Here is a 54,472-nt window from a genome sequence, read left to right on the forward strand (position 1 = left end):
GCGCAGCCGCGGACGCGTGAAGGCCGTATCGCGATTGGTCGGATCATCGGCAAAGCCGACGCCTGCCCTCTTCAGCGTCGCGATCAACCGGGCCTTGGAGATATCGAGCAAGGGCCGCACCAGCCGAACACCTTCTCGCTCGGTCTCGCCCGCCATCGCGGCCAGGCCGGCGATGCCGCTGCCGCGCAGCATCCGCATCAAGAACGTCTCGGCCTGGTCGTCGCGGGTATGTGCGGTGAGAAGGTGCGTGGCGCCGTGCTTGCGTGCAGCCTGCGCCAGCAAGCGATAGCGCGCCTCGCGGGCGGCCGCCGGCAATCCGGTCCTCGGCTTGGGTCCGGTCCAGCGCAATGTTTGATGCGGCAGCTCCAGACTTTGCGCCAGCCGCTTGACGTCGCGGGCCTCGCGGGCGGCTTCCGGGCGCAGGCCGTGATCAACGGTGACCGAGATCAACCGCGGAGCGCGGGCGAGGCCGCGGCACCAGCGTGCGGCAAGCCACATCAGCGCCACGGAATCGGGACCACCGGACACCGCAAGCACGATTGCGGGCGCAGACGCGAGGCCCGCGAACAGGCGTTTGGCGTCCCTTGCCGAGATGGCGGATTGGTCGTCAGGCATCGCAAGACCAGCATGTGGGGGAGGGCCGGAAACGGCCTCCCCGCCGCTGGTTTAGCACTTCACCCGCTTTTGCTCACGGTCCACCGCGGCCTTCACGCCACCGGATGCGCGCGGATATTTGCGCGTCACCTCGCCGAAGGCGGCGCAGGCAGCTTCCTTTTCCTTCAGCGCCGCCAGCGACTGGCCAAGCCGGAGCAACGCATCGGGCGCCTTCGACGACTTGTCGAACTTGGTGGTGACACCGAGGAAGGTCTCGGCGGCGTCACGATATTGCTGGCGCTGGAAATAGGTTTCGCCAAGCCAGTATTGCGAATCCGCGACCAACGGATCAGCCGGATATTTATGCGCAAAATTCTTCATCGTCTCTTCGGCGAGCGCGTAGTCCTTGCGCTGGATGTAGCCGATGCCGAGGTCGAACTCGTCCTTCGGCGTAGCCGACGGCGGCAGCGTGGTCAGGGCTGCGCTGGCGCCGGAAGCGCGCTGCGGCGGTGCGCCCGTGTTACCGAGATCGAGCGGCTCGCCCGGGGCGCGGCCGCCGGGGACACCGACCGCGGCGTCATTGGCGACCGGCAGTTGGCCGCCCAGCGCACGCGGCACGCCGGGGGCGTTCGGATTCTGGCTCGGATCGAACGCATCGCCACGGCTGCGGCGGCCGGGGACGGCGGCCGGCGCGGGCTCCTGCACGATCGGCGCGGGAGCCGCGATCTGCGGCTGCCCGTCATACCCGCCCGGCTGCCGGCCATAGCCGGGCTGGGTCTGCGGATAGGCCTGGGGCTGCTGCGCCGGCGGCACCGCCGCGACGTTCGGCTGGGCCACAGGCGGCTGTCCGCCCGGTCCCGGAGGCTGGGCGCCGAGCTGGCGCAGCCGATCCTCGAGCTGGCGGTTGCGGTACTGCAACTCCTCGTTCTGTCCGGTCAGCTGCCGCAGCTGGGTCTCGAGCCGCTCGATCCGCATCTCGGCATCGGAGTCGTCGGATTGTGCAAAGGCCGGCGAGGAAACGACAAACATCGCCGCGATCGCCGCGGCGCAGGAAAGGTGAAGAAGTCTGGATGACATTTTGCCCTGACGACGAGATCGACGTGAAAAGCTGGCCACACTGAGGGACGGAGTACGCCAGAATTGTGACTGGCACTTCAAATCCAGCGCAGCACTGCGCGGTTATGATTTAGCGTCGGCAACGGAACAAGCAAGCGGCCAATTGCGCGCAGCTTCGTTCATCAAGCTGACGGAGTGCTGACTCCGTTGTCACATGCCCAAAATAAAACCGGCGCCCGAAGGCGCCGGTTGAAAAACAAGACTTCGAAAGTCCTCAGGAACTTGCGTTCAGCACCGTGACGGCACGGCGGTTCTGCGACCAGCAGGAGATGTCGTTACAGACCGCGACCGGGCGCTCCTTGCCGTAGGAGATGGTGCGCATGCGGCCCGGATCGATGCCGCGCGAGGTAAGGTAGGCACGGACCGACTGGGCACGACGGGCACCGAGCGCGATGTTGTATTCGCGGGTGCCGCGCTCGTCGGCGTGACCTTCGATGGTGAAGGAGTAGCGGCTATAGGTCTGCAGCCACTGCGCCTGCTTGTCGAGGGTCGCGCTCGCCTGCGGGCTGAGATCGGTTTGGTCGCTCTCGAAGAACACGCGGTCGCCGACATTGACCACGAAATCCTGTTGACTGCCCGGGGTCGCGGCGCTCGCATTCGCGTCCATGCCGCCAAGCGGATTCTTGTTGGCGCAGGCGCCCATCGACAGCGCCACGGCCAGAACCGCAACCAACTTCATACCTTGGAGATAATTCATTCTTGAGCCTCCACGCTCACGCTCTTCGTACTGTCATCCGGTCTACAGGGCGATGGTTAAGCGAACGTTCCGTCAACCTTGATGGAACCTTGCCAGACCCCGTCAAATGCCGGACAACGGCGAAAAGCGCCCCCGATGGTTAATGGGTGGCAAATGTGGCGCGATGGTGAAGAGAAGGCAAGCTTCACCGGAGCCGGTCGCTTTTGCAGGCAATTTCGAGCCCGCTTGTGGCCCGCCGGCGACAGGTAATTGCGTTTCGGGTCAAGGCACGCGGCGGCGGCGTCAACGGCCGCTGGCTGATTCCCGTTCCCGGTCAGGAATTGGCAACGATCGAAGGACGCTCGAACTTCGCGATGGTCGCCTGACGGGGCACGTGGTGTTCACGGTCGAACAGCATGCGCCGCTCGAAGGCCGACGAGCGCATGATGGGGAAACGGGTCATCACCTGTTCCCGCAGAGAACGGAAATCGGACGCCATCAGGGCGACCTTTTTCAGCACGTTCGGGAACGAGCGCGGTTCGGCGACGGTCTCGTGCAGGAATACCCGGCGGTAGAATGCCTGGTGCTCGGCGCGAACCAGCGCAAGCCCGGTATCGGCGTTGAAATACTCGCACGCCAGGTAGGCCAGCCGCAGTGAGAGATAGGGAAGTTCCGGGAACCGCTGGGCTTTGTCGGGGTCTGCAACGAAGCGAGCCGGATCGACGAAAACCTCGCCCTCGTCGAGACGGCTGTGAAGAACGTCACCGAACAACTCGGTCGCGTACGACATCCGCCAGTCCGAGGTCAGGACATGAAGGCGGAGCGAGCTGCAGAGTTCTCCGTCAACATAGATTCCAAACGTCCACGCATTGGGTGCATCGTCATAACGATCGCTGACACGCCGGGACTCGGACGGCAGAATCAATCCACCATGCAGATAGGCCCGGTAGCGCATCTGGTAGAGCTGATCTTTTTCGTCGGGCGTTTCGATGAGTCGGTAATCGATGCGGTCAAACAGCCCTGCTCCCCGGGCAACAACGGAGGGGGTGCGCGACTCGGCTTTCGGTATCATCTGCTATCCCCACACCCGGCAACTTCCACGGGTACAAAGATTAACGCCTCCTTAACAGAATAGCAAAGCCTTCGAGACGTTAGGGTTAACTCCTAGCGCCAAATAACCGATGGTTGTATCCATCGCGCCATCAACTATCTCGCGGCAACCGCGACGATCTGTTCGTCCGGTCTACGACGGCCGTGCGACGCGTTCAACAGCTGCCGAATCCGCACCGCGGGAACCGGCCGGCTGAACAAATAGCCCTGCGCCTCGGTCACGGCGCCGTCGGCGCTGATCAGCTCGAGCTGCTCGTTGGTCTCGATGCCCTCGACCACGACAGCCATGCCGAGATCGGCGGAGAGCCGCGCCACACCGCGCAGCAGCGTCAGCGGGCGGTCGCTGTCGATACCTTCGAGGAAGGATCGGTCGATCTTGACCTTCTGTAACGGGAAGTTGTGCAGGTAACTCAACGAGGAGTAGCCGGTGCCGAAATCATCGAGCGAGATCCGCACGCCGAGCGTCCGCAGCTGCGACAGCACGTCGTGAGTGAGCTGGGTATTGTGCAGCAGCGAAGATTCCGTGATCTCGATCTCGAGCCGGTGCGCGGGCAGGCCCGAGACCTCGAGCGCATAGCGCACCTCGCTCAGCACGTCGCGCTGGTGGAACTGCTGCGGCGAGAAGTTGACGGCGACGCTGACCGCGTCGGGCCACTTCATGCATTCCATGCAGGCCTTGCGCAGGATCCAGCGGCCGAGGTCGACGATCAGGCCCATGTCCTCGGCGACCGGAATGATGTCGACCGGCGAGACCGTGCCGCGCACCGGATGGTTCCAGCGCAGCAGCGCCTCGCAGGTGGACACCTTGCCGGACCTCAGATTGATCAGCGGCTGATAGAACAGCTCGAATTCCTCGTTCGCCAGCGCCTTGCGCAGGTCGAGCTCGAGGATGCGGCGGGCCTCGACGGTTTGCGCCATCTCGTCGCGGAAGAAGCAGAAGGTGCCGCGGCCGTCGGCCTTGGCGCGGTAGAGCGCCATGTCGGCGTTCTTGAGCAGGGTGTCGGCGCTGACACCCGGTGCGGTCATCGCGATGCCGACGCTGGCGCCGATCTCGACCAGATGATTATCGATCTTGTAGCGCTCGCTCAGGCGGTCGACGATGCGGCGGGCGAGCCCGGCGGCGTCTTCGTGCGAGTGGATGTTCTGCTGGAACACGACGAACTCGTCGCCGCCGAACCGCGCCACGAAATCCTCCGGACGCAGCATTTCCCGCAGCCGGCCGGCAACCGCACACAGCAGTTGATCGCCGCAGGGATGACCCAGCGTGTCGTTGACCTGCTTGAACTGGTCGAGGTCGACGAACAGCAGGGCTGACAATTGGTTGCGGCCGTACAGCCCGTTCAACAGCCGCCCGATCTCGTCACGGAAATTGACCCGGTTCGGAAGCTCGGTCAGTTCGTCATAGCGCGCAAGATGACTAATCTTTGCTTCGGCAGTGCGCCGTTCGGTGATGTCTTCGAGCAGCACCACGGCGCCGCCATCCGCCATCGGCTGGAAGGTCCAGGACAGCGCGCGGTCGCGGACCGGATCGGGATCGGTGGTGACAATGTCCCTGGCTTGCGGATGCTCGATCTCGTCGAGGATGACCTTGCCGCTTTCCGCCAGGACCGAGCCGGAGCTAACGCAAGCGGCGATGATCTCCGACGCACTCGCGCCGCCTTTGACGAGATCGTCCGATAGATTCATCATTTCGCTGAAGCGGTAATTCATCACCGCGAGCCGGGCATCGGGGCCGAACATGCACAGGCCGTGCGGCATGTTGTTCAACGCAGTGTCGAACTGGCCGGCCAGCGCGGCCTCACGCTCGCGCGCCAGGATCGCTCGCATGAAGATTCTGTGCAGGTTGGCCGCCGTTTCGATCAGAGCCAGAACGAACACGAAGCTCACGACCGACATGGCGATGTAGTAGGGCGTGCCGCGCAACGCCAGCGCTATCACCATGGGACCGAAGCTGAGCACGACCTGCGACTTGAAGATCCACTGCCGTCCATAGGCCCGGCTGGCGCCTCCGGCCACGATGCCGGTGGTGACGGACAGGCAGATCATGTGCGCCACAGCGTCGTCGGAGCACAGCAGCGTGGTGGCGCCCCAGGTGCCGATCGCCGCGGCCTGCATCATGGCGCCGATCTGATAGCGCTTCTTCCACTGCGCGGCTTGCTCGGCCGTCAGATTCATTTTGTTGGCGTGGTAGCGCCGGAGATCGAAGGCCCTGATCGTGCCAGCAATGATCAGCAGCGCGACGCACCCCCAGATCAGATCCTGTCCGGTCTTGAGCGCGGTCATGGCCGCCGCGATGGACACGAAGATGAGGCCGGCGAGCAGCGGACCGGGCGTCTCGAACAGCGAATCGATCAGCGCCACCGAAATCGACGGCGACATCAATCGCTGGTCCGGCTCTCCGGTCTGGCTTGCGAACTGCATATGCGGGGCGCGCTTCACTATTTTCGGATGTAGTAGTACCCGCCGCAGATGAAGTCTTTCTGAGGGAACATCGTTAGCGAGTCGTTGTCGCGGATCGCGCAATTCGAAATTTTGCCTGAGATATCAATCCGGTAGGCAAGAGTTGCCGGGTATTTACGGGTTTGTGCGTGCTTCATCTGCCTCGCGTCACGACAACAGCGGCGACCAGGCGGGGTCGGAGGCAAAGCCCGGCGTCGGCACCTTCAACTCGTTGCGGCCGGAGACGTCGATGGTGAACAGCGACGGTCCGCTGCTACCGCCGGGATCGCGGAAAAACATCACGACGCGCCCGTTCGGCGCAAAGGTCGGGCCCTCATTGTGGAATCCCGCGGTCAGGATGCGCTCGCCCGAGCCATCGGGCTTCATGATGCCGATCGCGAACTGGCCGCCACCCTGCTTGGTGAACGCAATGTAGTCGCCGCGCGGCGACCACACCGGGGTCGAATAGGTGCCGTCGCCGAATGAGATGCGCTGCGCCGCGCCGCCGGTCGCCGGCATCACATAGATCTGCGGCTTGCCGCCGCGGTCGGATTCGAAGCAGAGCTGCGAGCCGTCGGGCGCGTAGGACGGCGAGGTGTCGATCGCCGGCGTGTCGGTCAGCCGCGTCAGTGCCTTCGAGCGCAGATCCATCACGAACAGATTGGAGTTGCCGCCCTGCTGCAGGCTCATGACGATACGCTGGCCGTCCGGCGAAAAACGCGGCGAGAACGACATGCCCGGGAAATTGCCGACGATCTCGCGCTGGCCGGTCTCGATGTTGAGCAGGTAGACGCGCGGGTCGCCCTGCCCGAACTCCATATAGGTGATTTCCTGGGTCGACGGCGAGAATCGGGGCGTGATCACCAGGTCCGCACCGCGGGTCAGATAGCGCACATTGGCGCCGTCCTGGTCCATCAGGGCCAGCCGCTTGACGCGGCGCTCCGCAGCGCCGCTCTCGTCGACGAACACCACGCGACTGTCGAAATAGCCCTTCTCGCCGGTCAGCCGCTCGTAGATCTGGTCGGAGATGATGTGGGCGATACGCCGCCAGTAATCGGCTGACGTGTCGTAGGCATTGCCGGCGAGTTGCTGGCCGGTGTTGACGTCATAGAGGCGGAACTCGGCCTTGACGCGCCCGTTGGCCTGGCGCGTCATGCGCCCCATCACCAGCGCCTGCGCGCTGATGCTCTTCCAGTTGTTCAAATTGGGCGCAGCGTCGATGTTGACCTGCTTCTCGATAAAGGCGGCCGGGTCGATCGGAGCGAACAAGCCGCTGCGCTTGAGATTGTTGGTGATGACCTGCGCGACGCCGACGCCGACTTCGGTATCGCCCGGCGTGCCAGCGGCGAAGTTCGGGATCGCGATCGGCAGCGGCGCGAAGTCGCCCTCTGGGATGATCACCTTCTTCGGCCCCTGCGCCCAGGCGCCGCGGCTTCCCGCAAACGCGCCGAGCGCGGCCATTCCGGAAATCATCTTCCGGCGGTTCAGGCGGAATGTCATGGCACGCAAATCATTGTTGTCGGTCATTGTCCGTAGACTTTGTTTGTTATTGGCCAAGCGACGCGGTTGCCTCAGCTCTTTCGCTCTGTGAAAACCGGCGCAAAATACTTCCATTCGTCGAAGAAGGCCGCCGGCAGCTTGTACGGCTGGCATTCGATGATCGCCCGCAGCGCGCTCTCCTGGTAGACCCGCAGATAAGGCGTCGCCGGCGTGCCCTCCGGCACCGGCATGCCTTCGAGCGTGCCGTCGCGCTTCAATTTGATGTCGAACACGGATTCGGTTTGCTGCGCCTCGATGCCGCCGTAGGGCTTCTTCCAGCAACGTTCGACCTGCTGCTTGAACATCGCGCCCCAGGTCGCGGAATTGTCGGCGGCCTTGCCCTTCGACGTGCCGAGCGAGGCGTTCGAATTCAGCGTGTCGCCGGTCGCCGCCGCGCGCGTCGGATCGCGCTTGTCGAGCAGCGCCGCGATCTTGCTCTGGTCGAAGGTGCGTTCCTTCGGCTTCTGCTCCGGCGGCGGCTTGGCGGCCTGCTGCACCGGCTTCGGCGGCGGCTTCTTCTCTTCCTTCTTGATTGCTTCCGCGATCGGATCCGGCTTGACCGGGTCGGGCTTCTTCTCGACCGGCTTCGGCTCTTCCTTTGGCTTGTTCTCGACCTTCTTCGGCGGATCCGGCTTCTTGTCTTCCGGCTTCTCCTCCGCCTTCGGCGTCGGCGGCGGCGCGGTGTCGGTCACGACCGGCGGCTTCTTTTCCTCGATCTTGCCGACAGTGTCGTCGATCGGCTTGGCATCGGCGACCTTCTCGACCAGCGGCTTCGGGTTTTCCTTCTTGCCGTCCTTCAGGCCGGCCATGACATGAGACAGCTGGTCGGGAGAGATCACGTCGACGGCGACCGAATCCTCTTCCGGCATGACGTAGGCCCTGGTCGAAAACGTCACGAGGCCCCACCCGATCACGAGGACGTGCAGGGCAATCGACGCCGCCAGAGTCTTGTCGACCTTGACCTTCAATTCAGGCTTCCCCGTGCCGCTTGCCGCACATGGCCTTAGGTGCCCCCCTCCGGGATGATGACGATATTCGCCTTGTACCCGGCAGTCCGGATCTCCCCGAGCAATTTCATCATGTCAGTGTAACAGACGTCCTTGTCGCCGCGCAGGTAAACCACACTTTCGGCGTCCGATCGGGTCTCCCGGATCGCCTTGATCTTGGGCAGCAGGTCGGCGGCTGCGATCGGCGCATCGCCGAGATAAAGATCGACGCTCGAATTGCAGCTGCCGCCCGTGCGCTTGACCGATAGCGTCAAGGGCGGCGCATTCGACGAGATCGACTTGCCGCCGCTGGCGATCGGCAAGTCGATGTCGATGCTCGAGGTCATCAGCGGCGCCGCCACCATGAAGATGATCAGGAGCACCAGCATCACGTCCACCATCGGCGTGACGTTGATCTCGGCCATCACCGGCCTGCGCCCGCGGCGGCGTCCGCCGCCGCTGGACGAACCTGCCATGCTCATCGCCATGATCGTGCGCTCGCAAAGGTCACCATCAAATCCCTCAACCCCGCTCGTCGATCTGACGCGACAGGATGGCGGAGAACTCGTCGGCGAACCCCTCCAGGCGCTGGGCCTGCCGGTTTACCTCGGAAATGAACTTATTGTAGAAAATAGTCGCCGGAATTGCGGCGATCAGGCCCATGGCGGTGGCAAACAGTGCTTCCGCAATGCCGGGCGCCACCACCGCGAGCGAGGTGTTTTTCGAGGCCGCGATCGACTGGAAGCTCGACATGATGCCCCAGACGGTGCCGAACAGGCCGACAAAGGGGCCGGCCGAACCCACCGTCGCCAGCACCAGGAGCCGTCGTTCCAGCCGTTCCACCTCGCGGCTGATCGAGACGTTCATGACCTTCTCGATCCGGGCCTGGAGGCCGGCAAAGGAGCGCGACTGGCCCTCAAAGGAGCGTTTCCATTCCCGCATCGCCGCCACGAAACAGGCCGCCATCGACTGGGTCGGCTTGGCCGACAACGCCCGGTAGAGCTCCTCGATCGACTGGCCGGACCAGAAGGCCTGCTCGAAACGGTCCATCGCGCGCTTGGTGCGGGCGTAGAGCAGGATCTTGTCGATCGCGATGGCCCAGACCCAGACCGAGCAGGACAATAGTCCCAACATGACGCACTTGACGACCCAATGGGCCTGCAAAAACAATGCGATCAGCGACACATCGCTCGATGCCACAGGCAGAGCTGATTGAGCCACGTCGGCGGGATTCATCGGCAATATCCTCTCAACGCAAGTATCCCCATCAGGCTGTCCGCAAATCGGCAGCGGTTCCACGGCCACGCGTCGGGCGCGGCAAAAACTGCGCGAGAGCCTTTTACATCGGTCGCATGGGAGGCCCGTCCAAAGCCGGGCCTTGCTTCCCCTGCCAAGATGTCAAAACGAGGGCTTTTAGCGCGGCATTCCGACCCTAACCAAACGCTAATCATGGTTAAGGCCAGGTTACCAATGGAAGATTCGGGGGCGGGAAATGCCGTTGGGTGAGGTGGTTGCGGGGGTTCGGGGGGCGATCGCTGTGGTAGAGCGTGGGCGCGCTCGCGCTGGCCCTTCCGTCGTCGTCCTGGCGAAAGCCAGGACCCATATGTGGACGGCCCCCGTGGCACAAGAGCTTTTTGAGCGGATCGGATCGCTTGCATCCATATGTCCGGCCTTTTGAGTGCGATCGGATGGATCGCTGGCCAAGATGGTTTGCGCGATGCGAGTTCCAAACAACCACGCGGCCTGTTGACGGCCGATGGGTCCTACGGACTGTCTCGCATCGTTGCTCGATCGATCGCTCCATCTGCTCCTGCAGCTCCGGGTCGGCTGACGAGCGAGCCCGCCAGCCGGCCAATCTGTTAGACGGCGACTGCCGCGGTGGCATTGATCCGTGCGGCGTCATAACTCTCGCCGGTCGCCATCAGCTTCCAGGCGATGCGGGCCACCTTGTTGGCGAGCGCCACGGCGGCAAGCTTCGGTGGCTTGCGCTTGATCAGTGCCAACAGCCAGCGCGAGTGATGGCCGCGCCCGCGTCTGGCCTGCTGGATGACCGCCGTTGCCCCGATCACCAGCAGGCGGCGCAGGTCCTCGTCGCCCGCCCGCGTGATCTTGCCAAGCCTGGTTTTGCCGGCGGTGGAGTGATCCTGGGGGGTGAGGCCGAGCCAGGCTGCGAAGTGACGGCCGGAGCGGAAAGCATGGGGATCGGGTGTCTTCATCACGAGCGTCGTTGCAACGATCGGCCCGACAGAAGGGATCTGCGCCAGACGCCGGCCCACGGCGTCGGAGCGGTGCCAGGCCATCAATCTGGCTTCGATCTCCTGCAGCTCGCCCACGAGTCTGGTGTAGTCGCGGCCCAGCACCGTAAACAGCTCGCGTGCCAGGGCAGGAAGCGTCTCGTCCTGCGCAATCCGCGCCAGCAGCGGCTCGATCTTGTCGGTCCCTTGGGCCCCGATCAGGCCAAACTCCGCCGCATGGCCGCGGATCATATTGCCGAGCTGGGTGCGCCGGGCGATCAATCCAGCGCGGACACCCGTCAGCATCAGCGCGGCCTGCTGCTCGACCGTCTTGACCGGCACGAACCGCATGCTCGGCCGGCTCATCGCTTCACACAGCGCCTCCGCATCCCGACCGTCGTTCTTGTTCCGCGACACATAGGGCTTCACCAATTGCGGCGCCATCAACTTCACCTCGTGGCCCAGCTTGCGAAGCTCCCGTGCCCAATGGTGCGAGGCCCCGCAGGCCTCCATCCCGATCACGGTCGGCGGCAACTTGGCGAAGAACTCCAGCACCTGCTTGCGCGCAAGCTTCTTGCGCAACACAGGCTGTTCCGCCGCATCAACCCCATGCAGCACAAAAATATACTTCGACGTATCCATTCCAATGCGGATAATCTCTCTCACGGACGGCTCCCTTGTCTGAGATTTGCAACAACCTCATTCTGGCACACTGATGCCGTAGGGGGCCGCCACACCATCAACCATCGTATTCGATTGTGAACGGGATCGTGGCCCAGCCGCGTGCAACAGTTCGCATTTGGGGTAATGGATCCCCTGAGTTCTCTCCTGGCTTTCGCCAGGACGACGCCGAGCTTGTAACCCGGCCTGTGGGTCACGCATCCGCATTCTCGCGACACGATTTGCCCGAGCTTTGCATTTCGTTTGCCCTCTCTCTTGGTAGAGGGCGTAGGGAAAGCCGGGTGCCGATCGCACCCATGGGCCCCGTGCAACAAAAAGCACGGGGTAGGACCACAGGTGTAACCGGGAACTCCGGCTTTCCCTGCGCGATGGGTTACGGCTTATACGTGCTCTCCCCGGTGAGACTGGGCTCTTTTGTCACCGCCATCGGCAGGGACGTTAGTCCCTCGCTGATGAGACACCTGCCACTAGGGCGTCAGGCCTGCACGACTTCGCCGTCCGCCTCATGCGCACTCGTCTGTTGCGCAATTCGCGTCCACCGCATCCCACCGCGCGTTCGTGACGTGCGCTCGCCCCTCAATCGGGTGGGACGGGCAAATCTATAGCACTGAGTTGCTCTTCTGATAAATAGAAATATTTTTGTCGTGAGGGCTTGCCCCGTCGGGCAAATCAGTGATTGGCGGCAGGCTTTCGGCAGCAAACCGACGGCAAGCGGCCGCAGCTTACGTCAGCTGCCTGATGATCGCGAGCCCGGCGAACAGGCCGGCGATCGAGAGGATCACCGAGCCGAGCACGTAAAGGACGGCAAGACCGAGTTCGCCGCGCTCGTAAAGCAGCGCGGTGTCGAGCGAGAAGGCGGAGAAGGTGGTGTAGCCGCCGAGGATTCCCGTCATCAGGAACAGCCGCCACGGCTGCGACGCATCGCCCTTGAAGGCGAGATAGCCCGCGACCAGGCCCATCACGGTCGAGCCCGTGATGTTGATGATGAAGGTGCCGTAGGGAAATGCCGTGCCGATGCAGCGCGCGCAGGTGACGTTGACGAGCTGGCGCAAGGTCGCGCCGAGACCGCCGCCGAAGAAGACGAGGAGATAGCTTGTCAGTTGCCCCATGCGCGTTTTGTGCCTTAAGGCCGGGAGCGCTGCAAGAAACAAAAAAAGGGCGGCAGACTGAGCTGCCGCCCCTCAAAAAAAGTTCTCTCCTCGTCATTCCGGGGCAGCCCGCAGGGGCTGAACCCGGAATCTCGAGATTCTCAGATGCGCAAACGCGCATCATAGTTCGATGCTACGCATCGCTCCGGAATGACATGCAGCAAGATCAGCCGGCCTTGCCGAACAGCTCGTCGACATAGTCCCAGTTGACGAGGCTGTCGACGAACGCCTTCAGGTAATCCGGGCGGCGGTTGCGATAGTCGATGTAGTAGGAGTGCTCCCAGACGTCGACACCAAGGAGCGGGACCGCGCCATGGACCAGCGGGTTTTCGCCGTTCGGAGTCTTGGCGATTTCGAGCTTCCCGCCCTTGACCTGCAACCAGGCCCAGCCGGAACCGAACTGGCCGACGCCGGCGGCGGCGAAATCGGTCTTGAACTTCTCGAACCCGCCGAGGTCCTCGTTGATCTTCTTCTCGAGGCGGCCGGGCAGCTTGCTGCCGCCGCCATTCGGCTTCATCCACTTCCAGAAATGGGTGTGGTTGTAGTGCTGGCCGGCATTGTTGAAGACGGCGGCGTTCTTGCCGAACGAGGTCTTCACGATCTCCTCGAGGGACTTGCCTTCGTATTCGGTCCCCTTGATCGCGTTGTTGCCGTTGGTGACGTAGGCCTGATGATGCTTGTCGTGGTGAAATTCCAGCGTTTCCTTGGACATATAAGGCGCAAGGGCGTCATGGGCGTAGGGCAGATCGGGAAGCGTGAAGGTCATGGGGTGATGTCCAACAGTGGTGGGAGACTACACTTAACGAGACCCCCTTATAGAAGGTTCCATCGCGGAGAAACATCGCATTTTGGCAACCGCGGCCGCTTGCTGTAACGCTGTTCGAACAAGCGGTTATGACGGTCGTGCCGCGGAGAGGCTAGCCATATGGGCATCGAAATCGACATCCTCAACGGGGATGCGTCATGGCAGCGCGCCGAACCGTTGCACCAGGCGGTCTGGGGCCGCGATGTCGTCGCAAAAGAGCCTTGGGCGCATATCGAATGGGCGAATGCGGATTTGCGCGTGCTGATCGACGCGCCTGATGACAGCGGGCTGGCCTGCCATGTCGGTATCTACTTCCGGACTGTGACCTGGAATCGCCACAAGGTGCATATCGGCGGTATCGGCGGGGTGGCGACCCGCGAAGATTGCCGGCGGCGCGGCTATGCGAGCCTTGCCATCGAAGCCGCCGTGCACACCATCCGCGCCAATGAGGCGGTGAAATTCGCGCTGCTGGTCTGCGAGCCGCACAATTTCGCCTTCTACCAGGCGCGCGGCTGGCATCCCTTCGCCGGCGAGATCATGTGCGCGCAGCCCTCCGGGCAGGTCCGCTTCGAGGCGATGGCGCCGTTCGTCTACGACATCGTCCGCGCCCCGCGCGACGGCAAGATCGACCTGTGCGGCCTGCCGTGGTGACTTGCGTCGGGTGCTTCGTCGCGTGTCAGGATGGTGGCGCGTGCGGCAGGCTGTCCAGGGCGTCGCCGATCGCAGCATAGACGCAATCGAGATCTTCCGTCGTGACGCAATAGGGCGGCATGACGTAGACGGTATTTCCGAGCGGGCGCAGCAGCACATCACGGCTGGCGAAGAAGGCCTGGAGCCTGGGGCCGACCCCGGCAAGATACCCGGCATCCGCGACCCGGAGATCGAGCGCGGTGATCGTCCCGGTTTGGCGCGCATTGGCGATGCGGGGATCGGTGCGGAACGGCGCCAGCTTTTGCTCCTGCATCGCAACCACATCGGCAAGACGTGCGCGTGTCGCCGGATCCTTCCAAAGCTCGAGATTGGCCTTTGCCGCCGCACACGCCACCGGGTTCGCCGTGTAGGAGCTCGAGTGAAACAGGGTCCGCGAACGATCCGTCGAGTAGTGCGCATCGAAGATCTCGCCGCGACACAGCGTCACCGCAAGCGGCAGAGACCCGCCGGTGAGGCCCTTCGAGTAGCAGGCGATGTCCGGCGACACAGAGGCCTGTTCGCACGCGAACAGCGTGCCGGTGCGCCCCCACCCTGTCATGACCTCATCGGCAATGAACAACACCTGGAACGCCTCGCAGATCCGCTTCATTTCGGCGAGCACTCGTGGGGAATACATCAGCATTCCGCCGGCGCCGAGCACCAGCGGCTCCACCACGAAGGCCGCCGGATTTTCCCTGCGGCAGGTGGCTTCGAGCGCATCGAACGTACGCTGCTCGCCTCCCTGCACGGGAAACGGCACCGAGCTGACGTCGAACAACAGCGGCTCGTAGGTGCGATTAAACGTGCCTCGCGCGCCGACCGACATCGTGCCGATGGTATCGCCGTGGTAGGAATGCTCCATCACGACGATGCGAGAACGCGGCGCGCCGATGTTGCGCCAATAGCCCAGCGCCATTTTCAACGCGACCTCGACACTGGTTGAGCCGCTGTCGGAGAAAAACACGTGGTCGAGCCCGTCGGGGGTGATCTTCAGGATCTCCTCGGCAACCTCCTCCGCGGGTTCGTGGGTGTGGCCGGCGAAGATCACCTGGTCGAGCGTTGCGATCTGCCGCTGGACTGAACTCACGATGTGCGGATGACAGTGCCCGTGGGTCACAACCCACCAGGATGCGATGGCGTCGATGATACGGCGACCGTCGGCGGTGTAGAGATAAGCGCCTTTGCCGCGCGTGACCTTCGTCATCTCCGGCTGCAGTGCGTGCTGGGTGAAGGGATGCCAGATCGGCGTCCGCGGCTTCGTCGCCGCTTCGTCGCGTCTCATGTTTCGAAGTCGCGCCGGAGGAAGGCTGCGTTGAAGGCCGTCCGCAGTTCTGCGTGCCGTAAATTGGCGAGCCATGGCAGCCGGCCGAGCCGCCGGACCTGGCCAAGCTTGCAGATGATGCCCTCGCTGTCGGCGTGTTCATCGCCGATGAAGGCGACGCCGCGTATGTCGATGCTGCGCCGGCGCAATGCCTCGATCGACAACAGGGAGTGATTGATCGTGCCGAGCGTCGTTCGCGCACAGAGCACGACCGGCAGGCGCCAGCGCGCGAAGACATCGAGATAGAGCGTCTCGTGCGTGAGCGGCACCATGACGCCGCCCGCTCCCTCGATCACGAGAGGCCGCGCTCTTGTCTCGGGCGGATCGAGTGCCGCGACATCGATTGTCAGTCCATCGATATCCGCCGCCAGATGCGGCGATGCCGGCGTATTGAGGCGATACCGCTCGGGAAGGATTCGATCGTGGGACAGCGCCCCGAGCTGTGCAACCCGCTCCGCATCCGTCTCGCCATCGAGGCCCGCCTGCACCGGTTTCCAGTAGTCGGAGCCGAGGAAATCGGCGAGCCCGGCCGAAAACACGGTCTTGCCGATGCCGGTATCGGTTCCGGTGACCACGAAGCGCCGGCTCATGAACGGGCCTCGCCGGCAACTTCATTCAGCGCCGCGAGCATCGCCCGGATTTCGGCTTCGGTGACGTTCAGCGTCAGGGAAATGCGCAGGCGCGCCGTGCCGGGGGGCACCGTCGGCGGCCGTATGCCTCTGATGTCGAAGCCGCGCGCTTGCAGCGCCGACGCCAATGTCATGGTCCGCGCGTTGTCGCCGACGACATAGGGCAGGATCTGCGAACCCGACGGCTGCCAACCGCCATGCGCACGGATTTCCCGATCGGTGAATGCGACCAGATCGGCCAGCCGGCGCTGCCGCTGCGGTTCGTCCCGCAGGATCGCCAAGGCTTCGCAGACCGCCACGGCAATCAGCGGAGACGGCGCAGTCGCGAACACGAACGGCCGGCCGCGATTGACCAGGAAGTCGCGCAACACGCGCGCTCCCGTCACCAGTGCGCCCACCGCACCAAGCGCCTTGCCGCAGGTGTGGATCACCACGAGGTTCTCGCGCCCCTCGAAGGCCGCCGTCAGGCCCCGGCCCTGCTCGCCATAGACCCCGGTGGCATGGGCTTCGTCGACGATCAGGAAGCCGTCATGCCGATCTGCAAGCGTGACAAGGTCCGCCAGTGGCGCGAAGTCGCCATCCATGCTGTAGACGCTCTCAACCACGATCCACACCCGGCCGACACCACCGTCGGCGCGCCAGGCCCGGATCACGCGTTCGACCGAATCCGGATCGTTATGCACGCTCAGGCGATAGTCGGCCCGCCCGGCCCGTGCGCCTTCATGGATGCTGGCGTGGACCAGCGCATCGAGAACCAGCAGGTCGCCGCGTTGCGGCAAGGTGGTCAGGACGGAAAAGTTCGCGACATACCCGCCGCCAAAGAACAACGCCGTCTCGGCATGGAAGAACTGCGCGGCTTCGGCCTCGAGGCGCTCGTGCTCCTCGCTGTTGCCGCGCAACAGCCGCGAACCTCCGGCGCCGACCGGCGTGCCGGCCTCCAACGCCGCCGCAAGCGCCCGGCGCATGCGCGGAGCGCTCGCAAGGGCAAGATAGTCGTTGGAGACGAAATCGATTCCGGCGCGGGGCTGCAACGCGCGCAGCCGATCGTCGCGCTGCAAATCCTGCAGCGCTGATGCATACCCTGCCAGCAGCGCGGAGCTTGCTGCGTTCATGTCATATCCTCCGAATGGTCGATGCGATCGGTCCGAACAGCACAAGGCATGCGCCGGCCGCCGATCCCCTGCGGGATCGGATGCGACGCGCATCACCGTGCAATCGTTTTTAAAGCTGGTCTCAGCCGGCCTGGATCATCCCAGGATCATGCGCAGCGTCGGCCCGCGCAGCGGCTGCGGCCGGCGTCCTGATCCCGAGGCGATCGAGCAAATCCATGTCGCGATCGCGTTGCGGGTTCTTGGTCGTCAGCAGCACGTCGCCGATGAAGATCGAGTTCGCACCGGCCAGAAAACACAGCGCCTGCAGTTCGTCCGTCATGTATTGGCGGCCGGCCGAGAGCCTGACGACGCTGGTCGGCATCATGATGCGCGCAACGGCGACGAGGCGGACCAGCGCAATCGGATCGGGCCGATCGGCGGTGTCGTTCACCGGCACGCCTTCCACCTTGTTCCAGAGGTTGATCGGCACGCTCTCCGGCGGACCAGACAGGTTGGCCAGCACCAGCAGCATCCCGAGCCGGTCTTCCACCTGCTCGCCCATGCCGATGATGCCGCCGCAACACAGCTTGAGGCCCGCTGACCGGGCCTGCTCCAGCGTGTCGATGCGATCCTGGAGCGTTCGGGTGGTGATGATGCGGCCGTAGAACTCGGGAGAGGTATCGATATTGTGATTGTAGAAATCGAGACCCGCGCCGTGCAGCCGCTCCGCCTGATTGGCGGTCAGCATCCCGAGCGTGGCGCAGGTTTCCATGCCGAGGCCCTTCACCGCCGTGACCATGTCGCAGACGTGATCGAGATCGCGATCCTTCGGATTGCGCCAGGCCGCGGCCATGCAGAAACGGCTCGCGCCGGCGTCCCTGGCCCGCTTCGCGGTTTCGACGACGGTGCCCAGATCCATCAGGCGGGTGGCCTTGAGGCCGGTGTCGTAATGCGCGCTCTGCGAACAGTAGCCGCAATCCTCCGGACAGCCGCCGGTCTTGATGCTGAGGAGGCTCGCGAACTCGACCTGGTTGGGATCGAAATGGCGCCGATGGACGCCCTGCGCCCGGAACAGCAGATCTGCGAACGGCAGAGCATAAAGTGCCTCGGCTTCGGCACGGGTCCATTCGCGGCCGCTGCTGTCTAGGTGGACAGTTTCATCAGGTCGGGGAGCGTTCATCGGATTCCTCGTCTTTTATAGATAATCGTTGATATTATCTATAATATGGCCTAAGAATCTGAGGGTAGCAGGAAAAATTCCACCTGCACCAACTATTGCAAGAGATAATCTATAATCATGCCCGGCGAGAATTTCACGACAGCCACGCGAATTGCCCAGGCCATCGGCGAGCGCATCATTGATGGCACACTGCTGCCGGACGCCCCGCTGCGGCAGGATCATGTTGCGCAGGAATTCAACTCGAGCCACGTGCCGGTGCGCGAAGCCTTCCGGCAGTTGGAGGCGCAGCATCTTGCCGTCAGCGTGCCGCGGCGCGGCGTCCGGGTCGCACCGCTCGATCCGAAATCGGTCCGCGAAATCGCCGAGATGCGTGCGGCGCTCGAAGCGCTGGCGCTGAAACATGCGGCCCCCAAGCTGACGCCGGCCCATTTCGCGCGCATCGAGCAGGCCCTGATCGAGGCCGACAGCGCGACGACGATCAAGGACTTCGAAGCCGCCAACCGCGGCTTCCACCTCGCCTTGGTTGCGCCCTGCGCCATGCCTCGCCTGCTGGCCAGTCTCGACGGCTTGCAGCTCGCCAACTCCCGCCTGGTGTTCGCCTCCGCGCGCAGTGCCGCCTGGAAGCCACGGTCCAATCTGGATCACCGCGTGATCGTCGACGCCTTGCGCCGGCACAGTGTCGAACAGGCCTGCCAGTTGCTCGCACGCCACATCCAGACCATCGAGCGCCTCGCGATCCCCGCTGCCTGAGACGCAATCAGGATTTGCACCGGGAGGCCGCGGGCGCGCTGGCATTTGGTGATCGCGAGAATATTACATTGCAGAAATCTTCCGGCTTGATATGCAGGCCAGCTTTTTGGGGGAATGAATCATGGCCTGCAGATTTGGACATGTTGCCGCAATCCTTGTGGCGATGCTCGCCGTGCCTGCCGCCTACGGCCAGGGCGCGGCTGAGCCGACCGGCGTCTGGCAAACCCAGGCCGGCGACGCCCGTGTCAAGGTCAGCAAATGCGGCGGCGGCATCTGCGGCGTGGTCGTCAGCCTGCGCGACCCGATCGATCCGATGACCGGCAAGCCGCAGGTCGACAACAAGAATCCGAACCCGTCGCTGGCCAACCGGCCGATCATCGGGCTACCGCTGTTTTCCGGCATGCGCCCCACAGCCGAGGGCAAATGGTCGGGCCAGATCTACAACGCCGACGACGGCGGCACCTATGCCAGCAGCGTCACGGTAACCAGCGAGAGCACGTTGCGTGTCGAAGGCTGCGTCGGCGCACTGTGCGGCGGCGAGACCTGGACACGGGTCGGACGCTGATCTCCGCGCTTCTTTAAGCCACACGCGCCTTCAGCGCGGTGGCCGCCGCAGCGTAGCCGCCGCGGGCGCCGTCGATGAAGTGGACGTGGTCGGCGCGCATCACCGATGGTGTGAAGCAGGTCATCATCGCGGCATCCTGGCGATGCAGGCCGTAGCGCACGATGCCCTGCGCGGCCGCGGCCACAAGCCGCTGCTCGAGCGCTGTCGCGAGCTCCGGCGTGCAGTCCAGGATCATGCGCAGGCCGTCGTCATATTTGCGGAAGTCGGAATTCTCCACGACCTGCCGCACAAACGTCTTCGGCACGAAATTGCCGACCGTGATGCCGAAACGCAGCAGCAGATAGGCCCACAGCGTGAACCCGAGCACGACGACGCGCTGCTTCGCCAGCGAGCCGCCGCGGCGCGTGGCGCGCACCTCGTAGTCGACGCCCTGCGGCGGCCAGCGCAGCGGCGGACCGGCCGGCGGCACCGGCCGCCCGGCGTCGGGGCTGGTCTCGACGGTTGCGATGACGTCCTCGATCACCTTGCGGAAGGACGCGGGATCGGCGCCTTCGACCGGCATCACCAGCACCGACAGGATGATGCCGCGGACGGACGGCATCTCCTCGAAGCGGCAGGAAAGTCCGGACAAATCGGGCTGCGTGCCCGGCGGTGCAGGATCGATCGCGAACTCGCCGCGCTTCATCGCGGCATCAGCGAAGGCAAGGCCGCCGCCGGAGAACATCGCATAGGATAGATTGACCGACGGCCCGAAGCGCGCGACGCGCACGTCGGCGCCCGCCGCGCGGATCGCCGCGACCGGCACCAGCGCCACACGCATGACAAGATCGAGATCGTCGCGAACCCAGCTTGCGGTCGCCGCCAGCGCCTCGCGAGCTTTCTCAAGATCGGTGGGCGCGACCGCGAAGCTTGCGCCGTCGCCGCCGAACACGAAGGGAAATTCACGGCCGTCCAGCGCATTGGTGGCGGCTGCGATCGCCGCGGCGCCGGCCATGTTGACCGCCTTGTAGCGCTGCGCCGCGATCGCCTTGGTCGATTCCACGATGTCTGCGATGCCGACCGTCCAGTCGTCGGGCAGTGGCGAATACATCGTGGGGTCCATCAGGCGCGCAAAGCTGCGAAACACCGGAATGCCGCCGTAGAAGATGTCGCTACCGGTCTCCATCGCACCGCCGTGCCGCTCCGCCATGTAAGCTCTGTAGCAGATACACGGCGGTTTGGGATCGGGTTTTGCCGGTCAAGCCGTTGTAGCCCGGATGCGCCCTACGCCGCCTCGCCTGCGCGTCGCCACGGCGGAAACGGATCGCGCAGATGGGCCCAGGCCTTCGCGTCCATGCCCGGTTTGCCTTCGACGAGGCAGGCATCGAGCCGCGCGCGAATCTCCGGCTCATTCATGCCGGCGCCGATGAAGACGAGCTCCTGCCGGCGGTCGCCGTAGAGGTCGTTCCAGCTCCGGTTCATCGTCTTCCGCCAGTCCGGATCATCGGGCCAGCGCTCGCGCGGGATCGCCGCCCACCACGAGCCGAGGCCCTCGGTCCTGACGATCGCCCCGGCCTGGTTCATCTCGCCGCACCAATCCGGGCGCGTCGCGATCCAGAAATGGCCCTTGGCACGGATCACGCCGCTCCAGGGCTGGCGCAGGAAGGCGTGAAACGGCACCGGATCGAACGGACGCCGCGCGCGATAGACGAAGCTCGAGATGCCGTACTCCTCGGTTTCGGGGACATGCTCGTCAAAGCCGTAGAGCTCCTTGTGCCAGAGCGGATGCTGCTGCGCGCGCTCGTAGGCAAAGCGGCCGGTGTCGAGCACGCGGTTGAACGGGACCCTTGCAAAGCTGGCCTCGACGATGTCGGCGTCGGGATTGAGCGCGTGCACGATGGTGCGCGCGGCCTCGCGCTCGGCATGGGTCGCGGCATCGACCTTGTTCAGCACGACGACGTCGGCGAATTCGATCTGCTCGACCAGCAGATCGACCAGCGTGCGCTTGTCGCCCTCGAGCGCTTCGCCGCGCTGGCTGAGGAAGTCGGTCGAGGCGTAGTCCTTCAAGAGATTGGCGGCATCGACCACCGTGACCATGGTATCGAGCCGCGCGACGTCGGACAGGCTCGCGCCATCCTCGTCGCGAAATTCGAAGGTCGCGGCGACCGGAAGCGGCTCGGAGATCCCGGTCGATTCGATCAGCAGATAGTCGAAACGACCGCTCTCGGCGAGCGCACGCACCTCTCTCAGGAGGTCCTCGCGCAGGGTGCAGCAGATGCAGCCATTGGTCATCTCGACCAGCTTCTCGTCAGTCCGGGACAGGTTCGCACCGCCGTCGCGAACTAGGTCGGCGTCGATGTTCACCTCGCTCATGTCGTTCACGATCACCGCAACCTTCAGGCCGTGGCGATTGTTCAGGACGTGGTTCAGCAAAGTGGTCTTTCCAGCCCCAAGGAAGCCGGACAAGATGGTGACGGGGAGTTTTTGCATCGAGATCAAACAGTTGCCGGAGGGACAGGCGGCGGGGCACGGGCTACGAGTTAGATGTAATGTTATAACATAACATCAGCGACGACGAGGCTTGTCAAGGTCGGAGGCGGAGGCTCGATGACGACCGAGTGGCCGCGTTCCCTTCGCCGGCGCAGGGCGCGCCGAGAGAGCCACGCAAGTGTGTCCTGCTTCACGCGCGCGTTTTATTTCGGGTTGTATTGTCCGAGAGACACTCGCCCGAACCCGAAAGGATTGCGCCGTGACCCTCGTCTACGGATTCGTCAAGACCCAGGTGACCTCCGAGCCCAGGATGAAGCCGTCCCGTCGCGGGCACGAGACGCAGTTTCACCTGCACTGCAATCTCGACGTCGATGGCGACCGGTGGGACGTCGCCATCAATGTCGGCACCAATGACGCGGACGACCTCCTGAAATACAAGCTCGTCTTCGACTTCCGCCATCCGGTGATCCAGACCCTTGCGGCAGCAAATAGCGGCTCCAACCCGCTGACCGGGCAGAAGGGGTTGCCCGCGCTCGATTTCCTGCGCAGCGATCTGCTCGCCAACACCGGCAAATGGCGCGACAGCGACGTGATGGACGGCTCTGATGACGTCGAGCCGGCGGCATCGCTGACGCGGCTGTTGTCGCGCGCGCACCAGGAGAACCGCGACGTCTACATCTTCGGCCGCTTTTTCGAACAGGGTGACGGCTTGCACGACGTCCATCTCAACCAGGGTTCGACCAAGGGCTTCATCCATCGCCCCGGCGACGATTCCAACGACCACAACGACGTCTGGCAGGACGGCGCGGTCATGGTCGATCTCGGCGAACCGGAATGGGCCGCGTATGTCGCGGCCTTCAATCAGCAGATCGTCCCAACCGACGATCTCGGCAATCCGCTGCCGGGCGGAGCGACAATTTCGTAGCCGTATTCGTAGTCGTAGCCCGTCATCCTGAGGCGCTCGCGTAGCGAGCCTCGAAGGATGCACGGCCCCGCTGGTGGCCGTCGATCCTTCGAGGGCCGCTGAAGAAGCGGCCACCTCAGGATGACGGGGATAGATAGAGTGCTTCTTGCGGAGAAAGCGATCTACCCCTGCCCCACTCCGCGCAGTACGAGCTGGTTGAGGCGGCTCGCGAAGGCGGCGGGGTCATCGGGCATTTCGCCGTCGAGGATCTGCGCCTGTTCGAGCAACAGGAAGGACAGGTCCTTGGCCTGCGCCGTGTCGGTCGCAAGTGCTGCGACCAGCGGGTGGCGCAGATTGATCTCGAGGATCGGTCTTGTGATCGCGCCGCGGTTCTGCTCGGCGAGCAGCCGCTCGAGCGCGCGGTCGCGCGCGTCGCCGCCGGCGACCAGACAGGAGGCGCTCGAGGTCAGCCGCTGCGAGGCGCGGACGTCGGAGACGCGCTCGCCCAGCGCATCCTTGACGATCGCGATCGTCGTCGCCGCGTCGGCAACCGGCTCGCCTTTCTTGTCGTCGGTTTTCTCGTCAAGCTGCGGAATCAGGCCGAAATCGATGTCGCCCTGGCTCAGCGACTTCAGCGGCTTGCCGCCGAACTCGAGCGGCGCCGAGGTCCAGAACGCGTCGACGGGATCGGTGAGCAGCAGCACCTCGATGCCGCGGGCGCGCGCCGATTCCAGCTTCGGATTAGCCTTCAGCCGCTCGAGGCTGTCGCCGACGAGATAATAGATATCGGTCTGGTTCGGCTTGAGATCGTCGACATATTGCTTGAGCGAGCGCTTCTCGCCTGAGGTCGTGGTGAATCGCGCCAGCGCCAGCAGCTTGTCGCGCCGCTCGAAATCCTCATAGAGGCCTTCCTTGATGACTGGGCCGAACGCGTCCCAGATCTTGGCAAAGGTGTCCGGCTCCTTCTCACCGAGCGTCTCAAGTTCGCCAACGACGCGGGTGGTGACCGCTTTACGGATCTGCGCAAGCTGCGGATTGTTCTGCAGCATCTCGCGCGAAATGTTGAGCGGCAAGTCCTCGCTGTCGATCACGCCGCGGATGAAGCGCAGATAGGCCGGCAGCAGCTCGGCGTCGTCGGCGATGAAGACGCGGCGAACGTAGAGCTTGACCTTGCCCTTGCGCTCGACCTGGAACAGATCGAACGGTTTGGTCGACGGCGCGAACAGCAGCACGGCGTAGGATTGCCGGCCCTCGGCGCGGTAATGCAGCGTCATCGCCGGCTCGTCGAAGGCACCGGCGATCTGCTGATAGGCCTGCTTGTAATCGTCGCCCGTCAGCTCGGATTTCGACCGTTGCCACAGCGCGCTCGCCGAATTGATCTGACGCGGCTCGCCCTCTTCCGGCACCAGGAGGATCGGAAACTGGATGTTGTCGGAATACTCGCGGACGATGCGCTCGATCTCGTGGGTCTCGAGATATTTTGCCGCGTCCTGCTTCAGGTGCAGCATGATCTCGGTGCCGCGCGTGACACGCTTCGCGTCTTCTTCGCCGGCCGGCGCGATCTCAAAACCGCTGCCGCCTTCCGACGACCATACCCACACCTCGTTTGAGCCGGCACGGCGGCTGGTCACGACGATCTTTTCGGCGACCATGAAGGCGGCATAGAAGCCGACGCCGAACTGGCCGATCAGGTTTGCACCGTCCTTGGCTTCAGTCAGCTTCGACAGAAACGATTTGGTGCCCGAGCGCGCGATGGTGCCGAGATTATCGATCAACTCCTGGCGGTCCATGCCGATGCCGGTATCGACCACGGCAAGTGTCTGGGCCTTCTTGTCCGGCACGATCCTGATCTCCGGCGGCGCGCCGTCGGTAATCAGGTCAGGGTTGGCGATCGCCTCGTAACGCAGCTTGTCGCAGGCGTCGGACGCATTCGAGATCAATTCGCGGAGGAAAATGTCGGTCTCGGAGTAAACCGAATGCACCATCAGGTGCAGCAGTTGGGCGACCTCGGCCTGGAACGGCTGGGATTCGGCTGTAGCAGTGGTGGTCATGGGGAACTCGGGCAATCCGGGGTGGCGGGAAAGCTCTGATATAGCGCCACCCTATCGCGTGGCAAGATTTGCGATCGCGGCGACCGGGTGCGGGGCTGGAAACCTCAGCCGGGGTCGGAAATGGCGGCGATGTAGCGCTGAACCGAGCGATCGAACGCTGCTTTCGCGTCGGAGGCGATGTTCTTGCCCCACCAGGCGCCATAGATGCGATCAAAGGCCAGCGGGGCGATCGCGTGCGCGATGGTGCGGATAGCAGCAGCGTTCAGCGGAATGTAGTTCGGATAGCTGTACATGAAGCTCACCGAGCGGCGATCCATCGCGACCATCGCGATATCGCCGGTGAGCAGCGCCCCGCGTCCCTCCGCGCCGGCGCGCCAATGCAGCACCGTGCCACCGGCGAAATGCCCGCCGGCCCGCACCAGCACGATGTCATCGGAGATGGGGTGGCTGTCGCCGCGCCACGGCACGATCGCGGGATGCGGCCGTGTCACCCATTGCGCGTCGTCGCTGTGGAGATAGACCGGCGCGTTGCCGAACGCGGCGCTCCAGTCGGCGACCGCGCCATAATAGTGCGGATGCGAGATCGCGATCGCCTTCAGCCCGCCGAGCGAAGCGACATGCGCGATCGCCTCCGCAGTCGCCAGCGGCACGCAATCCCACATCACGCAGCCGCCGCCGTCAGGGATCAGCAGCGCGCGCTGCCCGATTGCGAACGAGGGCTCGAGGCCGATCCCGGCCAGGCCCAGATCGTCGCGAAACACAAGCCGGTGCCGCTGCGCGAGCGCCTCGCGCGTCAGCCACGCCTGCCCCTTCCAGTTCACATATTGCCGTTCGTCCTCGCAGATCGGGCAGGACGGCGGCGGCGCCGCGGCCTCAGGAAATTGTGCGCCGCATTGTTGGCAGGTCCAGAGAGGCATGGCTGATCCTCTTTTTCTTATTCTTCCTCTTGTTCGTCTTGCGCGCGAGGCGGCCTGTCGGCGTCAGCCGCTATTGCGAGCGATCCGACGTCCAGCCCTTGTACGCGGCGACATTGTCTCGCGTCACGAGTTTTGATGGCAACAGCTCGATGGTCGAGGCGGGCTTCTGGCCGTTGAGCAGGCCGACGCCGATCTGCACGGCGCGGCGCGCCATGAAGAACGGATCCTGCGAGGCGGACGCCTGGATCTGCAGCGCTCCGGGATCCTTGAGTGCGGCCTCGATGTCGGGCGCGCCGTCGACCGCGGTGATGACGATGCCGCTGCGGCCCTGCTGGCGCGCCGCAAGGTCGGTACCGATTGCCTGCGGATCGTTGATGGCGAAGATGGCATCGATCTTGGCGAAGCGGGTCAGATATCCCTGCGCCACGGTGAGGCCGCCTTCGCGCGAGCCCTTGCCGTCCTGGTCGTTGGACAGCACCTTGATGCCAGGGTTCTTGCCGAACACGTTCTTGCAGCCGACCACGCGGTCGATCACCGCGGAGACCTGCGGCCCGTTCTCAATGATCACATCGCCTTTGCCGCCTAACTTGTCGACGATGTACTGGCAGGAGACCTCGCCGGCCTGGACGTTGTTGGTGGTCACCGTGGCATCGGCGCCTTCGGCCGCGGTGTCGACGGCAACGACGATGATGCCGGCGGCCTGCGCCTTCTTGATCGCCGGCCCGACGGCCTTGGGATCGCCGGGATTGAGGAGGATCAAATCGACGCCGGCGGCGATGAAGTTGTCGATCTGGGTCACCTGCCTGCCGAGGTCGTATTCGAAGCCTACCGTCGTGATCTTGACGTCGGGGTTGGTTTTTTTCGCCTCGAACTCGGCGCCCTTCGACAAGGCGACGAAGAAGGGATTGCCCAGCGAGCCCAGCGAGATGCCGATCGACTTGAGCTCCTTGGCGAAGCACGGGGCGGAACTCAGCACGAGTGCCATGGCGGCGCCGGCAAACGAGATCGTCTTCAACATTGGCTTCCTCCCTGGTCTGTTCAAAGCTCCGGCACGGCGACCAGTGACCGCGACGGATTATTTTGACTTTGTTTGAGCATGATCTTTTCGGAAAACCGCTTCACACTTTTCCGGGTCATGCTCAGGTACGTGCCGAGCCCTGCAGCCGGTAGCGGTCGAGCGCCACCGCGCCGATGATCACCAAGCCCTTGATCACATATTGCCAGACGTCGGACACGCCGGTGAGGATCAGGCCGTTCGACAGCACGGCGATGATCAGCGCGCCGACCAGCGTGCCCCAGATCGAGCCGATGCCGCCGACAAACGAGGTGCCGCCGAGGATCACCGCGGTGATCGCGTCGAGCTCGTAGGACTGGCCGAGCTGCAGGCCGTTGGCGGCGTAGAGCCGCGCCGCCTGCATGGCGCCGCCGAGGCCCGCGAGCAGGCCCGACACGCCATAGACGAAGATCAGCACCGCCCAGACCTTGATGCCGGCGAGTCGCGCTGCACTCTCATTGCCGCCGACCGCGTAGATGTGCACGCCGAGCACGGTGCGACGCAGCACAAGCCAGGAGACGAGGATCACCAGCAACGCGATCACCCAGAGCCAGGGTATGGTCAGCACGCCGGGAACGAGCGTCAGTGAGCCGTTGCCGATGAAGGCATAGGGTATCGACGCATTGAACACCGTGGTGTCCGCACCCAACAGTCGCGCCACGCCGCGCACGGCGGTGAGCGAGCCCAGCGTGACGATGAAGGGCGGCAGGCGCAGCAGCGCAATCAAGCCGCCATTGAGGATGCCGAAGGCTGCGCCCGTCAGCACCGCAGCCGGCAACCAGAGCGCACCGAGATCGGGCAATTTGGAGATGATCAGCCCGGCCATGGCCGAGGCCGCCAGTATAGAGCCAACCGAGAGATCGATGCCGCCGGTGAGGATGACGAAGGTCATGCCGGCCGCCAGCACCGTGTTGACCGCAGCCTGCTGCACCACGATGCCGAGATTCTGCGCGGTGAAGAAACGGCCGTCCGACAGATAGTGAAAACCACCGCACAGAAGCAGAAGCACCGGCAGCATGCCGGCGGCGCGGATCATGAGTCTGATACGCTGACGCCTGGTCTCCTGCATCGCGGCAAGTCCGTTTGCGGTTGCGGCGTTCACCTGCGTAGATCCTTGATCAGGCATCGAGCTGTTCCGTCCCCGTGGCAAGAGCCATGATGTCCTCCTGGTTCAGCGGCATGGTCGCTGTGCGCTTGATCTCGCCGGCAATCCGCCCCGCGCGCATCACGAGGACGCGGTCGCAGATGCCGATGATCTCGGGCAGGTCGGACGAGATCACCAGCACCGCCGTGCCCGACTTCGCGAGGTTGTCGATGATCGAATAGATCTCGGACTTGGCGCCGACATCGACGCCGCGCGTCGGCTCGTCGAGGATCAGCACCTTTGGCGTAGTGGCAAGGAGACGCGACAGCAGCACCTTTTGCTGGTTGCCGCCGGAGAGGCCGCCCGCCACGACGCCGACATCCGCGGCGCGAATGCCCAATGCCGCGAATGCCTTCCTGGCCCGGTCGCGTGCCTTGTTCCGGTCAAGGATGCCGCCGGGCCTGGCATCGCGGCCCAGCACCGCGAGGTTGATATTATCGAGGCAGGACATGTCGAGGAACAGGCCGAGCGCTTTCCTGTCTTCGGTCAGGTAGGCAATGCCCGCCTCGAGCGCCTCGCCGGGGTTACGGATGTCGACCGCGCGTCCTTCGATCTCGACATGGCCGGTGGTTTTTGGCGCGGCGCCGATGATCAGATGCGCAAGCTCGGTGCGGCCGGCGCCGACCAGCCCGGCGAGGCCGACCACCTCGCCCGCATGCACAGTGAGCGAGCAACCCTTGACGCGCCTGGTGTCGGCGATGTCGACGGCCGCGAGCACCGGGGCGCCATGCCGCGCCTTGGAATCTTGCCTGGGATCGTGCTCCTTCTTGTAGAAGGACGAGACGTCACGCCCCACCATCAGGCGGACGATGGTGTCGGCGCGGATCTCGGGCTTGTCGAGCGAGCCGACCAGCGTGCCGTCGCGCAGCACCGTGACGCGGTCGCCGAGCGCGTAAACCTCGTCCATGCGATGCGAGATGTAAATGATGGCGAGCCCCTCGGCGCGGAGCTGGCGAATCAGGCCGAACAACCGCTCGCTTTCGCCCGCCGACAGCGCGGTGGTTGGTTCGTCCATGATCAAGATTTTTGAGCGGGCGTGCAGCGCGCGGGCGATTTCGACCAGCTGGCGCTGGCCCATCGACAGATGGCCCACCAGCGTCGACGGCAGAAAATCCGCGCCGAGCCGCGCAAGGATCGGGCCGACACCGGCTTCCATCGCCTCGCGCGCCAACATCCCGAAGCGCGAGACCTCGCGGCCGAGATAGATGTTCTGTGCGACGCTGAGATTGGGGGCGAGCGACAGTTCCTGATAGATGATCGAGATGCCGGCCGCGCGGCCGCCGAGCGGGCCGTTGATCTGCACCGGCCTGCCCTCGATGCGGATTTCACCGCCCGGATCGGGCCGGTAGGCGCCCGACAGGATCTTCATCAGCGTCGATTTGCCGGCGCCGTTCTCACCCATCAAAGCGTGGATTTCGCCGGGATAGACGGTGAGGTCGACGTCGCGCAATGCCTTGATGCTGAAGAACGACTTGGAGACCCGGCGCATCTCAAGGATCGGGTCGTTCATCTTACCTCCCCACCGCGCCGAACGACGGCGCCGCGTCTCATTCGCGCCTTGTTTTCAGTCCCGCGCGCGTGCGCGCATTAAACGAAAGGTCGTAACGTAAGGCAATACCCTTCGGGCGATTGCAAGCCGGGAACAGGATTGGTCGTGCGGAACCGGAGCATCGGCTCAGCGAGCACATCGTATGTGGAGACAAGGCACTTGCGGCTGGCAAATCCGGAGGCTGGATCAGCTTGCAAGCGGATTGGCATCTCCACTTGCGAGCATTAACGTTCGCGAAGCAAGTGGCCCGAACGCCAGTTGGCAGCCCGCTATCCGTTGTCGCTCGAACGGGTTATTGGTCCATAGCGCGGGGAGACATTCGCCATGGACTCTGTATCGCAATTTCGTGCCAGCCTTTTGCCGATCATGCAAATCTGGGAGCAGGAGCTAAGAAGAGAATATCCGGACGTGACGACTACTATTTGCGATTCGTCGGTCGGGCGTCTCACCGATTGGAACGGTCACAACATTGGAATCGACTGCCTATTCAAGGAAGCCACTCCGGACTCACCTGACAACTTGGCGCTAATGATATCACTTAAGCACGTGCACAAAGCACCATCGCTTGTTTCTGCTGATGTCGTTTGGGGGCACCCTGCTTACGTTGAAGCGAGCGTTTTGCCTGAATGTGTCGAGTTCTCCCCCGATCATCTTGCACAACTCATCAAACGGTTGCCCGAACTTTTTACCGCCCTCAAGCAGGCTATCCGACGAGGCCGGCCGCTCTCTTAGAACGATGTGGTAGGACTTTTCTCACAAGCGTGCCAGAAGCCAGACGCGATGGCTTTAGTCAGCGCCGCGGCCGGTACAGGCTGCGCCATTGCGGCAGCCGCTCCGCATAGGCGTCCGCCAGTGCGGGTTCAGGCTCGAAAGTCTCGACGCGGCGCGGCGCGGTGCAGACGGTCTCGATCGCCTCCCCAGTGACCGCCAGGCGTCCGAGGCGCGCCGCGCCAAACGCGGCGCCGGTCTCGCCGTCGGCAAATCGATGAACCGGAATGTTCAGGACGTTTGCCAGCACCGCGAGCCAGAATCGCGAGCGGGAGCCGCCACCGATCGCGTCCACCTCCGCGATCGCTATCCCGGTATCGGCCAGCACGTCCCGGCAGTCCGCGAGCGCAAAGGTGACGCCTTCGAGCACCGCCTGCACAATGGCGTCACGATCGGTGCCGTGGCTCAGCCCATCGAGCATTCCGCGTACCTCGGGGTCATCGTGCGGCGTGCGTTCGCCGGACAGATAGGGCAGGAAGCTCACCCGCGACGGGGCCTTCGGGCGCAATCCGAGTGGCGCCAGCAGGTCAGCCTCCGAGGCCCCCAGGAGCCGCGCAACCCAGGCGAGACACGATGCCGCCGAGAGGATCGCGCCGGCCTGGATCCACATGCCGGGAATGGCGTGACAGAAGGTGTGCACGGCAGCTTGCGGATTGGCAGCGACGGCATGGCTCGGCGCCAGCAACGCGCCGGAGGTTCCGAGCGAAACAAACGCGGCGCCGGGGCTGATGGCGCCGATGCCGATGGCGCCCGCCGGATTGTCGCCGGCGCCTCCGGCGACCATTGGCCGTTTGGCCATTCCCCAGCGCTGCGCCATCTCGCTTCGCAGCCGCGCCGCCGGCGCACAGCCTTCGACGAGACGCGGCATCTGGCGGCGCGACAAGCCGGTCGCCGCCAGCCCGTCATCCGACCAGTCCCGGCGCGCCACATCGAGCCACAGCGATCCCGAGGCGTCCGAGACGTCCTCGATCGCCTCGCCCGTCAGCACCAGGCGCAGATAGGCTTTCGGCAGCAACACGAGCCTGGTGGCCACGAAAATCTCCGGTTCGTGCTTGGCGACCCACAGCAGCTTGGGCGCCGTGAAGCCCGGCATCGCCTTGTTGCCTGTCGTCGCCCGCAAGGCTGGCCAGCGCTGCTCCAGTTCGCCGCATTCCGCAGCCGAGCGTCCGTCGTTCCAGAGAATGCAGGGCCGCAACGGCCTTGAATAGGCATCAAGCAGCGTCGCGCCGTGCATCTGGCCCGACAGGCCGATGCCCCTGACTTCAGCCAATTCGGCCGGATGATCCGCCTTCAGCGCGTCCAATGTCGCGAACGTGGCGTCGATCCACTGCGCCGGATCCTGTTCGCTATGGCCTGGATGCGGCGAGGCCACCGTCAGCGACTGGCTGCGGCTCGCCACCACGCGCTGCGCCTCGTCGACGAGAACGGTCTTGACCGCCGAGGTGCCGAGATCGATCCCGAGATACATAATGCCGCTACCACGCGAACGCCTGCTGAACCGCCTTCGGCTCGGTGATGCCGTTCGCGATCAGGAGCTGAAGCAGGACGCGCGCCTTCTGCGGGTTGAGGTCCAGCGCGACAGAAAAACCTAGCGTATCGTCCTCGACCTCGACGTTGCGATTCACGATGCCTGACCCGACACGGCTCGAGCGCACGACGACGACACCCTGCTTGGCCGCGGCAGCGAGCGCATCGATGGCGCCCTTGGATGAATTGCCATCGCCGACACCCGCCAGGACAATGCCCTTGGCGCCGCGCTTGACCGCATCCTCGATCTCTGCGCCGTCCATATTGGCGTGCGAGTAGACGATGTCGACGCGCGGCAGGGGTGCCGCGTCCGGCAGCTTCAGCTTCGGCCCCTTGGGAGGAACAGGCGGCTGCAAATAGCGGATCGAGCCGGTGTCGACATAGCCGACCGGTCCCGCGTCGGGCGATCGGAAGGTGTTGACGCTCGTGGTGTTGGTCTTCTGCACCCAGCGCGCACCGTGGATGGTGTCGTTCAGCACCACGAGGACGCCGCGGCCGCGCGATTCCGGCGCGGAGGCGGTCCTCACCGCTTCATAAAGGTTGGCGGGGCCGTCGGCGCCGATGGCGGTCGAGGGCCGCATCGACCCGACCAGCACGATCGGGATGTCGGTATCCAGCACGCTCGAGAGGAAGAATGCCGTCTCCTCCATCGTGTCGGTGCCGTGCGTGATCACGACGCCGTCGGCTTCCTTGTTCTCGATCGCGGTTCGGATGCGTTTGGCGAGGGCGAACCAGACCTTGTCGTTCATGTCCTGGGAGCCGATCGACGAGATCTGCTCGACCGAGATCTGGGCAAGCTTGTCCATGCCCGGAACGGCGGCGATGAGATCGGCCGAACTCACCTTGGCCGAGTCATAGGCGTTGCCGGCGCGGGCACTGGCCTGACCCGCGATGGTGCCGCCGGTGCCCAGCACGAGTACGCGAGCCAGGGCCGCATCCGAGGTCTTTTGTGCGGTTGCGGGCGCAAGCAGCCCGACCATGAGGACGAAGACGAGACCTACGGTGGCCGGCAGGGAACGCCGCGATTGAACGGAATGCGTCATGTCTTCACCCCCCAAACATCAAAACATCATTTGTATCCTGCAACTTTTGGTTTTGTCTCGCAACAAAGAGACGAAGTTGCGGCGGGCGAGATGTGACGGGACGTTGAGAGGAGCGATCCAGCCTCCTGCAACGACCAGCCGCCAAAACATGATGCGCGAAAGCTGAAGCTTGCTAGAATGCTGTGTGGGCGCACCTCGCGGTCGGGAATTCGCGGGGTCGAGGAGGAAGCAAATGATCGACGTAAGGGCTGTGCTGCCGCCGCGCGGACGCGACTATCGGCTTGATCTGCTGCGGGGCTTCGCCAACTGGGCGATCTATCTCGATCATATTCCGAACAACGCGGTCAACTGGATCACGCAGAAGAATTACGGCTTCAGCGATGCGGCCGACCTCTTCATCTTCATTTCCGGCTACACGGCGTCGTTCGTCTATGCCCGGATGATGCTCGAACGCGGCACCCTGATCGGCGCCACTCGGCTGATCAAGCGCGCCTGGCAGATCTATGTCGCGCACGTCATGCTGTTCGTGATCTATATCGCCGAGATCGGCTATCTCTCCCAGCGCTATCACGACCCGAACCTGCAGAACGAATTCAACGTCGCGGGCTTCATGCAGAACCCGGCCGAGACGCTTTATCAGGGCCTCATCCTGGCGTTCAAGCCGGTCAACATGGACGTGCTGCCGCTCTATATCGCGCTGATGCTGGTGTACCCGCTCGTGCTCTGGATGATGCTGCGGAAGCTCAATCTGACGCTGGCGGCGTCATTCCTCCTCTATCTGGCCGCGCGGCATTTCGGCTGGAACCTGCCGGCCTATCCGGGCGGCTCGTGGTACTTCAACCCGTTCTGCTGGCAGTTCCTGTTCGTGTTCGGCGGCTGGTTTGCGCTCGGCGGCGCCGGCGAATCGATGACACTGATCCGCTCGCGCCCGTTCCTGGTGCTCGGGGGGGCGTATCTGCTGTTTGCCATGGTCATGACGCTGGCGGGCCGCTTCCCCGCACTCGGGCAGGCGATGCCGCCCTGGCTTTATGATGCATTCAATCCGAACGACAAGACCAACCTCGCGCCCTATCGCGTGCTGCACTTCGTGATCCTCGCGTTTTTCGTGACGCGCTTCCTGCCGAAGGACTGGCCCGGTCTGCAATGGGCGATCTTCCGCCCCGCAATCAAGTGCGGCCAGCAGTCGCTCGAGGTGTTCTGCTCTGGCATCTTCCTCGCTGTGATCGCGCATCTGGTGCTGGTCGAGGTGTCCAACAGCATCTGGATGCAGATCGTGGTCAGCGCCGTCGGCATCGTGCTGATGACCGTGCTCGCCTACTATCGCTCATGGTCGAAGAAGGTCGACAAGGCGCCACCGAAAGCGCTGGCGAGCGCGGCGCCGGCGAAAAGCGCCGGCGCGGTAGATCGGCTTCAAGCCTAACGGGCTCTCCGACAAAGCCAACAGCAATGCCGGCGCGCGCTATTCTGCGGCCTCACGACGCTCCAGCGCGGCCAGCACATCGAGCGGTTCGGCACGATGCCGGTAGTCGACGCTGGTGTCGGCGAACAGGATCAGTCCGTCCGAGCCGATGACATAGGTCGCGGAAAGCGGCAGCGACCATTGGTCCGGAGCGCCGTTCTTGGACGGAATATCCAGCCCGAAGCCCTCGTAAGCCGTCCGCAATTCGTCGGTAAATTCATAGACCACACCGAAAGCCCTGCCGACTTTCTGTCCAACATCGCTGAGCACCGGAAAAGTCAACGCATTCTTCTCGGTCGTGCTCAGGCTATCATCCGGCTTCTCGGGGCTGATCGCGACCAGGCTGGCGCCGGCCGCGATGATCCGAGGCAGCAGATCCTGATAGGCCTTGAGCTCCAAATTGCAGTAGGGGCACCAGCCTCCCCGATAGAATGTGACGACAACCGGCCCGTTGGCCAGTAGCCGACCAACGTCGAAGCTGTTGCCGAGCGCGTCGGGCAAGACGATGTCGGGGGCGCGCGCTCCGACCTGCTTGGCGCTCCGGCCGATGCCGACCTCCTTCAGATGGGCGATATGACGTTCCATGATCGCCTGTCGCTCGGCGGGCACGCGTTGCTTCCAGCCGGCGAGAAACTCGTCGAGTTGTTGGGCCAGGGTCGATGTCATGAGCAGCTTTCCTCCAGGTGACAGGGTTACGTTTTAAATCGCCATGCCCGACAAGGTGCCTAACGATTGGCGGCAGCTTCCGCCAAACGTCGCAACGTCGACGAAATTTGAGACAGAACAGGCAGCGACGTATCAAGACCGTGACGGCGTGCGATATAGGCCGGATCGTTGTAAGCGACCTTGATGCTACCCTTCTCGTCCCACAGCAGGATTTTGAGCGGCAGATCGATGCCGATCGTGCGCTGTTTTTCGATCAACCCCGTCCCGGCCTTGGGATTGCCGAAGATGAAAAGGACAGTTGGGGCGAGATCCAGACCGACCGATTTGGCATTGGCTGCGTGGTCGATGCGCGCGGCGACCTTCAATCCGGCAGCGTCGAGTGCTGCGATCAGGCGCTTTTCCGTCTCCGCCATCGTGTTGGCGCTGTCGATGACGACAAGTCCCGCTTGATCGGAAGCCGGAGTTTGTTCGGCCCTGACCTCGACATTGATGGAGGATAGCGCAACAACCGTAAGAAAGGCAGCGATCATTTGCTTCACGTTTCAGCTCCCTCCCGCAAGGCCATCAGGCGAGACCGTCAACGCGCCCGACGGACCACCTCCAACCAGTTCTTGACCCGATCGCCACGAAAGACCCGCAGCGAGGCCAGACTGGCCAATATCGACGTCGACTACCCCGACGGCTCCGCTGCCTTCGCTTGCAGGCCCCCACGAGGAGCCCGGCACAGGCCGGGCCCCATCCGCCTCTGGAGGCGATCGATCAGGCGGGTTCGAACTTGCCCTTCGACGCGACGCATTTTGCCTTGGTCATTTCAGCGAAGCCCTGGCCCTTGCAGGCGTTCAGGCCCTTGCAGGCGTGATTGCCGCCCTTGCAGGCACTTTGGCCCTTGCAGGCATTCGCACCGACGCAGTGGCCTTCACCGGCTGCGTACGCAGTCGTCGACGTCACGGTCATGCCGGCAAGAAACAGCGTAGCCGCAGCGGCCGCGATTGCGGCACCAGACTTGGAAGTCACTTTCATGGAATTCCCTCCAACGGGTTGTTGCAAAGATGCGCGGGTCGCAGGCGACGACAACGTCATCAACCGACAAACCGCCATCCAAGGTGACTACGTTTCATATTGGTGTGAGTTACGCGCCAAGCCGAATTAAATCGGGAACACCACCGCGGGCGTTTCCATGCACGCCGGCACGTTCTGTGCGGAACGCGCCCCTCTCACGTCAGACGGAGTTTGTGCAAAGCGATATTCCGCCTGACCTGCCGCCGCGCGCTGTGCGACGCGGGACGTTTGCGGCCGGAAAGCCTCGAGCGCCGGAATGCAAACCTTGACTGGAGATGGATCAAGGACGCGGCGCGATCGAAACTTCACAATCATGTTCTTTGACAGCCGTAACAAATTCGCATCTGCATGCGAATAGCACCTCGACGAGAACGGCACGCGTCTCGCCCCACGGAGGTTTGTCATGCTGAAGAAATTGATCCCGCTAGCCGCGGCTGTATTCGTCATGAGCTTTACCGCACAGGCGGCCGGCGCTGCGGAACTCCTGAACTACGATGCAAAGACGTTTGCCGCCGCGGAGGCTGCGGGCAAGCCGATTCTCGTCGAGATTCACGCATCGTGGTGCCCGACCTGCAAAGCTCAGCAGCCAATCCTCGGCAACCTGGAAAAGCAGGACAAGTTCAAGGACCTGATTGTGTTCCGGGTTGACTTCGATTCGCAAAAGGACGCCGTGAAATCATTTGGCGCACGCATGCAGAGCACGCTGATCACCTTCAAGGATGGCAAGGAGACTGGCCGCTCGGTCGGAGATACCAACGCCACGTCGATTTCAGCGCTTCTGGACAAGACGATCTGACGGCCTAGCGGATGTTGTTGGGCACGCTGGGGCTTGCTTTTCTCGCAGGCGTCCTCTCGATACTTTCACCTTGCGTGCTTCCGTTGCTGCCGGTCGTGCTGGGCGCTGCCGCCTCCGAGCACAGGCTCGGCCCGGTTGCCCTTGCCGGCGGTCTGTCGCTGTCGTTCGTCGCTATCGGCCTCTTCATCGCGACCATCGGCTTTGGTCTCGGGATTGGTGGCGACTTGTTCCGGCTCGTCGCCGCCGTCCTGATGATCGGGATCGGTTGCGTTCTGGCGCTTCCACCCTTGCAGAACCGTCTCGCCGCGGCGGGGGGCCCGCTTGGCAATTGGACCTATCAGAGATTCGGGGGCTTCTCGACATCAGGTCTCGGAGGCCAGTTCGGTTTAGGCCTGCTTCTCGGCGCGGTCTGGAGCCCCTGCGTGGGACCAACGCTCGGCGCGGCGTCCGTGCTGGCGGCCCAGGGCAAGGACCTCGGCGCCGTAGCCCTGACGATGTTGGCTTTCGGCCTCGGCGCCGGATTGCCTCTCTTGTTGTTCGGAGCCTTGTCTCATCAACTTCCGCTGCGCTGGCGGGACGGCATGTCGATGGCCGGCAAGTCCACAAAGCGGGTGCTCGGAATTTTCCTGGTCCTCGTCGGTTTGCTCATTGTGACCGGGCTCGACAAGACGGTGGAGACCAAGCTTGTTGATGCCTCTCCGCAATGGTTGACCGGCCTCACGACCCGCTTTTGATCGTGCTCGTTTCTCGACCTACGCGCAGAGCACCGCCCGCGAAGGCACCGCCAAACGCGGCGTGCGGGGTAGCGGCTTCCGCCTGGCGTGACAGAGCGCAGCGGTAGCCGGCCGCGCTTAGGACGCGTCATACCGATACGACACGTTCTGCTATTTCGCGAGCGGCTTTCCGGCCGTCTCCGGCGCCAGCGCAATCAGTGGCAGGCCGACCACGTAGATCATCGACAACAACGAAATCGCCAATGGGAAGCTCCCGGTGCGAGCGGCGAGCGCGCCGATCAGGGATGGGCCGGCGGCGCCGAGCACGCGGCCCATGCTGAAGGCGAAACCGGAGCCTGTGCCACGCAGCGCGGCTGGAAACATCTCCGGCAGCCAGATCGTGAACAGGCCGAACACGCCATTGGTGAAGAAACCGAGCACGGGCAGCAGCACCATGAACAGCGTTAAACTGTTCAGCCATTCGATCGCGACCTCATAGCAGGCCACAACGGAAATCAGCCCACCAATGAAGAACAGCACCGCAGTGCGGCGCCGGCTGCCGAGCCAGCCGGTGATCCACGGCACCAACAGGCAACCGATCAGCGTGCCGACATTGGTGATCAGCCCAGCCACCGCTCCCATTTCCTGGGCGTGCGCAGGCGTCGCCCCCGCCGCGACCAGTTTGGTCGCGATCACGGTGGGCGCCCAGAAGTTCGACGACCACAGGCCGAAGATGATGCAGGCCATCATCAGCGCCACGGCCCAGGTGGTCTGCGCCTGGTCGCCTGCAAACAAGGCTGCGACCGAAGGCCGCTCGCGCGAATTGCTGCCCTTCGGCTCGGGAATGTTGCTGCGCAGATAAGCAATCAATAGCGCCGGCAGAATGCCGAGCAGGAACATGCCGCGCCAGCCGAGCGTGCTTCCGACGGCGAGCGTGACAGCGGCTGCCAGAAACAGCCCGGTCGGCGTTGCCGTGTGCAGCCATCCAGCCAATCGCACCCGCGTGTTTTCGGGCACGGATTCCTGCAGCAGTGGCGTGCCGGCCGCCCATTCGCCACCAATGCCGAAGCCTGCCACGAACCGGAATAGCGCGAACATCACGATGCCGGTTGCGAGACCGCACAGCGCCGTGAACAGCGAGTAGACCAGGACCGTCCAGCACATGATCCTGACGCGCCCGTAGCGATCCGCCGCCCAGCCCCATATCATCGAGCAGGCCCAGCCCAACATGAAGATCGAGAACAGCAGCCCTCCATAGATGCCGATATTGGCCTTGCTCGCCTCGATCCCGCTCGCGGGCAAGAGATCGCTCAACGCGCTCACCAGGATGTAGCTGTACATCGAAGAATCGAAGCCATCGAGCATCCAGCCGAACCAGGTCGCCCAAAACACTTTTCGTGGCGACGCTGCACCAAGCGCCGCGGCCGACGGCTCCACGGCATCGACGATGCTCTCGGTCATGTTTCCTCTCACATTCTTTCTTTTGTGCGAGGCACTATGACGGGGTTTGCATGAACCGACATCTCCGGCAAACGGGACGGTGCTATCCGGCGCGAGAATAGCGACGCCGTTCACGACAGGATCACCGGAAAATTCTTACTCAGACGTGTCCGCGAGCCGTTTCTCGTACCGCCGCCGCAACGCCCGAGCCGCGCGCCTCGGCCGATACGAAGAGCTGATAGAGTTCATCGCCTCGGAGGACGCAGAAGCCTGTGGGCGCGCCAAGCGGACCGGCTACGCGGATCTCCGCGAGGGCCGCGCGAAGCCTTCCGCCCGAGGTGGAAACGCAGCCCGACCATTTGGCCCATTTGGTGAATGTATACGGAGGGCGACGCGACGTCCGCGCAGGCCGCGATGCAGGCGAACTGTCCGGAACCAGCGACTAGGCTAGTCGGCCGCCTTGTCCGCGAGAACCGAGAAGTCCTTGGACCTCTGGCCGTCCAGCGCATCTCCGAAGCCTTCGGCTGCAATGCCGCGCCTGAGCAACTCCCGTATGGCGGCAGCCCTGCTCGGCATCCGCCTTGCAAAACGCCAGGTGTCAACGATCCGAAGTTCCTGGGGCGTGAGCATTATCTGGAGGCGCTGACCTCTGGTTAGTTCACCCATCCAAGTCTCCCAGGATTCTACTCTTTAGCAGCTAAAGCCTTTCAGAAGGCGTTTAGCAGATTATACTCATTAATCTGCCTTTTGGCATCAGGCGATTTGAACCGCAAAGCCCTCTAGTGCCAATTTAACTCATTGAACTTACTGTTCTTTTGTTGACTTCCGTTCCTGGAGACAGAAAATATTTGGGTATTGCTCGACATGACAAATGCGCGAAATGGGCCACTACTTTTTTCACATCGTCGGCACCGAAACTGAGATCCGGGATGAAAAGGGCTGTCGGTCAGACACGATTCAAGATGCGGCCGACTACGCAGCAAGAATCGCTGCCGAACTTGCCCAAGATGGAGACCACTACCGGGGTTTTGCCGTCTTGGTCACTGATCGAGACGGCAGGGTCCTTCTGTCAGTGACGATTAAACCGAAGGATGATGCCAGCTGAGATCCGCAAACTGCGATCCGCTTGACGGCGGTCCGTCTTCGCGTTCCTTCCCGCGATCAACTACCGGTTGACGTGAAACGGTGAATTAATTGGCTGATCTCGGGCCCTATCACCGAGGGGCTGATCCGAATCCCGTATCAGCCAATAGACTATGCCGAGCGCGATGATCGCCGTCGCAAACGCCAGAATATGCCACGCGTCAGTTTCAGTCAGGTCGAGGATGATGATTTTCCGGCAAATGGCCAGGAGCGCAATCATGACGACCGAGCGGATCTGGACAACGCTGTCGTGGCGTTCGGCTACGACCAGCAGCGATTTCTTGAATTCGAGCGCGATAATCACCGTAAAGATCATGCCGAACACGGCCTGGAAAACCGCATAGTCGGATGGATCGAGACTGCCGGACAGGACAAGGCCGAACAGGATTTTCAAGCTCAGGCTCCACAGAGCCGCAATGACGATGATCGCGATGAAAGCCGTAAGAATGAGGATAACGACGCGCTCGAATTGCTGATAAAACGAAAGCAATTTGAACTTCTGCCTGGCGTCTCTCAGCTGTTCTTTGATGGTCATCGAAGGCCTCCCGCATAGCACGCGCTTGCCCTTACCTGGAGGGTCACCGCGGTTTTCGCACCAGGAATACCAGTGGAATTGTAAGGAAAGACACGAACATCATCAGCTTGAAATTGTGGATGAAAGCGATGGCTTGCGCCTGCTCGGTCACCGTTTGGGCGAGCGCCGCGCGTCCGCCAAGGTTTGCGAGATCAAGCTGGTGAGCAAGGTCGCGCACGACTTGCCTGTATGGCGTAACATGCTCGACCAGCGCGGACTGCGCGATAGCCGAGTGGCGTATCAGCAGATAACTCATCAGAGAGATACCGATACTCGCTCCGATGTTGCGCATCAGATTGTAAAGTCCGGTTGCCTGCGTACGCAGTGCCGACGGAAGCGTGCCGAACGCAACCATGCTCAATGGCACAAAAACACAACCAATGCCGAAGCCTTGCAGCAAGCCAGTTCGGGCGAGGGTACCACGCGACACATCGGGTGTGAATCCTGTCATCAGATCTAGCGCCAGCCCGGTCGTCGCAAGGCCGACCGCGATCAATATCCGTGCGTCGACGTAGCGCGTGAGCTGCCCAGCGACGAGCATCGCCGCCATGGTCCCGACACCACGCGGGGCGAGAACGAGTCCCGCCGTCAGCACCGGATAATTCATGAGTTCCTCGAGATAGGGCGTCAACAGCGAAAGCGTGGCAAGGAGTACGGCGCCGACGATAAAGATCAGAATGATGCCGATCACGAAGTTGCGGTCGCGGAACAGCACGGGATCGATGAATGGATGATCCGTCGACAGGGTGTGGACCGCGAAGAGATAGAAGCCGAGGACGCAGAGCGCGACTTCGATTTGGATCTCGCGCGAGGCGAACCAGTCGAGCCGTTCGCCTCGGTCGAGGAAGAGCTGCAGGGCGCCGACGCCGAGCCCGAGGGCCGCGAAACCGAACCAATCGAACCGTACCGCCAGTGGGTGGTTCGCACGACGTCCGAGAAATAGCTGGATGCCGAACGCGCACAACACGCCGAAGGGCACGTTGACATAAAACACCCAACGCCAGCTGTAGGAATCCGTGAGCCACCCGCCGAGCGTGGGGCCGAGGATGGGCCCGAGCATCACGCCAAGCCCGAACACGGCCATCGCCCGGCCCTGCTGCTCAGGAGGATAGGCGTCGAGCAGCACGGATTGCGATAGCGGCACGAGCGGCGCGCCAAAGATGCCCTGGAGCAAACGAAAGATCACGATCTGAGCAAGCGACACGGCAGCGCCACAAAGCATTGAGGCCACAATGAAACCGATCACGCTTGTCAGAAATAACGGCTTGCGCCCGAACCTGGCTTCCAACCGGCCTGTGGCCGGCGTGATGATCGCGGCCGCCACAATATAGGAGGTCAACACCCAGGTGATCTGGTCGCTCGTCGCGGACAGGCTGCCCTGAACATAAGGCAGCGCCACGTTCGCGATCGTGGTGTCGAGCGCCTGCATGAGAGTCGCAAGCATCACTGTCGCGGTAATCATTCCCCGGTTAACGCCCCCGCTGTGCTCGATCATCCCCGCCATCTTAGCCTCGGAACATCGCGATGACGTCACGCGACAGTTCGCGGAGGGAGCGCCGATGGCCGGTGTCGATCGAAATCTTGACGCTCATGCCGGCGCGCAGGGCAACGCCGTCCGGCACCGTTGCCATGGAAAGGCGAACCGGTATGCGCTGCACGACCTTGACCCAATTGCCGGTGGCATTTTGCGGCGGCAACAGGGCGAACACCGATCCGCTCGCCGGCGCCAATGTTGTTACCTTGCCGGCGACCGGAGAATTCGGATAGGCGTCGACGGCTATGCGCGCCGCGTCACCTTCCCTCACATATGTAAGATCAGTTTCCCTGATGTTGGCCTCAACATAGAGATCATGGATCGATACCAACGGAAATGCGGATTGGCCCGCGTTCAAAAAGACTCCTATCGCAATGCTCTCGACGTTGTTGGGGATTCCATCGAAAGGCACGATGATAGAGGTGAGCCGCAGATTGCGCGCGGCGGAATCGACCCCGGCCTGCGCCTGCTTGACCGTGGACTGCTGCTCCACAGCCATGTCCGGATTGCCGCCCAGTTGCGCGAGCGCAGCCGCAGCTTCCCGTTGCAGGCTTGCCAGATTGGCCTTCGCGGTCTGAAGGTCGCGGATCGCCGCATCAAGTGTCGCCCGCGGCGCGGAGCCCGTGTCATAGAGCTGTTGCTGGCGCTCGAAAGTTGTCTGGGCATAATCGGCCGTTGCTTTGGCCTGGTCGATTTGCTTGAGCCGTGCACGATAGGTCTCGAGCAAGGTATGGACCTGATCGCGGGCAATGCCAAGCTGCGCTTCGGCATTCGCCAGCGCGATCCGATAGGGTTCGGGATCGAGCCTGAAAAGAAGATCGTCCTTTTTGATCTCGGTGTTCGATTTGGCTGTGATGGCGACGACTTGACCGGAGACTTCCGGACTGATCGAAGCACTCACTGCTTGGATGTAGGCGTCCTCCTCGGTGACATAGCGGCCCGTCGCAAGGTAAAGGCCAAGTCCTCCGAGGACGAGCGCGAGAGGGCCCAGGATCAGCAAAGGCCGCCGCCACCGGCTTTGCGGCGCGGCTGTCATGCTCCGCTCCTCAGCTACATCCGCCGGTTTGGATGTCGCTTGATCTGTCTCGGTTGGACGCCTTGGCGCCAACGGCGGAGACTCCGCGTTCGTGCGCGCAACACCCGGTTGGTCGGCGCCCGTAATCGCCTCGAGCCTGTTACTTCTCATTGAAACCGCGCCTCTATCGTCAAGCGCCTCTGTCGTCAAGAATGTGTCCATCCGACGAGCGTTGGCTCTCACCCGATCTCGCGTCAGGGACTCCCGCCCGCAAGATCCAGCGCAATACGAAAGGGCGAATCGCCACCTCGATCGGGACGCGGCTCACGGCATGGTCGGCGAGCGCATCCAACGGTCTGCATCACGCTAATTCGAGAAGGTTGTCGATACCTTGACGGATGTCAGCGGCGGCAGAACGATCCGCAGGAATTTTGCGAAAGGATGGGTGGCCAGCCTCTTTTCCAGATGATCCATCCACAATCTTGACGCCACAGCATCCACCTGTTCAGAAAACGGCGCCATTCGGCTGCTGCCACAGCGCTCGTCCGAAGGAAATGCCACACGGGACAATCGACGGAAACTGACGGACGTCATGTCCGGATGATCCCGGAAGCAGCAATTTCGACATCGCTGCCACCTCAAACACTTGGCGCGACAGATAGTCCGGCGTCCGCGACGCATCGAAGGAAATGCAGATGATCCCGATCCGGAACACCATCCCTTCGCGCTATCCTCCGGTGACCACCTGGATTCTGATTGCCATCAATTGTCTCGTATTCCTGTTCCAGCAAGGTCTAGACCCGGACGAACTTGAACTGTTCCTGCGCCAGTTCGCACTCATACCCGCGCGCTACTCTGAACTCGTGCCCGGCGAAAGCGACCTCAGTACGGAGGATTTCGTGCCTTTTCTCACCATGATGTTTCTGCATGGAGGATGGCTTCACCTCGTTACGAACATGTGGACGCTATGGTTGTTCGGCCCAACCATCGAAGATCGCCAGGGTCATGGCCGCTATCTGGCATTCTATCTTGCTTGCGGTCTTACGGCCTCCATCGCCCACGTCATGTTCAACCCGAGTTCGATATCACCCGCATTGGGCGCCTCCGGCGCAATCGCCGGCATTCTCGGAGCCTACATGCGCCTGTTTCCACTGGCGAGGGTCGTCGTCATTGTCCCGATCCTGTTCATCCCGATCTTCATCGAAGTCTATGCGTTTGCCTTCATCGGTCTCTGGTTCTTCCTGCAAGTGCTGCAGTCGACGGTAGGCCTCCTGCAGCCATCCTCCGCCGGAGACGTCGCGTGGTGGGCTCACATCGGCGGGTTCATTGCGGGGTTTGCACTTGGCCCTCTACTTGTCCAATCCGAGCAGCGTTATCGCGCGTATTACCCCGATGAAGGCCGGCTCGGCTTCGATACCGACGGGCGGATATGAGGTGTCACAGGAGACTTCCATGTCGATCGGCGACCTTGTCTGGCTGTTCTTCGTATTTTCGGCGATCCAGCCGATGCTCCGACAACAAATGCTTGAGGCCATGCGGGCTCGGAAGATTTCGAAAATCGAGCGCGATCGGAAATCGCGGGTCATCCTTCTGGTGCACCGGCAAGAGACCATGCGCCTGCTCGGCTTCCCGGTTGCCCGTTATATCGACATTAACGACTCCGAAGAAGTATTGCGCGCGATTCAAATGACCGACGACGAGGTGCCACTTGACCTCGTCCTTCACACCCCCGGGGGTCTTGTGCTCGCGGCGCTGCAAATCGCCAAAGCTGTCCGTGAACACAAGGGCAAGGTCACCGTGTTCGTGCCGCATTATGCCATGTCGGGCGGCACGCTGATCGCGCTGGCGGCCGACGAGATCGTGATGTGCGAGCACTCGGTGCTGGGGCCGATCGATCCGCAACTCGGAGACTCGCCCGCAGTTTCGCTTATCAAGGTCGTCGAGGACAAGCCTGTATCGAAAATCGACGATCGAACGCTGATATTGGCGGATGTCGGCCGCAAGGCTATCGCGCAGGTCAAGCAAGCCGCAAGCGAGCTTCTTAACCGTCGCATGCCCGCGCAACTGGCCAGCGCGATAGCTGAAAAACTCGCGTCCGGTGAGTGGACGCATGACTATCCGATATGGGCGTCGACCGCGACCTCGATCGGCCTGCCGATCAGCACTGACATGCCGGACGACGTTCTTCAGCTAATGAATCTCTATCCGCAACCAGTTCGCATGCAGGGCGGCGGCGGCGTGCAATATCTGCCGGTGCCGCGGCGAAACCAGCCCGCCACGTCGAATTACGGGACATGAGCCCCGACCGACTGCCGACGACTTATCCGCGAGGCTGACGACCATCAACGACGCGGATTGCGGACGGTCGTATTTCTGAATCGGTTAAACACTGATGGGAAAGTCTACCATGCATCGCTTCAGACCGCTTCACGACCGCGTCTTGGTCCGGCGCATCGAGTCGGAGGAAAAGACCCCAGCCGGAATCATCATCCCGGACACAGCAAAAGAGAAGCCGATCGAGGGTGAAGTCCTCGCTGCTGGTCCCGGCGCGCGCGACGAAATGGGCAGGGTTATTCCGCTCGATGTCAAGGTCGGCGGTCGCGTGCTGTTTGGAAAGTGGACGGGCACGGACGTGCTGATAGACGGCGAAGAGCGGCTCATCCTCAAGGAATCCGACATTCTAGGGCTGATCGAAGGCAATACGCGCGCAAGAGCAAAAGCTGCCTGACCGCGCTGGCTCTGGCCTCAAGACGTGGCGGAACTTTTGAACGCCGGCTCACCTGTCGGCGAACCTGGGCACGACCCGCCAAATCCAGAGCCGGGACTCTGTTGCCGGCCGGCGTTAGCCTTAGCCCAACCCCAGCCTCCTCAGTGCAGCTTCGGCGATCTCTGCTGCACTCCGCTTATCGCCTTCAAATCGTAACACCACGTCAGCAAGCTGTCTTCGGATGTGATCATCCGACAACTCCTTGCGTCCCCTTGCACTCAACAGTCTCGACCAAGCGATATCGAAGGCTTCAAACAGGCGATCACATGCGCTTGGAAGCCACGCCACCGCGGTGTGGTGTCGATCGTGCAAGCTCGTTCTCCGTCGACAAGTCTGCGTCGCCTGTGCTGGCCGTCTTGATCCTCTTCCGCTACACTGTATTCAACCTCGCCGGCCGGTACCCGCGTCCCCGCATTTCCTTCAACAACTCGTCGGGTGGCACATAGAAGGGGTTCTCGCGCGCCACTGAATCCACGATCACGAAAGGATGGCTGCGCAGCATGCCCATCATGACCTCTGCGCTGAACCTCGTGGCGTCATAGACGCAGACCGTGATGTCATCATATTTCGGCCAGATCAGGTTGAAACGGCTTTCATATTCGATGATGTCCATCACGCCAGGCAAATCCTGCAACGCCCACTCCTGGTTCGACCACAGACGCGTGACGGCATAGTGTTCGCTGTCCTCGGCAAATCGCTTATCGAGGTTCGCTAGCATGCGCTGCTGATCGAAATAACCGTCAACCATGTGCCTGCTCCCAGGGCAACAACTCGAGTTGACCGCTTTGCTCGGCAGTCACTACATCAATTCCGGCCTGGTTTAATCGCGTCAAACGTTCGTTGCGGTGATCACCGTCGATGATGTGCACAAGCTTGTCGCCGGCCTCGAATCCTTCAGCCATGAATGGAAGCATCACGCGATATTCTTCTTCCTTGCTGGTGAAGAACGCGCAGGCGTGGCATGGGCAGGTTCGCGTAGTCCTTCCTATCTTGACTGAAGCCGGCTTTTGCCTCATGGCAGGCCTCCTATCAGAGTGAACGTTGCGAAAATTATCGTGCCAGATGAGAGCGAATGCCATTACGTAGATTTACGTAACGGGGCGTCCTGTTCGTCTGGCTATCGAAGCAGTTATCAGTATCGGCAATCCGCATTTCTGATATCCTCAGGCGCGTTCCCCCGGCCACGCAAAGGCATGATGGCCCGTGGGCCATCTGTAACGGGAGTCTCCCGGGCATGCCGTGGGTTGATGCACTTTCTGACCCAACAGAGCTGCGGAAATGCATCCGCGACTTGATCGCCGTCTCCACGTTGCCCGCCAGTTGGAAGAACCATCAGCCGCAGCAGATCGCGGACAGTGTGGCCACGGGCTTGCTCTCAATGCTCGATGCAGACTTTGTCTGCGTCCTACTGGATGATGACAACGCCGGCTATCCGATCGAAGTCACGCGCTCCAGGAACGCGACTGACGAGTCCGTTTCAATTTGGAAGGATGTTCTGTTCGGCGCAAGGATACAACGATTTGACCGTCTGACGACCATCGCAGTCCCTTCAACTCACATCAAGCTCAATGCTGCTTCAGCCCCGATCGGCTTCCCCGGCCAATCAATGGTGGTGGCCGGTTCCTTTCAGGTCGGATTCCCAAGCCAAAAGCAACGGCTTCTGCTGGGAATCGCGGCCAATGACGCCACAATCGCGTTAAGCCGGTGGCAGACCGAAACGGAGGCGCGACGTCTCGCAAATATCATCGAGCGTTCGTCCGACTTCATCGGCTTTGCCGCGATGGACGGCATTCCACAATATATCAATGCAGCCGGACGCGAGATCATTGGTTTTCCCGGCAGTGAGATACCGACGACGCTGCGGATCTATGACTTTCTGGTCGAGGCCGATCGCAGACGCGCCCGTGAAACATTGATGCCAGCGGTGATCAGCGACGGCCGATGGAGAGGCGAGCTCAACTTTCGACATTTCGAGACAGGTCATGTGATCCCGTTCCTCGTCGACTGGTTCCGAACCGATGATCCCCGCACCGGCCAACCGGTCAATCTCGCCATGGTGAGCCGGGATCTACGGGAGCAGAAGAAGCTGGAGCGCGATCTACGACGTACCAATGAGGAACTGGAGCAGCGCGTCGCCGAACGTACAGCAGAGCTTCGACAGGAGATCGCAGAACGCGAACGCAGCGATGCCCGCGCAAGGCTCCTGCAGCAAGAACTGCTGCACGCGTCCCGCCTGAGCGTTGCCGGGCAGATGGCCGGCGCGATAGCCCACGAAATCAACCAACCGCTTACCGCGCTTGCCAATTCTGTCAATGCGGCGCGGCGAATGATGGCAAACGAAAGGAGCAACGGACCCGATATCACTCGCGAGATCATGGACGAGGCGGCTGAACTGGCCTTGCGCACCGGCGGGATCATCGGGCGGCTTCGCCAGTTTGTTTCGGGCGGTGAGATGGAGATGCGCATTGAGCGTCTTTCTGTTCTCATTCAGGATGCCACTGACTTCACCCTGGTCGGCTCCGGAGCGCGTAATGCAAGAGTGCAGTTCGATTTCGATCCTAGGGCGGAACGCGTGCTGGTTGACCGCGTGCAGGTGCAGCAGCTCCTCGTCAATCTGTTGCGTAACGCGGTCGAAGCCATTGCCGGCAGCAAGCGGCAGGAGCTTAAGATCAGCACGTCCCTGATCAATGCGGAAATGGTCCAGGTCGCCATTACCGACAATGGCCTGGGACTCCCGGACGAAATCGCCAGCCATTTGTTCGAAGCATTTCGGTCTACCAAGCGCGACGGGATGGGGCTCGGTCTTATGATCTGCCGATCGATCGTGGAAGCCCACGCCGGAGCTCTCTCATATGAACCCAATCCAGCCGGGGGAGCGACCTTCCGGTTCACGCTACCTGTCGTTCCCAACGAGGAGCAGATCGATCAAGGGAAGCCGTCAGGTCGTTGACCAATCTTGCGATGGTCTTCCGGTCGGTTTGAACCAGGATTGCGCTCGGCTTCGCCCAGGCGAAGATCGACGCAAGACCGAGGACGACATCCAGCAGGAGCTGCTGGGACCTCGCGGTGTTCCCGGCAAGCCATCTCCGGCCAAGATGACGCCACAACGTGCAAAGAAGACGCCCGCGCACGCTGATCCGCCACATCCGGCCTAGTCAGTTGCTCTCTGGGTCCGACCATGCTCGCGCGGCGCACCACTCGACCTCCGGCTAGATCTCGGAAAAATTGTTGGCGACAGCTTGACAACTATCAAGGCTCGATTCCTGCGCCGCGCATTCAATAACCATCGCAGGGGCGACCCCCGAAACGAACGAATCGAATCCATCACAATCGAGGAGATCACCATGAATCGACTATTCTACTCCTGCGCGCTCTCTCTTGTTATCCTCGGCAGTGCCGCCGCTGCCGAGGCCCAGAACGCAAACGACGCTGCTCAGAACGACAACGCTCACCCGAACCTGAACCCGGCGCAGCAACAGATGGTCAGCACCGGCCTCGCCAGCACGCCGTCGCAGCCCGCGCCGTCGGGCGCGCAGCCGCAAGTCGGTGACAAGGTTCCGGATTCCATGACTGCGCAATCCATGCCGCACAATGTCGCCGAACAAGTCCCAGAGGCGAAGCAGCTATTCTTTGTCAAGCTACCGGACCGTATCCTGCTCATCGACCCCGACACCAAGCTGGTATCCGAAATTGTCACCGAGCCGACCACCACAGGGTCGACCGCCGGCAGCCCGGATCGGCAGGACCGCTAGCACGGCCCCGGCCATCGACCCGGCATCGCCCTGAAGGGCGAAAGGAGATCCCATGAACGCGCACCGCCTCCCGTTGCTCCTCATGGCCGTAGTGACTGTGGTCGCGCTTTCGAAGCCGGTCGATCGCGCGGCCGCACAAGAGATCGGGCTGACGCCTCTGGAGACGACGGAGGTCGCGAAAGGCTACAGTGCCGACGCGCTCAAACTCCGACCGGTGGTCAACGACAAGCACGAGAGAGTGGCAAGGATCAACGATTTCATCTTTGGCAAGGACGGCAACATTTATGTGGTCCTTGCCGTTGACGATTTGACGGGCTTAAATGGCCATCTCATTGCCGTTCCGCTGCGTCAATTGAAGCTGGACGATTCACCCGACTATGCCGTTCTGCCGGAGGCAAGTCGCGCGGCGCTCTCAAAGCTACCAGTCTATGTCGGCCACTGACGCCCCCTGTGGCGGCCACACTTGATATTGCCTGATCGCTCGCTCCCTGATCGCTCGGCGCGTCCTGGCGACGTTCGACCGTTTACAACGCATGGCTCACGCACCAGGAGTCCATCGAAAAGAGCAATACGAATTGAGCCTCGTCAATGTGCGAAGGCTATTGTCCTCTATGCTCTAGTTCGCGGTAGTCCCCCTGCCGTCGCCCTGCTTGGGTGTTTCCTCCCTAACTTGGGCCGGCTGTGCGAGCAGCGCGGCCCTTCCTTTGAGGCAGGGCGCCCTCAGCGACGGGTCTGGTCGCTGTCGGTAGTTCGTTCGTTGCTGTCGATCCATTCGCGCCACACCGCAAGAACCGTTGCCATGACGACCGGTCCAAGGAACAGACCGATCAGGCCGAAGGATTGCAAGCCGCCCAGCATGCCTATCAGAACCAGCAGGAAGGGCAGCTCCGCAGCTTCGCCGATAAGCGCTGGCTGTACAACGTTGTCACCGACCAGGAGCACGGCCGCCCCGACTGCAAAAAGCATAACGCTCGCAGGCCAGCTTCCACTATAGGCTGGCACCATCAGCGCGGCGACGATCAGCACAATCCAGGCGCCGAGCGGAACCATCGCCGACGCGACGGTCAAGCCTGCGAACAGCAGCGGGTGCGGGACGCCGCAAATGACGTAAGCAATGCCTACGAGAAGGCCCTTGCCGAGGGCAGCGACCGCCGTGCCATTCACCGTCGCGCGTACGGAGTCCGCAATGGCAGGAGCAAGCCGAGCGCCAGGTTCGCCAAACAGGCGCTCGGCCGCGATCAACAGGAGAGCGGCCAAATTCACGCCGCGGCGAAGAAAGAAGAACAGCGCAAGCAGCATGATGGAGAAATGAAACAGTCCTTGCAGCACCGCCCCACTGAGAACGCGGGCCCACACCGTGATGCTTTCGATGTTAACGTGGGCAAGCCACTCGCGCAGATTCTGCGGATTGCCGAGATTATTGCGCCACCATATATCGAGGTATTCGCCTGCCATCGGAAGCTGCGCCAACCATGACGGGACCGGAAGTCCGCTTCCCTGGAGCTCACGCAGCGTTGACGCAAAAAGCCTGCTGCCGAGCGCAATCTGATGCATGGCAGCGGTCAGGGGGATGATCAGAATCAGCCCTATCAGCAACGTGAACAGCAGCGGCGCCAGCACGTCACGTTCGGCACGCATCAGCGAAACGAAGCGGCGGTAGATGGGCCAGATGGTCACCGCAATCAAGCCAGCCCAGGTGAGTGCTGTGAGGAAATCGCGCACTACCCAGACAGCGAGCGTCACGAGACCGACGGCGGCGATGGTCCGCGTGATTCCCCGCATACGCGATTCGGAAGGTACCGCGACCTGTCTGGCCGACCAAGGCGCGTTGCGGTGACGGTTCAACGAGAATGTCTCCTCCGGCTCCACGCCCTACGTTATAGCGCGTGCCCTTGGAGGCGTTGATGGCGATCAACTATGGACTTGTGACATTCTGGCCCGGCAAACAGCCGCTGGGTTGACGCTCGTCAAGGCGCAACTTGCGGCGAATGGAGTAGGAATCTCGGGCGAGGCAATCACGCAAAGCAGTCGCGATTTGGGAGAATGCCATGGCCAGCACCACAATGAATTCAGCCTTCGATATCTCATCCGTCGCTGCGAGCGACGGGCTCGCGCGGAATTGGTGGCTGTTCACGCTTCGCGGTATCTTCGGAGTCCTCTTTGGCCTGATTGCCTTGCTCTTTCCCGGACCAACCATGTTGTCCCTGGCGATCCTGTTCTCGGCCTACATGCTGGTCGACGGAGCGGCAGGTATCGTTTCCGCGGTCCGCGCAATGCGCCGCCGAGACCAATGGGGCCTGCTCATCTTCGAGGGGTTCCTCAACATAGCCGTTGGCATCGTCGCCTTCCTCTGGCCCGGCCTCACCGTGCTTGCGTTCGTGTTCCTGGTCGCCGCATGGGCCATCATAACCGGTGGACTGATGATGGCCGCCGGGTTCCGGCTGAACATCGATCATGGACGATGGTGGTTGGTGCTCGGAGGGCTGTGCTCGCTGATTTACGGGGCGCTGCTGATCGCTATGCCGCTGATCGGCGCGGTCGTGCTCACATGGTGGATGGGAGCGTATGCGTTCGTATTCGGCATCTCTTTGATCATTCTGTCATTCCGGCTCCGCTCCCGGTATCGGCACCAGGCCACGCCCAACACAGCGGGAACTCCGGCATAGGTGACATCTGGATGACATCCGCCGCGCGGCGGCCAGGTCAGCCGGAAGGACCGCCGCAGGATCATCCGGCCACCGATGCCGAGGAGGCCCACGGCGATGAGTTATTGGTCGAAAGTCTGCTCGAGACCTTCCCGGCGAGCGACCCGCCATCCTGGACCGCCTTGACGCGCGTTGGCCCGCCTCATCGAAAACGCCCTCGCCGCGGCAGCCGTTGATCAGGTCCGCGGACAAAACACCGCTTCCAATCCCATGCGATGGAGCCACCGGCCGCCATCAAAATCGCGGTTGCCAATTGCCAATTACCAGTATCAAATTGCTTGACCGGCTAGAGGCGCGCCTATCATGCCGCCAAAGCATTTGCCTGAAGCGCCCGACGAGTTGCGAGGCTACACTGGCGACGTCGTCGAGCTTACGTTCAAAGCGGGGACAGGACCGCCGGGAAATGCGCGCCGCCAGCGTGCTTCGCAGGCTGGCTTCGACCAACCTACCCCGTCGGCCAAAGACACCACATCAGCTCTCGTCTACGAACTCAGCCAGCGCCTGACTGCGATCGTCAACTCTCTTGGCGCCACAAGACGGCTGTTCGCAGCCGGCAATCAAGTCGACCTCCGAACAGCACAACAGGTCGTTGACGAAGCTGCCGAGCAGGCTCACCTCGCAACGGAGGCCATCCGTCAATTCCGGCAGGTGTCCATTCGGCATGACCGCGATGCGCGCAGCAACGCGACAATCGTAAGACAATCGCAATCAGGAAAGGTAGAACGATCAGGAAGGTAATCGCGGTCGGAAGATCATCGGAATCTACCGGTTATCGAAAGCCGCCGTAAACGATCCATAGTCCAGCCTTGCTCGCAAGCCGATCCCGGCGTCACGTTCTTTCAGGAAGGCCTCGATGTCGGATCAGCGAACGGTCTACGTTCTGGACGACGACGCCGCGGTCTGCCGCTCGCTGGAGCGGTTGTTGGGTTCAGCAAGTTTCGAACCAGTCACATTCCAGCGTCCCGATGAGTTTCTGAGGGAGGCAGGCAAGTTCAAGAAGGGATGCGTCCTGCTGGATCTTCGGCTTCCGGGCACAAATGGCATTGAAGTCATGGAGGCCCTGCACGGCATCCGAAACGATCTACCGGTCATCGTCATGACGGCACAGGGAGATATCCAGGTCGCGGTCCGCGCCATGAAAGCGGGTGCGGTTGACTTTCTGGAGAAGCCGTACAGCGAGGAAGCGCTGCTAAGCGCGATTGACGCAGCCTTCGCGAGCGGCGGCGCATCTGTTCGTGCAGGAGAGATCGCCGATGCCACGCGTCGCGTCGATACCCTCAGTCCGCGCGAACGCGAAGTCCTGGAGGGATTGGTCGATGGCCGCTCCAACAAGGTGATCGCCTACCAGCTCGGCCTCAGCGTGCGCACGATCGAGGTTCACCGCGCGCGCATGATGGAGCGCCTAGGCATGCGTCAACTTGCCGAAGCGCTTCGCCTCGGCATCATGGCGCGGCTGGGCTCAGGGCAATCCGGCCTCAAGGGCTAGCTCAGGGCGGGAAGTCAATCCGGAATTGCTGCCGCCGAGCTTCCGCACGGAATCGTGGTCGTTCTTCTCCTCCAGGGCGTTCTGATTGATGATCCTGACGGTGCGTTTTCCGGCCAGCCTGATCGCACCGCGCTGCTGCAAGCTGGTGAAAGAGCGACAAACGGTTTCGACCGAAACAGCGAGATACTCGGCGATGTCGTAGCGTGTCAGTGGCAATACGACCTGACCCTTGCCACCCGACGACCGGCTCGCCAGCGCAAGCAGGAATGAGCCCACCTTTTCGACGGCCGTTACGCCACCGATAATCAGCAATTGGTCCTGAATTCGCGACAGGGCTTGGAACGCGACATCGCGGAGTTCACGGGCGAACTCCGTATCGCACT

At 62.7% G+C, this 54,472-nt stretch carries 56 protein-coding genes (2 of these 56 cut by a window edge); 18 read left to right on the forward strand and 38 right to left on the reverse strand.

Translation table 11 applies throughout. The features are described 5' to 3' along the window. From tilS to ACP2YO_RS43830, 12 genes are all read right to left on the reverse strand, one after another. A protein-coding gene (gene tilS, locus ACP2YO_RS43775; protein WP_426437346.1) for a tRNA lysidine(34) synthetase TilS crosses the window boundary here: on the reverse strand, positions 1 to 615 show its 5' portion. 408 nt of this gene lie to the left of the window's left edge; only the first 615 of its 1,023 coding nucleotides appear in the window; the start codon lies at positions 613 to 615; the stop codon falls past the left edge of the window. Between the two features lie 51 nt (positions 616 to 666). Beyond that, positions 667 to 1,671 carry a tol-pal system protein YbgF gene (gene ybgF, locus ACP2YO_RS43780; protein ID WP_426437347.1) on the reverse strand — a complete coding sequence of 335 codons (1,005 nt, stop codon included), beginning with the start codon at positions 1,669 to 1,671 and terminating at the stop codon, positions 667 to 669. A 253-nt stretch (positions 1,672 to 1,924) separates the two neighbouring features. After that, on the reverse strand, positions 1,925 to 2,407 hold the full coding sequence (pal, locus tag ACP2YO_RS43785) for a peptidoglycan-associated lipoprotein Pal (RefSeq protein WP_426437348.1): 483 nt from the start codon (positions 2,405 to 2,407) through the stop codon (positions 1,925 to 1,927). A gap of 313 nt (positions 2,408 to 2,720) precedes the next feature. Then, the gene (locus ACP2YO_RS43790) at positions 2,721 to 3,458 is read right to left on the reverse strand and encodes an N-acyl amino acid synthase FeeM domain-containing protein (RefSeq protein WP_426437349.1); all 738 of its coding nucleotides are present in this window, start codon (positions 3,456 to 3,458) and stop codon (positions 2,721 to 2,723) included. A 134-nt stretch (positions 3,459 to 3,592) separates the two neighbouring features. Next, entirely contained in the window at positions 3,593 to 5,917 is a 2,325-nt protein-coding gene (locus ACP2YO_RS43795; protein ID WP_426437350.1) for a putative bifunctional diguanylate cyclase/phosphodiesterase, read from the reverse strand. A 186-nt stretch (positions 5,918 to 6,103) separates the two neighbouring features. Further along, positions 6,104 to 7,435, reverse strand: a complete 1,332-nt coding sequence (tolB, locus tag ACP2YO_RS43800) for a Tol-Pal system beta propeller repeat protein TolB (protein ID WP_426443468.1) — start codon at positions 7,433 to 7,435, stop codon at positions 6,104 to 6,106. 71 nt (positions 7,436 to 7,506) lie between these two features. Next, positions 7,507 to 8,442: a cell envelope integrity protein TolA gene (locus tag ACP2YO_RS43805; protein WP_426437351.1), complete on the reverse strand. Its 936-nt coding sequence runs from the start codon at positions 8,440 to 8,442 to the stop codon at positions 7,507 to 7,509. A 35-nt stretch (positions 8,443 to 8,477) separates the two neighbouring features. Beyond that, a complete protein-coding gene (locus ACP2YO_RS43810) occupies positions 8,478 to 8,948 on the reverse strand; it encodes a biopolymer transporter ExbD (protein ID WP_426437352.1) in 471 nt (156 codons plus the stop codon). A 34-nt stretch (positions 8,949 to 8,982) separates the two neighbouring features. Further along, a complete protein-coding gene (gene tolQ / locus ACP2YO_RS43815; RefSeq protein ID WP_426437353.1) occupies positions 8,983 to 9,696 on the reverse strand; it encodes a protein TolQ in 714 nt (237 codons plus the stop codon). A 623-nt stretch (positions 9,697 to 10,319) separates the two neighbouring features. After that, a complete protein-coding gene (locus ACP2YO_RS43820; RefSeq protein WP_426434447.1) occupies positions 10,320 to 11,360 on the reverse strand; it encodes an IS110 family transposase in 1,041 nt (346 codons plus the stop codon). A 737-nt stretch (positions 11,361 to 12,097) separates the two neighbouring features. Continuing rightward, positions 12,098 to 12,484 carry a fluoride efflux transporter CrcB gene (gene crcB, locus ACP2YO_RS43825; RefSeq protein ID WP_426437354.1) on the reverse strand — a complete coding sequence of 129 codons (387 nt, stop codon included), beginning with the start codon at positions 12,482 to 12,484 and terminating at the stop codon, positions 12,098 to 12,100. Between the two features lie 205 nt (positions 12,485 to 12,689). Further along, a complete protein-coding gene (locus ACP2YO_RS43830; RefSeq protein ID WP_426437355.1) occupies positions 12,690 to 13,289 on the reverse strand; it encodes a superoxide dismutase in 600 nt (199 codons plus the stop codon). Between the two features lie 159 nt (positions 13,290 to 13,448). On the opposite strand from ACP2YO_RS43830, the gene ACP2YO_RS43835 reads away from it, so the two are divergent. Beyond that, complete coding sequence (locus tag ACP2YO_RS43835; protein ID WP_426437356.1) at positions 13,449 to 13,979, forward strand: GNAT family N-acetyltransferase; 531 nt, start codon at positions 13,449 to 13,451, stop codon at positions 13,977 to 13,979. 25 nt (positions 13,980 to 14,004) lie between these two features. Here the strand turns inward: ACP2YO_RS43835 and ACP2YO_RS43840 are convergent, their stop codons facing one another. The 4 genes from ACP2YO_RS43840 to bioB form a co-directional block, all read right to left on the reverse strand. Next, positions 14,005 to 15,300 carry an adenosylmethionine--8-amino-7-oxononanoate transaminase gene (locus tag ACP2YO_RS43840; RefSeq protein ID WP_426437357.1) on the reverse strand — a complete coding sequence of 432 codons (1,296 nt, stop codon included), beginning with the start codon at positions 15,298 to 15,300 and terminating at the stop codon, positions 14,005 to 14,007. Continuing rightward, on the reverse strand, positions 15,297 to 15,929 hold the full coding sequence (gene bioD, locus ACP2YO_RS43845; RefSeq protein ID WP_426437358.1) for a dethiobiotin synthase: 633 nt from the start codon (positions 15,927 to 15,929) through the stop codon (positions 15,297 to 15,299). Before bioD ends, ACP2YO_RS43840 begins: the two co-directional genes overlap by 4 nt. Beyond that, positions 15,926 to 17,080, reverse strand: coding sequence for an 8-amino-7-oxononanoate synthase (locus ACP2YO_RS43850; protein WP_426437359.1), 1,155 nt, complete (start codon positions 17,078 to 17,080; stop codon positions 15,926 to 15,928). Before ACP2YO_RS43850 ends, bioD begins: the two co-directional genes overlap by 4 nt. Before the next feature lie 121 nt (positions 17,081 to 17,201). Beyond that, positions 17,202 to 18,239, reverse strand: a complete 1,038-nt coding sequence (gene bioB / locus ACP2YO_RS43855; protein WP_426437360.1) for a biotin synthase BioB — start codon at positions 18,237 to 18,239, stop codon at positions 17,202 to 17,204. A 117-nt stretch (positions 18,240 to 18,356) separates the two neighbouring features. Here bioB and ACP2YO_RS43860 point away from each other — a divergent pair, with 117 nt between their 5' ends. Both ACP2YO_RS43860 and ACP2YO_RS43865 read left to right on the forward strand, forming a co-directional pair. Beyond that, the gene (locus tag ACP2YO_RS43860; RefSeq protein WP_426437361.1) at positions 18,357 to 18,989 is read left to right on the forward strand and encodes a GntR family transcriptional regulator; all 633 of its coding nucleotides are present in this window, start codon (positions 18,357 to 18,359) and stop codon (positions 18,987 to 18,989) included. A gap of 121 nt (positions 18,990 to 19,110) precedes the next feature. Next, the gene (locus tag ACP2YO_RS43865) at positions 19,111 to 19,554 is read left to right on the forward strand and encodes a DUF2147 domain-containing protein (RefSeq protein ID WP_426437362.1); all 444 of its coding nucleotides are present in this window, start codon (positions 19,111 to 19,113) and stop codon (positions 19,552 to 19,554) included. Positions 19,555 to 19,567: 13 nt separating this feature from the next. On the opposite strand, the gene ACP2YO_RS43870 is transcribed toward ACP2YO_RS43865, so the two are convergent. After that, the gene (locus ACP2YO_RS43870) at positions 19,568 to 20,743 is read right to left on the reverse strand and encodes a DUF3095 domain-containing protein (protein ID WP_426437363.1); all 1,176 of its coding nucleotides are present in this window, start codon (positions 20,741 to 20,743) and stop codon (positions 19,568 to 19,570) included. A 74-nt stretch (positions 20,744 to 20,817) separates the two neighbouring features. After that, positions 20,818 to 22,023 carry a zinc metallochaperone GTPase ZigA gene (gene zigA, locus ACP2YO_RS43875; RefSeq protein WP_426437364.1) on the reverse strand — a complete coding sequence of 402 codons (1,206 nt, stop codon included), beginning with the start codon at positions 22,021 to 22,023 and terminating at the stop codon, positions 20,818 to 20,820. Between the two features lie 259 nt (positions 22,024 to 22,282). Here zigA and ACP2YO_RS43880 point away from each other — a divergent pair, with 259 nt between their 5' ends. Further along, positions 22,283 to 22,948: a DUF2278 family protein gene (locus tag ACP2YO_RS43880; RefSeq protein ID WP_426437365.1), complete on the forward strand. Its 666-nt coding sequence runs from the start codon at positions 22,283 to 22,285 to the stop codon at positions 22,946 to 22,948. A 161-nt stretch (positions 22,949 to 23,109) separates the two neighbouring features. On the opposite strand, the gene htpG is transcribed toward ACP2YO_RS43880, so the two are convergent. The 5 genes from htpG to ACP2YO_RS43905 form a co-directional block, all read right to left on the reverse strand. Further along, positions 23,110 to 24,978, reverse strand: coding sequence for a molecular chaperone HtpG (gene htpG, locus ACP2YO_RS43885; RefSeq protein WP_426437366.1), 1,869 nt, complete (start codon positions 24,976 to 24,978; stop codon positions 23,110 to 23,112). Between the two features lie 104 nt (positions 24,979 to 25,082). Next, positions 25,083 to 25,895, reverse strand: a complete 813-nt coding sequence (locus tag ACP2YO_RS43890; protein ID WP_426437367.1) for an MBL fold metallo-hydrolase — start codon at positions 25,893 to 25,895, stop codon at positions 25,083 to 25,085. A 70-nt stretch (positions 25,896 to 25,965) separates the two neighbouring features. Further along, positions 25,966 to 26,913, reverse strand: a complete 948-nt coding sequence (locus ACP2YO_RS43895) for an ABC transporter substrate-binding protein (RefSeq protein WP_426437368.1) — start codon at positions 26,911 to 26,913, stop codon at positions 25,966 to 25,968. A 121-nt stretch (positions 26,914 to 27,034) separates the two neighbouring features. After that, a complete protein-coding gene (locus ACP2YO_RS43900) occupies positions 27,035 to 28,075 on the reverse strand; it encodes an ABC transporter permease subunit (RefSeq protein WP_426437369.1) in 1,041 nt (346 codons plus the stop codon). Further along, on the reverse strand, positions 28,068 to 29,603 hold the full coding sequence (locus tag ACP2YO_RS43905; RefSeq protein WP_426437370.1) for a sugar ABC transporter ATP-binding protein: 1,536 nt from the start codon (positions 29,601 to 29,603) through the stop codon (positions 28,068 to 28,070). Before ACP2YO_RS43905 ends, ACP2YO_RS43900 begins: the two co-directional genes overlap by 8 nt. Positions 29,604 to 29,966: 363 nt before the next feature. Here ACP2YO_RS43905 and ACP2YO_RS43910 point away from each other — a divergent pair, with 363 nt between their 5' ends. Further along, positions 29,967 to 30,374 (forward strand): hypothetical protein, encoded by a 408-nt coding sequence (locus tag ACP2YO_RS43910; RefSeq protein ID WP_426437371.1) that lies wholly within the window; start codon positions 29,967 to 29,969, stop codon positions 30,372 to 30,374. A 58-nt stretch (positions 30,375 to 30,432) separates the two neighbouring features. Here the strand turns inward: ACP2YO_RS43910 and xylB are convergent, their stop codons facing one another. Next, on the reverse strand, positions 30,433 to 31,878 hold the full coding sequence (gene xylB, locus ACP2YO_RS43915) for a xylulokinase (RefSeq protein ID WP_426437372.1): 1,446 nt from the start codon (positions 31,876 to 31,878) through the stop codon (positions 30,433 to 30,435). Between the two features lie 7 nt (positions 31,879 to 31,885). Then, complete coding sequence (locus ACP2YO_RS43920) at positions 31,886 to 32,980, reverse strand: asparaginase (RefSeq protein ID WP_426437373.1); 1,095 nt, start codon at positions 32,978 to 32,980, stop codon at positions 31,886 to 31,888. A 235-nt stretch (positions 32,981 to 33,215) separates the two neighbouring features. Between ACP2YO_RS43920 and ACP2YO_RS43925 the strand changes: the two genes are divergently transcribed. Further along, a complete protein-coding gene (locus ACP2YO_RS43925) occupies positions 33,216 to 34,400 on the forward strand; it encodes an OpgC domain-containing protein (RefSeq protein WP_426443469.1) in 1,185 nt (394 codons plus the stop codon). 39 nt (positions 34,401 to 34,439) lie between these two features. Here the strand turns inward: ACP2YO_RS43925 and ACP2YO_RS43930 are convergent, their stop codons facing one another. The 3 genes from ACP2YO_RS43930 to ACP2YO_RS43940 form a co-directional block, all read right to left on the reverse strand. Continuing rightward, a complete protein-coding gene (locus ACP2YO_RS43930; protein ID WP_426437374.1) occupies positions 34,440 to 35,105 on the reverse strand; it encodes a peroxiredoxin-like family protein in 666 nt (221 codons plus the stop codon). Between the two features lie 59 nt (positions 35,106 to 35,164). Further along, a complete protein-coding gene (locus ACP2YO_RS43935; RefSeq protein WP_426443470.1) occupies positions 35,165 to 35,635 on the reverse strand; it encodes a DUF302 domain-containing protein in 471 nt (156 codons plus the stop codon). A 229-nt stretch (positions 35,636 to 35,864) separates the two neighbouring features. Next, positions 35,865 to 36,125, reverse strand: coding sequence for a hypothetical protein (locus ACP2YO_RS43940; RefSeq protein WP_426437375.1), 261 nt, complete (start codon positions 36,123 to 36,125; stop codon positions 35,865 to 35,867). Positions 36,126 to 36,567: 442 nt separating this feature from the next. On the opposite strand from ACP2YO_RS43940, the gene ACP2YO_RS43945 reads away from it, so the two are divergent. Beyond that, a complete protein-coding gene (locus tag ACP2YO_RS43945) occupies positions 36,568 to 36,960 on the forward strand; it encodes a TlpA family protein disulfide reductase (protein WP_426437376.1) in 393 nt (130 codons plus the stop codon). A 14-nt stretch (positions 36,961 to 36,974) separates the two neighbouring features. Continuing rightward, positions 36,975 to 37,694, forward strand: a complete 720-nt coding sequence (locus ACP2YO_RS43950; protein WP_426443471.1) for a cytochrome c biogenesis CcdA family protein — start codon at positions 36,975 to 36,977, stop codon at positions 37,692 to 37,694. A gap of 150 nt (positions 37,695 to 37,844) precedes the next feature. On the opposite strand, the gene ACP2YO_RS43955 is transcribed toward ACP2YO_RS43950, so the two are convergent. Beyond that, on the reverse strand, positions 37,845 to 39,134 hold the full coding sequence (locus ACP2YO_RS43955; protein WP_426437377.1) for an MFS transporter: 1,290 nt from the start codon (positions 39,132 to 39,134) through the stop codon (positions 37,845 to 37,847). A 426-nt stretch (positions 39,135 to 39,560) separates the two neighbouring features. Then, positions 39,561 to 39,779, reverse strand: coding sequence for a hypothetical protein (locus ACP2YO_RS43960; protein ID WP_426437378.1), 219 nt, complete (start codon positions 39,777 to 39,779; stop codon positions 39,561 to 39,563). A 205-nt stretch (positions 39,780 to 39,984) separates the two neighbouring features. Between ACP2YO_RS43960 and ACP2YO_RS43965 the strand changes: the two genes are divergently transcribed. Further along, positions 39,985 to 40,218, forward strand: coding sequence for a DUF6894 family protein (locus ACP2YO_RS43965; protein WP_426437379.1), 234 nt, complete (start codon positions 39,985 to 39,987; stop codon positions 40,216 to 40,218). Between the two features lie 60 nt (positions 40,219 to 40,278). Here ACP2YO_RS43965 and ACP2YO_RS43970 read toward each other — a convergent pair whose 3' ends face one another. From ACP2YO_RS43970 to ACP2YO_RS43985, 4 genes are all read right to left on the reverse strand, one after another. Then, positions 40,279 to 40,791, reverse strand: a complete 513-nt coding sequence (locus tag ACP2YO_RS43970; RefSeq protein ID WP_426437380.1) for a phosphate-starvation-inducible PsiE family protein — start codon at positions 40,789 to 40,791, stop codon at positions 40,279 to 40,281. Positions 40,792 to 40,834: 43 nt separating this feature from the next. After that, positions 40,835 to 42,334, reverse strand: coding sequence for a DHA2 family efflux MFS transporter permease subunit (locus tag ACP2YO_RS43975; RefSeq protein ID WP_426437381.1), 1,500 nt, complete (start codon positions 42,332 to 42,334; stop codon positions 40,835 to 40,837). A gap of 1 nt (position 42,335) precedes the next feature. Continuing rightward, entirely contained in the window at positions 42,336 to 43,400 is a 1,065-nt protein-coding gene (locus ACP2YO_RS43980; RefSeq protein WP_426437382.1) for an HlyD family secretion protein, read from the reverse strand. Positions 43,401 to 43,745: 345 nt separating this feature from the next. Then, complete coding sequence (locus tag ACP2YO_RS43985; protein WP_426437383.1) at positions 43,746 to 43,973, reverse strand: hypothetical protein; 228 nt, start codon at positions 43,971 to 43,973, stop codon at positions 43,746 to 43,748. Positions 43,974 to 44,068: 95 nt separating this feature from the next. Here ACP2YO_RS43985 and ACP2YO_RS43990 point away from each other — a divergent pair, with 95 nt between their 5' ends. The 3 genes from ACP2YO_RS43990 (at position 44,069) to ACP2YO_RS44000 (ending at position 46,107) form a co-directional block, all read left to right on the forward strand. Continuing rightward, positions 44,069 to 44,812 (forward strand): rhomboid family intramembrane serine protease, encoded by a 744-nt coding sequence (locus ACP2YO_RS43990; protein ID WP_426437384.1) that lies wholly within the window; start codon positions 44,069 to 44,071, stop codon positions 44,810 to 44,812. A 19-nt stretch (positions 44,813 to 44,831) separates the two neighbouring features. Continuing rightward, positions 44,832 to 45,677 carry an SDH family Clp fold serine proteinase gene (locus ACP2YO_RS43995; protein ID WP_426437385.1) on the forward strand — a complete coding sequence of 282 codons (846 nt, stop codon included), beginning with the start codon at positions 44,832 to 44,834 and terminating at the stop codon, positions 45,675 to 45,677. A gap of 109 nt (positions 45,678 to 45,786) precedes the next feature. Then, positions 45,787 to 46,107 carry a co-chaperone GroES gene (locus ACP2YO_RS44000; RefSeq protein WP_426437386.1) on the forward strand — a complete coding sequence of 107 codons (321 nt, stop codon included), beginning with the start codon at positions 45,787 to 45,789 and terminating at the stop codon, positions 46,105 to 46,107. Between the two features lie 409 nt (positions 46,108 to 46,516). Here ACP2YO_RS44000 and ACP2YO_RS44005 read toward each other — a convergent pair whose 3' ends face one another. After that, positions 46,517 to 46,894, reverse strand: coding sequence for an MEDS domain-containing protein (locus tag ACP2YO_RS44005; protein WP_426437387.1), 378 nt, complete (start codon positions 46,892 to 46,894; stop codon positions 46,517 to 46,519). Next, on the reverse strand, positions 46,887 to 47,162 hold the full coding sequence (locus ACP2YO_RS44010; protein WP_426437388.1) for an MEDS domain-containing protein: 276 nt from the start codon (positions 47,160 to 47,162) through the stop codon (positions 46,887 to 46,889). The genes ACP2YO_RS44005 and ACP2YO_RS44010 overlap by 8 nt, the downstream gene beginning before the upstream one ends. A gap of 218 nt (positions 47,163 to 47,380) precedes the next feature. Between ACP2YO_RS44010 and ACP2YO_RS44015 the strand changes: the two genes are divergently transcribed. From ACP2YO_RS44015 to ACP2YO_RS44025, 3 genes are all read left to right on the forward strand, one after another. After that, positions 47,381 to 49,096: a sensor histidine kinase gene (locus ACP2YO_RS44015; protein ID WP_426437389.1), complete on the forward strand. Its 1,716-nt coding sequence runs from the start codon at positions 47,381 to 47,383 to the stop codon at positions 49,094 to 49,096. 394 nt (positions 49,097 to 49,490) lie between these two features. Next, the gene (locus ACP2YO_RS44020) at positions 49,491 to 49,898 is read left to right on the forward strand and encodes a hypothetical protein (RefSeq protein WP_426437390.1); all 408 of its coding nucleotides are present in this window, start codon (positions 49,491 to 49,493) and stop codon (positions 49,896 to 49,898) included. Between the two features lie 52 nt (positions 49,899 to 49,950). Next, positions 49,951 to 50,340: a PRC-barrel domain-containing protein gene (locus ACP2YO_RS44025; RefSeq protein ID WP_426437391.1), complete on the forward strand. Its 390-nt coding sequence runs from the start codon at positions 49,951 to 49,953 to the stop codon at positions 50,338 to 50,340. 278 nt (positions 50,341 to 50,618) lie between these two features. Here the strand turns inward: ACP2YO_RS44025 and ACP2YO_RS44030 are convergent, their stop codons facing one another. Beyond that, positions 50,619 to 51,743, reverse strand: coding sequence for an AI-2E family transporter (locus tag ACP2YO_RS44030; RefSeq protein ID WP_426437392.1), 1,125 nt, complete (start codon positions 51,741 to 51,743; stop codon positions 50,619 to 50,621). A 203-nt stretch (positions 51,744 to 51,946) separates the two neighbouring features. Between ACP2YO_RS44030 and ACP2YO_RS44035 the strand changes: the two genes are divergently transcribed. The 3 genes from ACP2YO_RS44035 (at position 51,947) to ACP2YO_RS44045 (ending at position 54,089) form a co-directional block, all read left to right on the forward strand. Next, positions 51,947 to 52,564: an HdeD family acid-resistance protein gene (locus tag ACP2YO_RS44035; protein WP_426437393.1), complete on the forward strand. Its 618-nt coding sequence runs from the start codon at positions 51,947 to 51,949 to the stop codon at positions 52,562 to 52,564. 342 nt (positions 52,565 to 52,906) lie between these two features. Next, a complete protein-coding gene (locus ACP2YO_RS44040) occupies positions 52,907 to 53,341 on the forward strand; it encodes a hypothetical protein (RefSeq protein ID WP_426437394.1) in 435 nt (144 codons plus the stop codon). Positions 53,342 to 53,456: 115 nt separating this feature from the next. Then, on the forward strand, positions 53,457 to 54,089 hold the full coding sequence (locus tag ACP2YO_RS44045) for a response regulator transcription factor (protein WP_426437395.1): 633 nt from the start codon (positions 53,457 to 53,459) through the stop codon (positions 54,087 to 54,089). Here the strand turns inward: ACP2YO_RS44045 and ACP2YO_RS44050 are convergent. Beyond that, positions 54,063 to 54,472, reverse strand: the 3' portion of a protein-coding gene (locus ACP2YO_RS44050) for a helix-turn-helix domain-containing protein (protein WP_426437396.1). It continues 382 nt past the right edge of the window; 410 of the gene's 792 nt are visible here — the last part of the coding sequence; the start codon falls outside the window, past its right edge — the gene reads right to left on this strand; it ends in the stop codon at positions 54,063 to 54,065. The genes ACP2YO_RS44045 and ACP2YO_RS44050 overlap by 27 nt on opposite strands.

This window comes from Bradyrhizobium genosp. P (genome assembly GCF_049949265.1).
Lineage (GTDB): Bacteria > Pseudomonadota > Alphaproteobacteria > Rhizobiales > Xanthobacteraceae > Bradyrhizobium.

What these genes read in the sequence shown, in the direction of transcription:
- htpG (WP_426437366.1), bottom strand. Translation starts at nt 24,978, where the DNA reads ATGACCACCACTGCTACAGCCGAATCCCAGCCGTTCCAGGCCGAGGTC.
- ACP2YO_RS43790 (WP_426437349.1), bottom strand. Translation starts at nt 3,458, where the DNA reads ATGATACCGAAAGCCGAGTCGCGCACCCCCTCCGTTGTTGCCCGGGGA.
- ACP2YO_RS43905 (WP_426437370.1), bottom strand. Translation starts at nt 29,603, where the DNA reads ATGAACGACCCGATCCTTGAGATGCGCCGGGTCTCCAAGTCGTTCTTC.
- tolQ (WP_426437353.1), bottom strand. Translation starts at nt 9,696, where the DNA reads ATGAATCCCGCCGACGTGGCTCAATCAGCTCTGCCTGTGGCATCGAGC.
- bioB (WP_426437360.1), bottom strand. Translation starts at nt 18,239, where the DNA reads ATGAACGCTCCCCGACCTGATGAAACTGTCCACCTAGACAGCAGCGGC.
- ACP2YO_RS43830 (WP_426437355.1), bottom strand. Translation starts at nt 13,289, where the DNA reads ATGACCTTCACGCTTCCCGATCTGCCCTACGCCCATGACGCCCTTGCG.
- ACP2YO_RS43900 (WP_426437369.1), bottom strand. Translation starts at nt 28,075, where the DNA reads ATGCCTGATCAAGGATCTACGCAGGTGAACGCCGCAACCGCAAACGGA.
- ybgF (WP_426437347.1), bottom strand. Translation starts at nt 1,671, where the DNA reads ATGTCATCCAGACTTCTTCACCTTTCCTGCGCCGCGGCGATCGCGGCG.
- ACP2YO_RS44035 (WP_426437393.1), top strand. Translation starts at nt 51,947, where the DNA reads ATGGCCAGCACCACAATGAATTCAGCCTTCGATATCTCATCCGTCGCT.
- ACP2YO_RS44005 (WP_426437387.1), bottom strand. Translation starts at nt 46,894, where the DNA reads ATGGTTGACGGTTATTTCGATCAGCAGCGCATGCTAGCGAACCTCGAT.
- ACP2YO_RS43840 (WP_426437357.1), bottom strand. Translation starts at nt 15,300, where the DNA reads ATGAGACGCGACGAAGCGGCGACGAAGCCGCGGACGCCGATCTGGCAT.
- ACP2YO_RS43975 (WP_426437381.1), bottom strand. Translation starts at nt 42,334, where the DNA reads ATGGCGGGGATGATCGAGCACAGCGGGGGCGTTAACCGGGGAATGATT.
- ACP2YO_RS43910 (WP_426437371.1), top strand. Translation starts at nt 29,967, where the DNA reads ATGGACTCTGTATCGCAATTTCGTGCCAGCCTTTTGCCGATCATGCAA.
- ACP2YO_RS43860 (WP_426437361.1), top strand. Translation starts at nt 18,357, where the DNA reads ATGCCCGGCGAGAATTTCACGACAGCCACGCGAATTGCCCAGGCCATC.
- ACP2YO_RS43895 (WP_426437368.1), bottom strand. Translation starts at nt 26,913, where the DNA reads ATGTTGAAGACGATCTCGTTTGCCGGCGCCGCCATGGCACTCGTGCTG.
- ACP2YO_RS43945 (WP_426437376.1), top strand. Translation starts at nt 36,568, where the DNA reads ATGCTGAAGAAATTGATCCCGCTAGCCGCGGCTGTATTCGTCATGAGC.
- ACP2YO_RS43870 (WP_426437363.1), bottom strand. Translation starts at nt 20,743, where the DNA reads ATGGCGGAGCGGCACGGCGGTGCGATGGAGACCGGTAGCGACATCTTC.
- ACP2YO_RS44045 (WP_426437395.1), top strand. Translation starts at nt 53,457, where the DNA reads ATGTCGGATCAGCGAACGGTCTACGTTCTGGACGACGACGCCGCGGTC.
- zigA (WP_426437364.1), bottom strand. Translation starts at nt 22,023, where the DNA reads ATGCAAAAACTCCCCGTCACCATCTTGTCCGGCTTCCTTGGGGCTGGA.
- ACP2YO_RS43980 (WP_426437382.1), bottom strand. Translation starts at nt 43,400, where the DNA reads ATGACAGCCGCGCCGCAAAGCCGGTGGCGGCGGCCTTTGCTGATCCTG.
- ACP2YO_RS43850 (WP_426437359.1), bottom strand. Translation starts at nt 17,080, where the DNA reads ATGAACGCAGCAAGCTCCGCGCTGCTGGCAGGGTATGCATCAGCGCTG.
- pal (WP_426437348.1), bottom strand. Translation starts at nt 2,407, where the DNA reads ATGAATTATCTCCAAGGTATGAAGTTGGTTGCGGTTCTGGCCGTGGCG.
- ACP2YO_RS43965 (WP_426437379.1), top strand. Translation starts at nt 39,985, where the DNA reads ATGCGCGAAATGGGCCACTACTTTTTTCACATCGTCGGCACCGAAACT.
- ACP2YO_RS43990 (WP_426437384.1), top strand. Translation starts at nt 44,069, where the DNA reads ATGCAGATGATCCCGATCCGGAACACCATCCCTTCGCGCTATCCTCCG.
- bioD (WP_426437358.1), bottom strand. Translation starts at nt 15,929, where the DNA reads ATGAGCCGGCGCTTCGTGGTCACCGGAACCGATACCGGCATCGGCAAG.
- ACP2YO_RS44000 (WP_426437386.1), top strand. Translation starts at nt 45,787, where the DNA reads ATGCATCGCTTCAGACCGCTTCACGACCGCGTCTTGGTCCGGCGCATC.
- ACP2YO_RS43920 (WP_426437373.1), bottom strand. Translation starts at nt 32,980, where the DNA reads ATGACGCATTCCGTTCAATCGCGGCGTTCCCTGCCGGCCACCGTAGGT.
- ACP2YO_RS43940 (WP_426437375.1), bottom strand. Translation starts at nt 36,125, where the DNA reads ATGAAAGTGACTTCCAAGTCTGGTGCCGCAATCGCGGCCGCTGCGGCT.
- ACP2YO_RS44040 (WP_426437394.1), top strand. Translation starts at nt 52,907, where the DNA reads ATGCCGCCAAAGCATTTGCCTGAAGCGCCCGACGAGTTGCGAGGCTAC.
- ACP2YO_RS43970 (WP_426437380.1), bottom strand. Translation starts at nt 40,791, where the DNA reads ATGACCATCAAAGAACAGCTGAGAGACGCCAGGCAGAAGTTCAAATTG.
- ACP2YO_RS43955 (WP_426437377.1), bottom strand. Translation starts at nt 39,134, where the DNA reads ATGACCGAGAGCATCGTCGATGCCGTGGAGCCGTCGGCCGCGGCGCTT.
- ACP2YO_RS43985 (WP_426437383.1), bottom strand. Translation starts at nt 43,973, where the DNA reads ATGACGTCCGTCAGTTTCCGTCGATTGTCCCGTGTGGCATTTCCTTCG.
- ACP2YO_RS43890 (WP_426437367.1), bottom strand. Translation starts at nt 25,895, where the DNA reads ATGCCTCTCTGGACCTGCCAACAATGCGGCGCACAATTTCCTGAGGCC.
- ACP2YO_RS43930 (WP_426437374.1), bottom strand. Translation starts at nt 35,105, where the DNA reads ATGACATCGACCCTGGCCCAACAACTCGACGAGTTTCTCGCCGGCTGG.
- tolB (WP_426443468.1), bottom strand. Translation starts at nt 7,435, where the DNA reads ATGACATTCCGCCTGAACCGCCGGAAGATGATTTCCGGAATGGCCGCG.
- ACP2YO_RS43795 (WP_426437350.1), bottom strand. Translation starts at nt 5,917, where the DNA reads ATGCAGTTCGCAAGCCAGACCGGAGAGCCGGACCAGCGATTGATGTCG.
- ACP2YO_RS43935 (WP_426443470.1), bottom strand. Translation starts at nt 35,635, where the DNA reads ATGATCGCTGCCTTTCTTACGGTTGTTGCGCTATCCTCCATCAATGTC.
- xylB (WP_426437372.1), bottom strand. Translation starts at nt 31,878, where the DNA reads ATGTATCTCGGGATCGATCTCGGCACCTCGGCGGTCAAGACCGTTCTC.
- ACP2YO_RS43995 (WP_426437385.1), top strand. Translation starts at nt 44,832, where the DNA reads ATGTCGATCGGCGACCTTGTCTGGCTGTTCTTCGTATTTTCGGCGATC.
- ACP2YO_RS43865 (WP_426437362.1), top strand. Translation starts at nt 19,111, where the DNA reads ATGGCCTGCAGATTTGGACATGTTGCCGCAATCCTTGTGGCGATGCTC.
- ACP2YO_RS43960 (WP_426437378.1), bottom strand. Translation starts at nt 39,779, where the DNA reads ATGGGTGAACTAACCAGAGGTCAGCGCCTCCAGATAATGCTCACGCCC.
- crcB (WP_426437354.1), bottom strand. Translation starts at nt 12,484, where the DNA reads ATGGGGCAACTGACAAGCTATCTCCTCGTCTTCTTCGGCGGCGGTCTC.
- ACP2YO_RS43835 (WP_426437356.1), top strand. Translation starts at nt 13,449, where the DNA reads ATGGGCATCGAAATCGACATCCTCAACGGGGATGCGTCATGGCAGCGC.
- ACP2YO_RS44015 (WP_426437389.1), top strand. Translation starts at nt 47,381, where the DNA reads ATGCCGTGGGTTGATGCACTTTCTGACCCAACAGAGCTGCGGAAATGC.
- ACP2YO_RS44020 (WP_426437390.1), top strand. Translation starts at nt 49,491, where the DNA reads ATGAATCGACTATTCTACTCCTGCGCGCTCTCTCTTGTTATCCTCGGC.
- ACP2YO_RS43810 (WP_426437352.1), bottom strand. Translation starts at nt 8,948, where the DNA reads ATGGCGATGAGCATGGCAGGTTCGTCCAGCGGCGGCGGACGCCGCCGC.
- ACP2YO_RS44010 (WP_426437388.1), bottom strand. Translation starts at nt 47,162, where the DNA reads ATGAGGCAAAAGCCGGCTTCAGTCAAGATAGGAAGGACTACGCGAACC.
- ACP2YO_RS44025 (WP_426437391.1), top strand. Translation starts at nt 49,951, where the DNA reads ATGAACGCGCACCGCCTCCCGTTGCTCCTCATGGCCGTAGTGACTGTG.